Annotated in this window: 48 protein-coding genes and 4 tRNA genes (1 of these 52 running past the window's edge); 9 read left to right on the top strand and 43 right to left on the bottom strand. The window is 62.4% G+C overall.

Annotated features, from left to right (window positions below):
* Together Q0D52_RS03810 and Q0D52_RS03805 are read right to left on the bottom strand one after the other, a co-directional pair.
* Positions 1-697 carry the 5' portion of a double-cubane-cluster-containing anaerobic reductase gene (locus Q0D52_RS03810; RefSeq protein ID WP_294380259.1) on the bottom strand. Its footprint begins 482 nt before the window's first position, so only the first 697 of its 1179 coding nucleotides appear in the window; its start codon is at positions 695-697; its stop codon lies off the left edge, out of view.
* 238 nt (positions 698-935) lie between these two features.
* Positions 936-1778, bottom strand: a complete 843-nt coding sequence (locus Q0D52_RS03805; protein WP_294380257.1) for a formate/nitrite transporter family protein — start codon at positions 1776-1778, stop codon at positions 936-938.
* A 253-nt stretch (positions 1779-2031) separates the two neighbouring features.
* On the opposite strand from Q0D52_RS03805, the gene selA reads away from it, so the two are divergent.
* Positions 2032-3495 (top strand): L-seryl-tRNA(Sec) selenium transferase, encoded by a 1464-nt coding sequence (selA, locus tag Q0D52_RS03800; RefSeq protein ID WP_294380255.1) that lies wholly within the window; start codon positions 2032-2034, stop codon positions 3493-3495.
* Between the two features lie 6 nt (positions 3496-3501).
* The gene (selB, locus tag Q0D52_RS03795) at positions 3502-5436 is read left to right on the top strand and encodes a selenocysteine-specific translation elongation factor (protein WP_294380252.1); all 1935 of its coding nucleotides are present in this window, start codon (positions 3502-3504) and stop codon (positions 5434-5436) included.
* A 50-nt stretch (positions 5437-5486) separates the two neighbouring features.
* On the opposite strand, the gene Q0D52_RS03790 is transcribed toward selB, so the two are convergent.
* The 15 genes from Q0D52_RS03790 to dnaG all read right to left on the bottom strand — a co-directional run bounded on the left by Q0D52_RS03790 (position 5487) and on the right by dnaG (position 20218).
* A tRNA-Sec gene (locus Q0D52_RS03790) sits at positions 5487-5583 on the bottom strand.
* A 103-nt stretch (positions 5584-5686) separates the two neighbouring features.
* On the bottom strand, positions 5687-6949 hold the full coding sequence (locus Q0D52_RS03785) for a serine/threonine-protein kinase (RefSeq protein WP_294380250.1): 1263 nt from the start codon (positions 6947-6949) through the stop codon (positions 5687-5689).
* A gap of 84 nt (positions 6950-7033) precedes the next feature.
* Entirely contained in the window at positions 7034-7456 is a 423-nt protein-coding gene (locus Q0D52_RS03780; RefSeq protein ID WP_294380248.1) for a helix-turn-helix transcriptional regulator, read from the bottom strand.
* A 118-nt stretch (positions 7457-7574) separates the two neighbouring features.
* On the bottom strand, positions 7575-8324 hold the full coding sequence (locus Q0D52_RS03775) for a DUF4352 domain-containing protein (protein ID WP_294380246.1): 750 nt from the start codon (positions 8322-8324) through the stop codon (positions 7575-7577).
* 236 nt (positions 8325-8560) lie between these two features.
* Entirely contained in the window at positions 8561-9106 is a 546-nt protein-coding gene (locus tag Q0D52_RS03770) for a 2-oxoacid:acceptor oxidoreductase family protein (protein ID WP_294361109.1), read from the bottom strand.
* The gene (locus Q0D52_RS03765) at positions 9103-9966 is read right to left on the bottom strand and encodes a thiamine pyrophosphate-dependent enzyme (RefSeq protein ID WP_294361110.1); all 864 of its coding nucleotides are present in this window, start codon (positions 9964-9966) and stop codon (positions 9103-9105) included. The genes Q0D52_RS03770 and Q0D52_RS03765 overlap by 4 nt, the downstream gene beginning before the upstream one ends.
* 1 nt (position 9967) lies before the next feature.
* A complete protein-coding gene (locus Q0D52_RS03760; RefSeq protein ID WP_294361111.1) occupies positions 9968-11035 on the bottom strand; it encodes a 3-methyl-2-oxobutanoate dehydrogenase subunit VorB in 1068 nt (355 codons plus the stop codon).
* Positions 11035-11241: a 4Fe-4S binding protein gene (locus tag Q0D52_RS03755; RefSeq protein WP_042434027.1), complete on the bottom strand. Its 207-nt coding sequence runs from the start codon at positions 11239-11241 to the stop codon at positions 11035-11037. The genes Q0D52_RS03760 and Q0D52_RS03755 overlap by 1 nt, the downstream gene beginning before the upstream one ends.
* 126 nt (positions 11242-11367) lie before the next feature.
* Positions 11368-12060, bottom strand: a complete 693-nt coding sequence (locus Q0D52_RS03750) for a hypothetical protein (protein ID WP_294361112.1) — start codon at positions 12058-12060, stop codon at positions 11368-11370.
* An 8-nt stretch (positions 12061-12068) separates the two neighbouring features.
* Positions 12069-13862: an AMP-binding protein gene (locus Q0D52_RS03745; protein WP_294361113.1), complete on the bottom strand. Its 1794-nt coding sequence runs from the start codon at positions 13860-13862 to the stop codon at positions 12069-12071.
* A 106-nt stretch (positions 13863-13968) separates the two neighbouring features.
* A complete protein-coding gene (locus tag Q0D52_RS03740; RefSeq protein WP_294380244.1) occupies positions 13969-14550 on the bottom strand; it encodes a helix-turn-helix domain-containing protein in 582 nt (193 codons plus the stop codon).
* A gap of 128 nt (positions 14551-14678) precedes the next feature.
* Positions 14679-16637: a transcription antitermination factor NusB gene (locus Q0D52_RS03735; RefSeq protein WP_294380242.1), complete on the bottom strand. Its 1959-nt coding sequence runs from the start codon at positions 16635-16637 to the stop codon at positions 14679-14681.
* Complete coding sequence (fmt, locus tag Q0D52_RS03730) at positions 16630-17586, bottom strand: methionyl-tRNA formyltransferase (RefSeq protein ID WP_294380241.1); 957 nt, start codon at positions 17584-17586, stop codon at positions 16630-16632. Before fmt ends, Q0D52_RS03735 begins: the two co-directional genes overlap by 8 nt.
* A 5-nt stretch (positions 17587-17591) precedes the next feature.
* Positions 17592-18125, bottom strand: a complete 534-nt coding sequence (def, locus tag Q0D52_RS03725) for a peptide deformylase (RefSeq protein ID WP_294164031.1) — start codon at positions 18123-18125, stop codon at positions 17592-17594.
* A gap of 218 nt (positions 18126-18343) precedes the next feature.
* Positions 18344-20218: a DNA primase gene (gene dnaG, locus Q0D52_RS03720; RefSeq protein ID WP_294380239.1), complete on the bottom strand. Its 1875-nt coding sequence runs from the start codon at positions 20216-20218 to the stop codon at positions 18344-18346.
* Between the two features lie 170 nt (positions 20219-20388).
* Between dnaG and Q0D52_RS03715 the strand changes: the two genes are divergently transcribed.
* Together Q0D52_RS03715 and yfcE are read left to right on the top strand one after the other, a co-directional pair.
* The gene (locus Q0D52_RS03715; RefSeq protein WP_294380237.1) at positions 20389-21618 is read left to right on the top strand and encodes an HD domain-containing protein; all 1230 of its coding nucleotides are present in this window, start codon (positions 20389-20391) and stop codon (positions 21616-21618) included.
* A 14-nt stretch (positions 21619-21632) separates the two neighbouring features.
* A complete protein-coding gene (gene yfcE, locus Q0D52_RS03710) occupies positions 21633-22181 on the top strand; it encodes a phosphodiesterase (protein WP_294380235.1) in 549 nt (182 codons plus the stop codon).
* 77 nt (positions 22182-22258) lie between these two features.
* Here yfcE and cydC read toward each other — a convergent pair whose 3' ends face one another.
* The 4 genes from cydC to Q0D52_RS03690 all read right to left on the bottom strand — a co-directional run bounded on the left by cydC (position 22259) and on the right by Q0D52_RS03690 (position 29236).
* On the bottom strand, positions 22259-25693 hold the full coding sequence (gene cydC, locus Q0D52_RS03705) for a thiol reductant ABC exporter subunit CydC (RefSeq protein WP_294380233.1): 3435 nt from the start codon (positions 25691-25693) through the stop codon (positions 22259-22261).
* 286 nt (positions 25694-25979) lie between these two features.
* A complete protein-coding gene (locus tag Q0D52_RS03700; RefSeq protein ID WP_294380230.1) occupies positions 25980-26780 on the bottom strand; it encodes a type III pantothenate kinase in 801 nt (266 codons plus the stop codon).
* Positions 26780-28060, bottom strand: coding sequence for a branched-chain amino acid transport system II carrier protein (brnQ, locus tag Q0D52_RS03695; protein ID WP_294380229.1), 1281 nt, complete (start codon positions 28058-28060; stop codon positions 26780-26782). The genes Q0D52_RS03700 and brnQ overlap by 1 nt, the downstream gene beginning before the upstream one ends.
* Positions 28061-28198: 138 nt before the next feature.
* Entirely contained in the window at positions 28199-29236 is a 1038-nt protein-coding gene (locus Q0D52_RS03690) for a glycosyltransferase family 2 protein (protein WP_294361125.1), read from the bottom strand.
* 210 nt (positions 29237-29446) lie between these two features.
* Here Q0D52_RS03690 and pta point away from each other — a divergent pair, with 210 nt between their 5' ends.
* Positions 29447-30454 (top strand): phosphate acetyltransferase, encoded by a 1008-nt coding sequence (pta, locus tag Q0D52_RS03685; protein ID WP_294380225.1) that lies wholly within the window; start codon positions 29447-29449, stop codon positions 30452-30454.
* A gap of 361 nt (positions 30455-30815) precedes the next feature.
* On the opposite strand, the gene Q0D52_RS03680 is transcribed toward pta, so the two are convergent.
* The 5 genes from Q0D52_RS03680 to rnd all read right to left on the bottom strand — a co-directional run bounded on the left by Q0D52_RS03680 (position 30816) and on the right by rnd (position 36119).
* Positions 30816-32030 carry an acetate kinase gene (locus tag Q0D52_RS03680; protein ID WP_294361129.1) on the bottom strand — a complete coding sequence of 405 codons (1215 nt, stop codon included), beginning with the start codon at positions 32028-32030 and terminating at the stop codon, positions 30816-30818.
* 105 nt (positions 32031-32135) lie between these two features.
* Positions 32136-32390, bottom strand: coding sequence for an exodeoxyribonuclease VII small subunit (gene xseB, locus Q0D52_RS03675; protein ID WP_294161361.1), 255 nt, complete (start codon positions 32388-32390; stop codon positions 32136-32138).
* Position 32391: 1 nt separating this feature from the next.
* Entirely contained in the window at positions 32392-34065 is a 1674-nt protein-coding gene (gene xseA / locus Q0D52_RS03670) for an exodeoxyribonuclease VII large subunit (protein WP_294380224.1), read from the bottom strand.
* A 4-nt stretch (positions 34066-34069) separates the two neighbouring features.
* Positions 34070-34732, bottom strand: a complete 663-nt coding sequence (locus tag Q0D52_RS03665; RefSeq protein WP_294361133.1) for a zinc metallopeptidase — start codon at positions 34730-34732, stop codon at positions 34070-34072.
* A 217-nt stretch (positions 34733-34949) separates the two neighbouring features.
* The gene (gene rnd / locus Q0D52_RS03660) at positions 34950-36119 is read right to left on the bottom strand and encodes a ribonuclease D (RefSeq protein WP_294380222.1); all 1170 of its coding nucleotides are present in this window, start codon (positions 36117-36119) and stop codon (positions 34950-34952) included.
* Between the two features lie 53 nt (positions 36120-36172).
* Here rnd and Q0D52_RS03655 point away from each other — a divergent pair, with 53 nt between their 5' ends.
* Positions 36173-37084 (top strand): diacylglycerol kinase family protein, encoded by a 912-nt coding sequence (locus tag Q0D52_RS03655; RefSeq protein ID WP_294380220.1) that lies wholly within the window; start codon positions 36173-36175, stop codon positions 37082-37084.
* Positions 37085-37246: 162 nt separating this feature from the next.
* Here the strand turns inward: Q0D52_RS03655 and Q0D52_RS03650 are convergent, their stop codons facing one another.
* On the bottom strand, positions 37247-38131 hold the full coding sequence (locus Q0D52_RS03650; RefSeq protein ID WP_294380217.1) for a TerC family protein: 885 nt from the start codon (positions 38129-38131) through the stop codon (positions 37247-37249).
* Between the two features lie 315 nt (positions 38132-38446).
* Here Q0D52_RS03650 and Q0D52_RS03645 point away from each other — a divergent pair, with 315 nt between their 5' ends.
* Together Q0D52_RS03645 and Q0D52_RS03640 are read left to right on the top strand one after the other, a co-directional pair.
* Positions 38447-39214, top strand: coding sequence for a hypothetical protein (locus tag Q0D52_RS03645; RefSeq protein WP_294380215.1), 768 nt, complete (start codon positions 38447-38449; stop codon positions 39212-39214).
* A gap of 12 nt (positions 39215-39226) precedes the next feature.
* Positions 39227-39574, top strand: coding sequence for a nitrous oxide-stimulated promoter family protein (locus tag Q0D52_RS03640; RefSeq protein ID WP_294363020.1), 348 nt, complete (start codon positions 39227-39229; stop codon positions 39572-39574).
* Between the two features lie 16 nt (positions 39575-39590).
* Here Q0D52_RS03640 and Q0D52_RS03635 read toward each other — a convergent pair whose 3' ends face one another.
* The 11 genes from Q0D52_RS03635 to tig form a co-directional block, all read right to left on the bottom strand.
* A complete protein-coding gene (locus Q0D52_RS03635) occupies positions 39591-40508 on the bottom strand; it encodes a tyrosine recombinase (protein WP_294380211.1) in 918 nt (305 codons plus the stop codon).
* Positions 40509-40551: 43 nt separating this feature from the next.
* Complete coding sequence (trmFO, locus tag Q0D52_RS03630; RefSeq protein ID WP_294380210.1) at positions 40552-41940, bottom strand: methylenetetrahydrofolate--tRNA-(uracil(54)-C(5))-methyltransferase (FADH(2)-oxidizing) TrmFO; 1389 nt, start codon at positions 41938-41940, stop codon at positions 40552-40554.
* Positions 41941-41969: 29 nt separating this feature from the next.
* On the bottom strand, positions 41970-42944 hold the full coding sequence (dprA, locus tag Q0D52_RS03625; RefSeq protein WP_294380208.1) for a DNA-processing protein DprA: 975 nt from the start codon (positions 42942-42944) through the stop codon (positions 41970-41972).
* Positions 42944-44434: a YifB family Mg chelatase-like AAA ATPase gene (locus tag Q0D52_RS03620; RefSeq protein ID WP_294380206.1), complete on the bottom strand. Its 1491-nt coding sequence runs from the start codon at positions 44432-44434 to the stop codon at positions 42944-42946. The genes dprA and Q0D52_RS03620 overlap by 1 nt, the downstream gene beginning before the upstream one ends.
* Positions 44431-45105: a YraN family protein gene (locus Q0D52_RS03615; RefSeq protein ID WP_294380205.1), complete on the bottom strand. Its 675-nt coding sequence runs from the start codon at positions 45103-45105 to the stop codon at positions 44431-44433. The genes Q0D52_RS03620 and Q0D52_RS03615 overlap by 4 nt, the downstream gene beginning before the upstream one ends.
* A gap of 392 nt (positions 45106-45497) precedes the next feature.
* A complete protein-coding gene (locus Q0D52_RS03610; RefSeq protein ID WP_294380203.1) occupies positions 45498-46277 on the bottom strand; it encodes a ribonuclease HII in 780 nt (259 codons plus the stop codon).
* A 276-nt stretch (positions 46278-46553) separates the two neighbouring features.
* Positions 46554-46901: a 50S ribosomal protein L19 gene (gene rplS, locus Q0D52_RS03605; RefSeq protein WP_042433961.1), complete on the bottom strand. Its 348-nt coding sequence runs from the start codon at positions 46899-46901 to the stop codon at positions 46554-46556.
* A 123-nt stretch (positions 46902-47024) separates the two neighbouring features.
* Positions 47025-49700 carry a valine--tRNA ligase gene (locus Q0D52_RS03600; RefSeq protein WP_294380201.1) on the bottom strand — a complete coding sequence of 892 codons (2676 nt, stop codon included), beginning with the start codon at positions 49698-49700 and terminating at the stop codon, positions 47025-47027.
* Between the two features lies 1 nt (position 49701).
* Complete coding sequence (gene clpX, locus Q0D52_RS03595; protein WP_294380199.1) at positions 49702-51054, bottom strand: ATP-dependent Clp protease ATP-binding subunit ClpX; 1353 nt, start codon at positions 51052-51054, stop codon at positions 49702-49704.
* A 14-nt stretch (positions 51055-51068) separates the two neighbouring features.
* Positions 51069-51689, bottom strand: coding sequence for an ATP-dependent Clp protease proteolytic subunit (locus Q0D52_RS03590; RefSeq protein ID WP_042433952.1), 621 nt, complete (start codon positions 51687-51689; stop codon positions 51069-51071).
* A gap of 182 nt (positions 51690-51871) precedes the next feature.
* Entirely contained in the window at positions 51872-53254 is a 1383-nt protein-coding gene (tig, locus tag Q0D52_RS03585) for a trigger factor (protein WP_294363031.1), read from the bottom strand.
* Positions 53255-53507: 253 nt separating this feature from the next.
* On the opposite strand from tig, the gene Q0D52_RS03580 reads away from it, so the two are divergent.
* The gene (locus Q0D52_RS03580; protein ID WP_294363032.1) at positions 53508-53870 is read left to right on the top strand and encodes a hypothetical protein; all 363 of its coding nucleotides are present in this window, start codon (positions 53508-53510) and stop codon (positions 53868-53870) included.
* A 350-nt stretch (positions 53871-54220) separates the two neighbouring features.
* Here the strand turns inward: Q0D52_RS03580 and sstT are convergent, their stop codons facing one another.
* The 5 genes from sstT to Q0D52_RS03555 all read right to left on the bottom strand — a co-directional run bounded on the left by sstT (position 54221) and on the right by Q0D52_RS03555 (position 57671).
* The gene (sstT, locus tag Q0D52_RS03575; RefSeq protein WP_294363034.1) at positions 54221-55459 is read right to left on the bottom strand and encodes a serine/threonine transporter SstT; all 1239 of its coding nucleotides are present in this window, start codon (positions 55457-55459) and stop codon (positions 54221-54223) included.
* 99 nt (positions 55460-55558) lie between these two features.
* Positions 55559-55644, bottom strand: a tRNA-Leu gene (locus Q0D52_RS03570).
* Between the two features lie 153 nt (positions 55645-55797).
* Positions 55798-57327 (bottom strand): NYN domain-containing protein, encoded by a 1530-nt coding sequence (locus Q0D52_RS03565; protein WP_294380196.1) that lies wholly within the window; start codon positions 57325-57327, stop codon positions 55798-55800.
* A gap of 148 nt (positions 57328-57475) precedes the next feature.
* A tRNA-Lys gene (locus tag Q0D52_RS03560) sits at positions 57476-57551 on the bottom strand.
* Between the two features lie 44 nt (positions 57552-57595).
* Positions 57596-57671, bottom strand: a tRNA-Lys gene (locus tag Q0D52_RS03555).

Genomic DNA, 57671 nt, shown 5'->3' with positions numbered 1-57671 from the left:
GCTTTTCCGCCAGGTCCTCGAGGGCTTGGGCGTAGGTGTCCACGTCGAAGCTGAACGTGGCGCGTAGCAAGGTGGCCATAAGCTCCACGCCGCTCATGGCAGGGGGCTCGTTTTGCTGCAGGTTGTACAAATCCATCATGGCGCGACGGACGCGGTTGCGCTTGCGGACCGCCTCGCGCAGCGCCCCGTCGGTGATCTCCACATTGAAGCGCTGCTCAAGCTCCTCTTTGAGCAGCTTGCATTCCTCGTACCAGATATCGCCGGCATAGCTGCGATTGCGGGCCTGGGGCAGCTGCATGACGTGCACCGGCTTGATGTCGGCAAGCAGCTCGTACATCTTCTTCTTGCCATCGCAGGTGGTCTCGCCCAAGATCATGTCGCTGAAATAGGTGAACGGGCACTTGTCGGTGAGCGCGAAGCCGTACGTGCCCTTGATGAGCGGGCAGAGGTTTTTCGGCAGCACCGTTTCGGCATCGGGGATGGTCTCGTTGTTCATGCCGCACAGGCCCACCGCGCCTGCGCCCGCGGCATCGACCAGCTCAAGCGGGCTGTACGAGCACAGATAGCCGCACAGCTTGCCGCCTTCCTGCTTGTAGTTCATGGCGTTGACGAAGCTGGCGCGGCGCGCCTCGTCGAAGGTGTCGTAGATGCCGGGCAGGTCGATGGGCACCGCCGGCTCGTTTGCGGGATCGAACATGAAAGCCTCTATTCGTTTCTCGTCTGTGATGATGCGCACGCAAATGCACATGCGCGCAGAACGCAAGCATGTTTGCGGGAGCAGGATATAGCGCGCCCGATGGCAGAAAACAGCGCGACTTTCAACCGACTATAGCACCGCCGTGCAACCGCGCCGCCGCGCAAAACGAAAACGGCACCTGCAATCCGCAAGTGCCGTTCGCAAAGTCGAAATGGACGGGAAACGCGCAACCGCAACGCTACTTCGCGCTGTTCCTGGCGTACACGAACCAGTAGGCAAGGCCGACCAGGACGCCGCCGATGATGTTGCCCACCGTCGCGGCGGACAGGTTGAACAGGATAGCCGTCACATCAAGCGCGCCGGCGTTGGCGACCGCCGCGCCGAACCCGGCGGACTTCATGAGCAGGCCCGTGGGCAGGAAGAACATGTTCGCCACGCAGTGCTCGAAGCCGGCCGCAACGAAGAAGCTGATGGGGAGCATTATGCCGAGAACCTTATCAACCACGGTACGCGCCGAAAAGCCGATCCACACCGCCAGGCACACCATGACGTTGCACATGATGCCCTTGGCCATGAGCACGAGCCAAGCGGGGGTGACCTTGCCGACGGCCACCGACACCATGGCATCGCCCACGGCGCCCCCGTTCATCGCGCCGACGCCGCACCAGTAGATGAGGGCCACCACGATAAGCGAACCGACCAGGTTGCCCAGCCACACGATGACCCAGTTGCGCACCAGACCGCCGATTTTGATCTTCTTCGACGCCAGGCCCGTGACCATGAGCATGTTGCCGGTGAACAGCTCGGCGCCGCAGCACAGCACGAGCACCAGGCCCAAGCTGAAGCAGATGCCGCCGACCATGCGCTGAGCGGCGAACGGCACGGCCGAATCGCCCAAGAACACCAGGAAATACGTTGCGCCGAACGCGATGAACGCGCCGGCGAGCATTGCCAGCACGAAGCACTTCGCGCCCGCCATGCCGGCCTTGCCCTCGGCCAGCGTCTCGGCCTTCGCCTCGATCTCGGCGGGGCCGAGCGCATCAGGTCGTAGGGCTTTCACATCTGATTGATCCATTGCCATGGAAACCTCCCCCTGTTCGCGATGTCTCGTCTGTAGGAAAAACACGGTAATTCTTGCATGGCTACGCGCATGAAACGACCTCATTGGCGCGAACGGCGTGAATTGGCCCGTCTGCGATAGCATTTGCCGGACATTTGGCGCACTTGCCGCCTTGCCCCGAGCCGCCACGGCCCTGCCTGCTATATTGAGAGCCGGAAAACCCGCGGCGCCCTGCATACACGGCGTCGCCGCACGCTATAAGGAAAGAGGATCCATGCCCGAACCACGTACCGACCTTTTACGCGCATTGCCCCAGGTCGAAGAGCTTATGCAAGCCGCTCCCATGAAGGCGCTCGAGGCGATCGTCCCCCGCTCGATGCTCGTCGACCGCGCTCGTGCGGCCGTGGATGCGCACCGCCAGCTCATCTTGGCAGGAGAGGCGGACGAGGTCGACGTCGAGGTTATCTTGACCGATGCCGTCAACGGCGCGCTCGCAACGCTGCGCCCGAGCCTCAGGCGCGTCATCAACGCAACCGGCGTGGTCATCCACACCAACCTCGGCCGCAGCGTGCTCGCCGAGCCCGCCGTGCAGGCGGTGGTGGAGGCGGCGCGCGGCTATTCCACGCTTGAATACAGCATCGAGAACATGGCGCGCGGCAGCCGTCACAACCATGTGGAGCACCTCATCTGCGCGCTCACCGGTGCCGAAGCCGCCATCGCCGTGAACAACAACGCGGCCGCCGTCATGATGGTGCTCGCCGAGTTCGCTGCCGGCCACGAGGCCATCGTCAGCCGCGGCGAGCTCGTCGAGATCGGCGGCAGCTTCCGCGTCCCCGACATCATGGCCCAATCCAACGCCCGCATGGTGGAGGTGGGCGCCACGAATAAAACCCACGCCTTCGACTACGAACGCGCCATCACGCCCGACACCGCCATGCTGCTCAAGGTACACCCTTCCAACTACCGCATGATCGGCTTCACCGAAAGCGTTTCGAAGACCGACCTGCGCCGCATCGCCGATGCGGAAAACGCCCGCCGTGCCGCCGAGGGCGCCGCCGCCCCCGAGCTGCTCGTCTACGAGGACCAGGGCTCGGGCGCCTTCATGCACCTCGATGTGTTCGGCGAATACGCCGAGCCCACGGTGCGCGAATCGCTTGCCGAAGGGTGCGATCTGGTCAGCTTCTCGGGCGATAAGCTGCTCGGCGGCCCGCAGGCCGGCATCGTGGTGGGCCGCAAGGAATACATCGACCGCCTGAAGAAGCACCCGCTCGCCCGCGCGCTGCGCCTGGACAAGATGACGCTCGCCGCCCTTGAGGCCACGCTGCGCCTGTATCTGGACCCCGAGGACGCGCTTCGCCGCATCCCCACCCTACGCATGCTCACCGAAGACGCCGAAACGGTGCGCGAACGCGCCAAGGCGCTGATGGCGGCCTTGGCCGAGCGCGTGACGCCAGAGCAGGCGCAGCTGGAGATCGTTGAGGAAACGGGCCGTGCGGGAGGAGGATCGCTTCCCATGTGCGACATCCCCACGTTCTGCGTACGCATGCGATTCCAATCCGGCGACGCGCAAGGCTGCGAGGAGCATCTGCAGCGAAAGCGGGACGTACCCGTAATCGGGCGCATCAAGCGCGAGTGCGTGCTGTTCGACGCGCGCACCATCACCGAAGAGGATATCCCCGAGATCGCCTGCGCCGTGGCCAGCTACTTCACGGCCATCGAAGCGGGAAAGGATGCGTAGCGCACCATGGCAACCGATTCGAAACGAGACCTGGTGCTGGGAACCGCCGGCCACATCGACCACGGGAAATCCAGCTTGATCAAAGCACTCACCGGCACCGACCCCGACAGATTGAGCGAGGAGAAACAGCGCGGCATCACCATCGAGCTCGGCTTCGCTCAGCTTAAACTGCCCGATGGAAGCGCCATGGGCGTGGTCGACGTCCCGGGCCACGAGCGCTTCGTGCGCCAGATGATCGCGGGCTCCACCGGCATCGACGCGGCACTGCTGTGCATCGCCGCCGACGACGGCATCATGCCGCAAACCGAGGAGCACCTGGCGGTGCTCGAGCTTCTGGCGGTGCCCACCTGCGTGGTGGCGCTGACGAAGTGCGACCTGGTGGATGAGGAATGGGCGCTGTTCATGGAAGACGAGGTGCGCAGCCGCCTGGCATCCACGCCGTATGCGCAGGCCGCCATCGTGCCCGTTTCCGCGCGAACCGGGCAGGGCTTGGACGAGTTACGGGAAGCCATACAGCTTGCGGCCCGCGCCACCGCCGGCCGAGCCGAGCAGAAGGCGATGCGCCTGCCCGTGGACCGCAGCTTCACCATCAAGGGCGCCGGCACCGTGGTCACAGGCACGCTTTGGAGCGGCATGGCCCGCGTAGGCGACGAGGTGGAGGTGCTGCCTTCGGGCCTGCGCACGCGCGTCCGAGGCATCCAGGTGCACGGGCAGGCGGTCGAGCAGGCCGCATCGGGTCACCGCACCGCGCTGAACCTGAACGCGGTATCAACCGATGACGTGCGGCCGGGCAGCTTCATCTGCACGCCCGACGCCGTCACGCCCACCGACCACTTCGACGCCGATATCACCTACCTGGGCATCCCCGGCCAGGACAAGCCGCTGGAAACCGGATGCCGCGTCCACGTTGCGCACGGTACCACGGAATGCATCGGCCGCGTGCTGCTCATGGATGGCGTGAAGAGCATTTCCCGTGGTCAAACGGCTGCAGCGCAGATTCGAACCGAAAGCGATGTACCGGTTGCATACGGTGACCGGTTCGTCATCCGATCGTACTCCCCCGTGCACGTGATCGGCGGCGGCGTGGTGCTGCGCGCCCATCCGAAGCGCACCACCACGGTCAGCGAAGCGGACCGCGCGCTGCTCGAGGCGCTGCGCGAAGGCGATGGCGCGAAAGCGGTGAGAACCGTATTCGACGCGGCGGAGTTCCCCGTGACGCCCGCCGACATCGCCCACGCAACCGGGCTTTCCCTTGCGAACGCGGCCGAGGAGCTGGAAGCGCTCGCCGCGCGGAGCGCCGCCGAAAAGCTTTCAGGGGCCGCGGGGGCAAGCGTGCGATTCGCAAGCAAGCGCACGCTTCAGAAGCTTTCGGGGGCGATCGAGAACGCCCTGCTTCGCTTCCATAGCGCAAACCCCGCCGCAACCGGCATGTCGAAAGAAGCGCTGCGCCAAGCCTGCATGCCCCGCTGCGCGCCCGACGCCTTCGATGCGGTGCTTGCACGCGCATGCGCGGAGGGCAAAGCCGTAGCCTATGACGGCACGATCAGCCACCCGCAAGCCGGAGCCGGCGCCCGAAAGCTGGAGGAGGGCAACGCCGACAAGCTGGCCGAGTTGTTGGCGGCAGCTGGCCCGAAGCCGCCCGCGGTAGCCGACCTGTTCACACAAGCCGACATCGCACCGAAGCAAGGTTACAAAGCGCTCGGGCTGCTCGAGAAGCAAGGCCGCGCCGTCAAAGCCAGCGAGGACTTCTACTTCGATGCCGCCGCGCTTGCCGCTCTCGAACAGGCGGTGCGGGACGCATTGGCCAACGGCCCTGCTTCTGCAGCCGACCTTAAAGACGCCATGGGACTGAGCCGCAAGCACGCCATCCCCGTGCTCGAGCACTTCGACGATACGGGCGTCACCCGCCGCGTCGGCGACGCCCGCGAGCTGACGGTATAGACCCAACGACATGAAAAAAGGAGCCCGAAAGGCTCCTTTTGCGTCTTATATGGCGGAGACGCGTGCGAATCGAACACACCCGAGACGTTCTGCGCGCCTCACAACGGCTTTGAAGGCCGCGGGGCCCACCAGGACCCATCCATCTCCACGTGATTTCATCAATGATTGTACCCGAACCGTAATCTGATGCGGCCCCATTCGATAAACGGTGCGATATTTCCAAAAAATGGTTGGATAGCAGTAACAAATACTAAGAGTCGCGCAAATACAGGATGCCGATGAGCGTGAGCACGGCCAACGCGACGCCCATCATACCCGCCGCCGCGATCACCCGCTGCTTGAGCGCAGGCCGCTGAAACCACGTGAACAGCTTTTCCAGCGGCCGGGTGTCGATGAGCAACGGGATCGGCCAGTCCATGGCCAGCCACACGCATACATACGATACCGCACAAGCGGCCGCAGGCAAACGCGCCATATCCCCTTGCGGGTTCATACCCGAGGCGACGCATGCGAATCCCATGAACACGCCCCAAGCGGCCAGCATGATGTCCCAAACCACCCCCACGCCTACAGGCAGGCGATGCGCGATGTCGGGCAAAAAATCCCTCAGCCACCGCAAGGCGGCTTTTGCGCCGTGCGCAAAAGCCTCGAATGCGCCACGCTCCTTATCCTCGAACGATGCGGGTGCGCAAGGCTCCGCAGCCGAAACAGCCGGCCCGACCGCGTACATGAACGCCGCGCGCATCGCGTCCACCGACCTGAAGCGGTCAGCGGGATCGAACGCCGTGGCCTGGAAGACCACATCCCGCACCGATTCGGGAACCCCATGGGCGCGCAGGCGTTTCTGCACCGTAGCGGGAACGGGCGTCTCCTCGCACAGCAGATAGAACAGCAGCATGCCAAGCGCATACACATCGCTGCGCACGTCGGTCTGCCCATAGCCGAACTGCTCGGGAGGCGCATAGGCACGCGTGCCGAAATGGCTGGTATCGCACACGGCATCTTCGTCAAAGGTGCGGGCGATGCCAAGGTCTATCACCAAGACCGTATCCCCCTCCGCCATGAAGTTCGAGGGCTTGATATCGCGATGGATGAGCGGAGGATCGAAACGGCCATGCAGCTCGGCAATGGCATCGCATATGCCGGGGAACAGCCGTTTCGCCACATCAACGGACGGGCCGGTTTCGTAGACCTCGTCGGCAAGCGTGCGCCCGGCCACGAACTCCATCACCACCGCATCCTGTTCCCCCAGCGAATAGCAGTCGACGATGCGCGGCAGGTGCAGGAACCGTTTGCCCCGACGCTGCGCCGCCAGCACGCGCCCGTACGCCGCTCCCAAACCCGATTCGGCATCGAAGATCTTACGCACATAGGGGCCCTGTTCGGCGCCGTTGGCCCCCACGAAGAACACGCGTTCCGTGCGCTCGAGCGCGCCTTCCTTCAATACGGCATCGACGCGATAGCACTCATCGCGCGCAAGGCTGTCAAGATGTTGTTGCAGGGATTCGTTCATAACGATGATGGTAGCAGATGAACCAACGCGTCGAAGCCGGCGACCAGCGAACGGGGCCGCCGCACCAAACGCGCAGACGCCTCGCTATTCGGCGATGGTGTCCTCGTGAAAGGCATACAGCTGCTCATCGACGGTTTGCAGCGTTTCACCATGGGTGATGCAGAAGATGATGATAGCATCGCGTCGGTTCTTGCAGTACAGTTCGTTGCAGCCGCCCGCCTGCAACACGCGGTTCGTCTCGCGCAGCGACAGCTTCATGGCGAACGCCAGCTGCAGAAGCTTGTTACGCGAGGGGTTGCGTTGGCCCACGAAGATCTGATACCCGAACGTGGGGTTGATGCCCGCCTGACGAACCACCTCGGGACGCTTCAAACCGCGTTCATCGAGCAGCTGCTGGAGATAATCGGGCAGGCTGCGACATGCAAGCTTATGCTTGCTGGCGAATGCGACAGGGTCGGGCGATTCGAGCAGCTCGTTGAGCAGGTCCTCGGTCATGGGTTCTTTCACTCGCCGCTTCCTTCTGCGCTTCGCCGGTTTTCGTTTCCTTGATTCCATGGTAGCAAAGAAATACCCATCGGATACAGGCGCGACCGCCCGACCCGATGGGCACGACCTTTCGCGATACCTAGACGATATCCCAGGAAACATCCGAACCGCGGCCGATGAAGGCGTTTTCGTACAGCACCTTCACCACGTCGCCCTCGAAGTACAGGTTACCGGAAACCGCGCCGCCCGCGGCAAGGGTGCCGTAGCTGAGCTCGTTCTCGCCACTAGAGTAATACGTTTGCGAGCGCTGGGCGCCTTGGGCATCCTCGGCCTTCCAATCGTAAGGATTGAACGATGCCTGGCTGTTGCCGTTGTTCTGATAGGTCACGCTCACCTGCGTGATGGGCGATCCGTCATAGTTTTGAAGCCCGGTGACCACACCGTCGACCGTGAGCACGAGACCGTTTTTCACCGTGATGGAATTGCCCGCCGCCGCTGCCTGGCCGTTCTCGGCGGCGTCATCGGAAGCAGGAGCAGTTGTCGCAGACTGCTCGCTTGCCGCCTGCGGCGCCACCGAGGTGCCGGAGAGCGCATCGTCGATAGCCGAGCTGTACATGCTTTGCGTGGCCAGCACCACAATGAAGGCGATCACGTTCATGACCACGCCGGCAATGGACAGGCCCTTGCCCGCCTTGCGGCCCTTCACGCACGCAATCGTGCCCACAAGCGCAAGCACGAACCCGACAACGGCAAGCATTGCCGAGAAGTTGTTGATGATGGGCAGAAACGACGTGGCCAAGGCGATGATTCCCAGGACGAAACCGGCGATTCCCAACCCCGATTTCGATAACTGCGGAGCCGCCGCGGCATGCGTATTATTGGTTTCCATGAGCATTCCCTTTCCCTAAACGATGCACTGACGTGCTGAAACGTTTCAAATGCTAGGGAAAGGGCCCGGTGATTTCATTAGCTGCCAGCTATGATTCCGAAACCTTTTCGGCGAAATGGATCGATTCACGCCTCCGAACACGACGAAACCCCATCGGTCACAATCGGTAACCGATGGGGTTTCGAATCAGTTGAAGCTACGCCTGCGCTCTCCCGCGGCGCGCGACATCAAGCGAATCACGCCTCGATGCCCAGCTCCAATGCGCGCAGGTTGCCGGCAAGCTTATCCTTCTTGCGAGCAGGAACGACCGAGGCCACCGCAGCGCGGATGGTCTCCTCGCTGCAGAAATGCGTTTCGGCAAACAGCTTGCCCACCAAGATGACGTTGGCCAGGCCCTTCAGGCCCGCTTCCTCGGCGATGGCCGTGGCAGGCACGGAGCAGACCGTCACACCAGGCATATCGGGGATGTTCGGCACCAGCGTGCTGTCGATGATGACCAGGCCGCCGGGCTGCACGCTGTGCTCGAACTTGTCCAGCGACGGCTGGTTCATAACGATGAGCACATCGGGGTTGAGCACAAGCGGGCTGCCGATCGGGTCATCGGAGAGGCACACGCTGCAGTTGGCGGTGCCGCCGCGCATCTCGGGCCCGTAGCTGGGAAGCCAGGAAAGCTCGCGATCTTCCAACAGACCGGCGGCGGCGATGATCCTACCGGCGAACAGGATACCTTGACCACCGAAGCCGGCGAGCACGGCCTGCATGCAACGTTTCGGTTCGCTCATCGCGCACCCTCCTTCGCTTCCGCAAACTTCTCAGGATGGGCGACCGGGCAATCGGCGTTGCGCGCGGCAGCAGCCTGCGCCGCATCGGCGAAACCGTCGGCCACCACATCGCGGTACACGCCCAGCGGATAGTACGGCAGCATGTTCTCGCGCATCCACTCGAAGCTGTCCTGCGGCGTCAGACCCCAGTTCGTGGGACATGTGGACACCACTTCCACCAGCGAGTAGCCGATCCCGTCGATCTGGTTCTGGAACGCCTTCTTGATGGCGCGCTTGGCCTGGCGCACGTGCTTGGGCGTGTCGACGGTCACGCGCTCCAGGTAAGCCGGGCCGTCAAGGCTGCTCAGCAGCTCGCAAACGCGCACCGGATAACCGGCGGTGGAAACGTCGCGGCCGTAGGGGCTGGTCTGCGTGACCTGATTCGGCAAGCTGGTAGGGGCCATCTGCCCGCCGGTCATGCCGTAGATGGCGTTGTTGATGAAGATGATGGTGATATGCTCGCCGCGCGTTGCCGCGTGAACGGTTTCGGCCATGCCGATTGAGGCAAGGTCGCCATCGCCCTGGTAGGCGAACACCACGTTGTTCGGCAGCACGCGCTTGACGCCCGTGGCAACCGCCGGGGCGCGGCCATGCGCGGCCTCGATCATATCGCAGCCGAAGAAATCGGGCGAGGTGACGGCGCAGCCGACCGGCGCGACGCCGACGGTGCGGCCCTCGATATCAAGCTCGTCGATGACCTCGGACACCAGACGATGCACGATGCCGTGCGGGCAGCCCGGGCAGTAGTTCGTGACCACGGGCAGCAACGCCTTCGGACGCGAGAACACCACGCGGCCTTCGCCTTGTACCTGCTCAGCCATGCTATTCACCACCCTTCCCCGCAAGCTCGCGGATCTTGCCCAGCACCTCGTCGGGCGTGGGGATGATACCGCCCGTGCGCCCGAAGAACTCCACGGGAACGCGGCCGTTGGCCGCCAGGCGGACGTCGTCGACCATCTGGCCCATGTTCATCTCAACCGACAGGAACACCTTAGCGCTGCCCATGCAGCCCTCGATCGCGTCCACAGGGAACGGCCAAAGCGTGATGGGGCGCAAAAGGCCCGCCTTGATGCCCTCTTCACGGGCGCGGACCACGGCACTGTGCGCGATACGGGCGGTGGCGCCGAAGGACACGAGCACGATCTCGGCGTCCTCGCACATGAACGTTTCGGCACGCTGCTCACGGGCCTTGACGATCTCGTAGCGCTTGAAACGCTCGACGTTCAGGTCCTCAAGCTCCTCTGCCGTAAGGTAGAGCGAGTCGATGATGTTGTGCTTGCGCTTGTTCTGGTGGCCGGTGGTGGCCCAGGGCTTTTCCGGCAGCTGCTCCACGCGCTCGGGCAGCACGACGGGCTCCATCATCTGGCCGAGCATGCCGTCGGAGAGGATCATGGCGGGCATGCGGTACTCATCGGCCTTCTCGAACGCCAGATATGCCAGATCGGCCATCTCCTGGACGGTGGAAGGCGCGAACACGAGCACCTGGAAATCGCCGTGGCCCATGGCGCGGGTTGCCTGCCAGTAATCGGACTGGGAGGGCTGGATGCCGCCCAAACCCGGGCCGCCGCGCTGAACGTTGACGATCACGCCGGGAAGGTCGGAGCCTGCCATGTAAGAAACGCCCTCGCCCTTGAGCGATACGCCCGGCGAAGAGGAAGACGTCATGACGCGCGCGCCTGCCGAAGCCGCGCCGTAAACCATGTTGATGGCCGCGATCTCGCTTTCGGCCTGCAGATACGTGCCGCCCTCCTTGGGCATGCGCTTGGCCATGTAGGCTGCAACCTCGGTCTGGGGCGTGATGGGATAGCCGAAGAAGAAGCGGCATCCGGCGCGGATGGCCGCCTCGGCCATAGCCTCGTTGCCCTTCATGAGCACCTTTTCCTGAGACATCAGCGCATCACCTCGATCGCAACATCAGGGCACATAAGCGCGCACGAGCAGCAGCCCGTGCACTTCGACGCATCGATCAGCCGGGCGGGGTGATAGCCCTTCGCCGTGATGCGGGAACGGTCAAGCTCTATGATGTGCGCCGGACATGCGTCCACGCACAGGCCGCAGCCTTTGCAGAAACCGTCATCGACCGTTATCGCTGCCATAAGCCTCCCTTTCTCGTCTGAGCCGACCCCAAGGCGGTCGGCATATGGTTATCGAACGCTCCCCCGAGCACTCGTTTCGAGCACAGGCACCACCCCGGCTCGAGTCACCGAGGAACGCGCCATTCCTTATTCCCAGGGTTTTCTCACATGCACCGAAACCGGATAACGCACGCCTGGGACATCGACATTTTCAAGCGCAGAAGCGGGCACTGCGGTAAACGCCAGGGGCAAACCTGCGGATGCGGCAACCTCCTGCGCGAACGAAACGCCGCGGCCAAGCACTTCCCCATCGGTGAAGTCGGCGAGGTGCGTGTTGTTCGCCACCGCCGTGGCGCGCAGATGGCTTGCCGCCTCGATCTCACGAAGCACGGAAAGCGCCTCGGCGGGATCGTGGGTGAGATTGCGGCTGCGGTTGACCACGTACAGCAGATCGTAGTCTCCTTCGCCAACGACGCGTGCGAACCTGCCAAGCGCCGTGGCGCCCACATCGTCGCCGCCCGCATCGATGAGCAGCAGCCTGCCCTGCTCGGCGCGCGCCCAGTCCAAAGCGGCTGAGACCTGGCCGGATACGGCGGGCACATCAAGCGTGGTCCCCGCATAGCGCGGGGCGATGACCTGCACGCCGGCATCTTCAAGAAGGCTTCGGTAGTCGCTGCTGCGGAAGTACGGGTTCACCACGTCCAGGTCGGCAACTTGCACCTCAAATCCAGAATAGCAGGCATCAAGGGCTAGGTTGATGGCCAGATTGGTCTTTCCGACCCCATAATGCCCCGTAATAACGGTGACCGATTTCAACCGTTTCACATCGAACACGTTCACTGCCTCACCTACACCAAGCCCTCGGGCACCTTGGTCTTCGGCTTGCCTTCCCGGCTTTCATCGGCCTCGCGGATGGCGGCGCGGCGGATCTTGCCGTTCACGGTCTTGGGAAGCGCGTCGACGAACTCCACGATGCGCGGATACTTGTACGGGGCCGTACGCTGCTTGACCCATTGCTGCAGCTCGCGCACGAGCACCTCGGAACCTTCGAAGCCCTCGGCGAGCACCACCGTGGCCTTCACCGCCTTGCCGCGCATGGGATCGGGCACGCCGGTGACGGCGCATTCGCGCACGGAGTCGTGCTCGAGCAGCACGCTTTCGATCTCGAAGGGGCCGATGCGATAACCCGACGACTTGATGACGTCGTCGTTGCGGCCGACATACCAGAAGAAACCGTCCTCATCGACCCACGCGGTATCGCCGGTGTGATACCAGCCATCGAACACGGCGGCCTCGGTCTTCTCCGGATTGCGGTAATACTCCAACATGATTCCCGGAGCCTTCTCATGCACGTCGATGCAGACCTCGCCCGTCTCGCCGACGTCGCAACGGCTGCCGTCACCTCGCTGCACCTCGATGTTGAACGCAGGCGACGGACGGCCCATAGAACCGGGCTTGGGAACCGCATGCGTGAGGTTGGCCACCGTAAGCGGCGTCTCGGTCTGCCCGAACCCTTCGAAGATGGTCAGCCCCGTGTGCTCCTTCCAGAAGTCGAACAAATCGGGGTTGAGCGCCTCGCCGGCGGTGGTGCAATACGTAAGCGTGCTCAGATCGTGGGCATCGACGTCGGCCTGCATCATCATGCGGTACATGGTGGGCGGGCAGCACAACGTGGTAACCCCGTACCGGGGAATCAGGTTCAAGATCTCGTCGCCATCGAAGCGATCGAAATCGTACGTGAGGACGCAGGCCTCCATAAGCCACTGACCGTAGTACTTGCCCCAAACCGCCTTGCCCCAGCCGGTGTCGGCGATGGTCAGATGCAGCCCGTCGGGCTTGACGTTGTGCCAATGCTTGGCCGTGACCAGGTGCGCCAATGCATAATAGGAATCATGCAGCACCATCTTGGGGTTGCCGGAGGTGCCGGAGGAGAAGTACATGAGCATAGGGTCGTCGACGTGGGTTTCCACGCGTGCGAAGCTTGCCTCGGCGTTGCGCACGCCGGTGTTGAAGTCGTGCCAACCAGCACGCTGCGCAGGCACGGCGCACACGCCCTCGGGGCCGGAGAGCACCGCACCAACCGGGCCGTCAGACGCCAGCCAATTGCCATCCGCGTCCTGTTCGGTCAGACCGCCGCCGGCGCCGTTTACCAGGAACAGATGCTCGACGGAGGGGCACTGGTCGACCACGTTGTCCACCACGTTCGCGATGGTGCCGACGGACGTGCAGATAACAGCCTTGATGGAAGCGCCGTTCAAGCGATACTCCAGGTCATGCTCCTTGAGCATGAACGTGGCCGGAACCATGACGGCGCCAAGCTTGGCCAGGGCGGTGGCCACGAACCAAAACTGGTAATGGCGGCGCAAGATCACCATGACCATGTCGCCCTTTCCCACGCCGTGCGCGGCAAGGTAGTTCGCGGTTTTATCCGACCAGCGCTTCATGTCGGCAAAGGTGAACAGATGCTCCTCGCCTTCGGGGTTGCACCACATCATGGCGCGGCGCTCGGGATCGTTTTCCGCGATGTCGTCCACCACGTCGTAGCCGAAGTTGAAGGTATCCGGGCACTTCACCTTGAAATCGGTGAGCACGCCCTGCTCGTCATAGGTTTCCTCGCAGTAACGCAGATTGATGTTTCTCATGATGTTGCCGAACTTCCTTGGAATTTAGGTGCGCGGAACCAGACCGCGCACGATGCGGTCGATAAGAAGGTTGGTTTTCGGCAAGCAACCCTAGGCGGGCGCTTGCCTAGATAATGTCTTCCTTCGCCTTCAAAACGACAGCCAGGAATTTGCACGGTGCGCCATTGATGGCGATCATGCCGTGCCCACGGCCGGAATCATAGAGCAGCATATCGCCCGGGCCGAGCTCCTCGGTGTGCTCCTCGTACTGGAAGCGCATGCGGCCTTCCAGGATGTAATCAAGCTCCTGCCCGCTGTGATAGGACAGGTGGATGGGCTTATCCTGCAGCTCGGGACGGTAATCGGCCGTGACGAAAAACGGTTCGCACAGCTTGTTGCGATAATGCGGGGCCTTGTGCAGGTACTCAAGCCCGCTGCGGCGCTTCACGGCCAGGCCCTCGTCTGCACGCGTAAGGGTGTAGCCCGTCAGATGCGGGGTTTCGCCGGTGAGCAGCTCGATGGGGTCGACGCCCAGGTTCGCCGCGCATTTGTACAGGAAGGTGAACGAAAGTTCCTCGGCCCCCGACTCCTGCGCCTGATACTCGGCCAAGCTGCGGCCGGTGGCATCGGCCATCTCCTGCATGGTCAGGCCCATATCCTCGCGCAACGCGCGAATCCTGTTCGCCACCTCTTGATAATTCGGCTCCATGTAAACCTGACCCCCTCTCATATATTTGCGTTATGCCACACTTTCAAATAAATAGTACGCTTGAAATTGTTTCCAATATGTTTCATGCCGGCGAAGAAGCCCTCGCCGGCATGAAACGGGATCATATGCTATTCCTGCGGCTTGCGAACGAAGCGCACGGCGAAGTGCGCATCCGACGAGCCGGGGGCAAGACGGGTTGCAAGGCAGTTGCGACCGCACAGCTGATCGAGCGTGAAGTCGGCACCCTCCTCGCTGTCCAAGAACGCCTTCACCACGCCGGCGTTCTCCTCGCGCGTGACCGTGCACGTGGAATACGCCAGCGCACCGCCCGGGGCAACGTGATCCGCCGCGGCCTTGAGCATGCCCAGCTGGGTTTCCACGAAACCGGCCAGGTCCTCCTCGCTCGTGCGCCAACGGATCTCGGGGTGGCGGCGAAGCGTGCCCATGCCCGAGCACGGGGCGTCCACGAAGATAAACGAGAACATGCGGTCGGGCATGATGTTGTCAAGCTCGAGCGCATTGCCGGTGAAGGCCTCGGTCACCACGACGCCGTACTGCTCGGCGCGCTTCTCAAGCAGGCGCGTCTTGTAGGCGTGGTTGTCGATGGTGACGTACTCCTCGATCTGCGACCCGTACTTGCGGCAGGCGTTGGACTGCAGCAGGATGGTCTTCGTGGCGCGGCCAGCGCCGATCTCGAGCACGTTTTCGGGCTTCTCTTCGGGCAGCACGTTGGCGGCCACCATCTGCGCAGCAGCGTCGGAGACCAAGATCTTGCCCTGGTCGAGCTGGCGCGCAAGCGCGGGGACCAACAGCGCACGGCTTTCCGGCACGCGCAGGCAGCCCTGCACGTTCATGTCGCCAAGGGCCACCGGCTGCACTTCCTCTTCCGCGCGCTCGAAGGCCTTGAGCACGTGCTCGTCGTCCACCTTGCAGGCGTTGACGGCCACGTACAGCGGGGCCTGCTCATTGGATGCGCGCATGAACTCGATGGCGGCCTGCGGGCCCATCTCCTCCATGAGCTTTTTGGCCATCCACGTGGGGAACGCCTGGGTGCGGGCGAGCGCATCAAGGTCGGTTGCCGGGTTGCCGAACGGGAAATCGATGCGCAGGCGCACGATCTTGTGCAGCACGGCGTTGGCCACGCGTGCCGCAGGGCCCGGGCTGAACGACTTCACCATTTCCACGCCCTGGTCGACGGCCGCATGGGCTTCCTTGCCAAGGAAGATAAGCTCGTACGTGGAGATCTGCAGCGCGTCGCGCGTCTCGCGGAAGATGTCCTCGGGCGTGTCGAGCGCGCGGTCGATGATCTCGTCGAGCGTGCCGCGGGCGCTTACCGTGCCAAGGGCGAGCAGCGTGGCGAACGCGCGGTCTTCCACGGACATGGTGGACTTGTCGATCACCTGGGCGATGACGTCCTGCGCGAACGCGTTGCGCTCGCGGACGGTGCGCACCACGTCGAGCGCCGCCAAGCGGGCGGGCGTGGCGTTGGACTTGCGGCGCGGACGTGCCGGCTTGGCCGAACCGCGGAAGCCGCCCTTCTCGCCGCGCGGAGCGCCCTGGCCGCCCTGCTCGGGCTTGCGGCGCGGGTCGCGGGCGGTGTTGCGGCCGCGGAAATCGGGCTTCGGCTCGCGCACGGGGCGATCGCCGCCGGCATGCTGAGCTCCCTCGGGACGCTGACCGCCCTCGGCGCCTTCGCGCTTGAACTCGGGCTTGCCGTCGCGCTTGAAGTCGCGCTTCGGGCCGCGATCGCCCTTGTAACCGCCGCGACGATCGTCGCGCCCGCCGTTACCGCGATACTCGCGCTTCTCGCCATCGCGCCCGCCGTTGCCGCGGAAGTCGCGCTTCTCGCCATCGCGCCCGCGATATCCGCCCTTACCGCCATCACGGCGCTGGCCGTCACGGCCACCCTGCCCGCGATTCCCGCCGCGACGATCGTCGCGACCGCCGAAACCGCCCTTGCCGCCATCGCGGCGCGGACCGCCCTGACGATTGCCAAAGCCGCCGTGCTGGCCGCCCTTTCGATAACCGCCGTTGCCGCCTTCACGGCGCTGACGCGGCGCGCCTTCGTTGTTCTGCTGATCAGCCACGCGGGCCCTCCCAAGTCTTGGTGTTTTCCTTGATTCCCTGAATGCCTGCGGCAAACGCCTTTGCCGCCATAGCCGCCTTGCCGGCGGGTTTCACTTCCATAAGCTCGATCGCACTATCTGCCGCGCCCAGGTACAGGCGCTTGGCAACGAATCGCACGCTGCCGGGCTCCATGCCCGCGCATGCCGCATCCGCCTGTTCGGCTGGCGCCGGTTGCGCAGCAAGCACGGTGATGTCCTTGCCCGCGACGATCGCATGCGCCGGATGGGCTGCGCTTGATGCGCGCACCTTGCGGCACGCCTGCTCCACCGTATCGGCAGGGCTGAGCGCAAGCTCGTCCTTGCCGATCTTCTCAGCGTAAGTAACGTGCTCGGCGTCCTGGCGCGTCCAGCGGATGCACCCCGCCTCCAGCTGCGAAAGCGCCGTGAGCAGCGCATGCGCGCCCAGGTCGGCGAGCAGATCGGTGAGCAGGGCCACGTTCTTGTCGCCCACCTCGAGCGAGCGGCATACGCAATAGTCGCCCGTGTCGAGCCCTTCCTCCATGCGCATGATGCACACGCCGGCCTCCTCGTCGCCGGATAAGATGGCGCGCTCGATGGGGGCGGCGCCACGCCAGCGCGGCAGCAGGGAGGCGTGCACGTTCAAGCAACCATGCTTGGGGATGGACAGCACCTCGGCCGGCAGCAGCATGCCGTAAGCTGCTACGCAGATGACGTCGGGCTCGAGCGCCGCGAGCGCCTGCTGCTCGGCGGCGTCGCGCAGCGTTTTCGGCGTGAACACGGGGATGCCGCGCTCGCACGCCTCGGCCTTCACCGGGCTGGGAACCAGCTGCTTGCCACGGCCGCGCACGGCGTCGGGGCGCGTGTAGACGGCCACCACGTCATGCTGCGAGGCAAGCTCGGAGAGCACCGATGCGGCGAAGTCGGGCGTGCCCATGAATACGATGCGCATGCCCCTTACGCCTCCACCGAAGTCTCGCCGGGGCGCGCACCGGCGGCCAGGGCGCGCTCGTAATCCTCAAGGGCCTTCAGACGGGCCATCGGCTCGGCGCGCTCGAACATGGTGACGCCGTCAAGGTGGTCGGTCTCGTGCTGCAGGCAGCGGCCGAGCAGCCCGTCGCCCTCGATCTCCCAAAGCTGGCCGTCAAGGTCGTAGTAACGGCAGCGGGCGAACGGCGGGCGCGCGATGGGCACGGAGATGCCGGGAATGGAAAGGCAGCCCTCTTCCTCGGCGACCGGCTCGCCCTCACGCGCGACGATCACGGGGTTGAGCATGACGATGGGCTCGCGGACGCCGTCCTCCTGGTCGCAATCGATGACCACGAGACGCTTGAGCACGCCGACCTGGGGCGCGGCAAGGCCGCAACCGGCGTTCTTATACATGACATGGGCCATCTGCTTGGCCAGGCGCTTGAGGCTCTTGTCATTGAAATCGCAGGGCTCGCATACCGTGTTGAGCAGCGGGTCGGGCGATTGCACGATTGAAAGCATATGCATTTCCTTTTGCGGGTTGGTTTGGTTGGCGGCGGGTGCGCTGAACGCCCGCCTTTCTAATCCGATTATTGTGACATGCACGCGCAGCTAACGCCCCTGCGGGCGCAAAGTTCCACAAAACCCCTGCTCGGCATGAATGGGAACGGCGGTTCGCCGAAGACGGCCGAGCAAGATGGCGGCACCATGCGAGCACGACGCCGGGAAGGGCGCAACCCCTACCTGCTAGAGGTTGCGCTTTCGGCGTGCGCCCTTTTGCGGGCGGTCAGCTCGCGCTGCATGGCGGCAACGGTCTCGAACAGAAGCTCATAGTCCTCGGGCGGCATGGAAGCGGGGGCCGACATCTGCGCGCGCATGGCCGAGATAGCCTCCTCCGTATCGCCGATGGAAAGCTCCTCCACCAGAAACGCCGCCAAGTCCTCGGGCACCGCCGATTCGGGAACGCCCCTTGTCAGGAAGCCGGCTGCACGCGGTTCGGCCATGCTCGCCGCGCCCACGATGGCCGCCGGCAAGGCGGCGGGGTCCGCGGTCAAGGTGTCGAGCATGCTGGCGGACACGGCAGCGCATGCCGGGTCGTGCCACTGCACCGAGGCGAGCGCATCGGCGTGGGCCAAGGCCAGGTCGGTGCGCGCGGCGCACAGCGCCAAAAGCTGGCGCTCGAACCTGCGCCGGTTCATCTCGGACTTGGGCAGCTTGCGCCGGACGGGCGCCGCGGGGGCGGCGTTGCCGGCGTGGCCGCCGGCGGTTTCCTCCGCATCGAAGATGCGCGGGGGTTTGAGGTCCGCCAACTGCCCCAACACGTCGTTCTCATCGGCACGGGCGCGGCTGGCGATCTGGCGCGCGTAATCCTTGGCGAGCAGCGAATCCTTGATGGGCGCCAACACGCTGAGCGCATCGGCCACGGCGGCCGAGCGCCCTTCGGCACGAGAAAGGTCCCAGTTCCCCAGCCTTCGATCGATGCCGTATTCCAGCAAGGGCTTCGCCTGGTCGATCAGGGCCTGCAGCTCACGGCCGCCGTGAGCGGCGATGAACTCGGCGGGGTCGAGGTTGTCGGGCAGCGTGACGGCGAACAGGTCGATGCGCGCGGCGCCTGCCTCGGGCGTCATGGAGGAGTCGATGAACTGCAAGGCGCGATCTGCGGCTCGCTGGCCTGCGGCGTCGCCGTCGAACAGGTACACGATGCGTTTGCGCGCATGACGCGAGAGCACGCGGATATGCGTGCGCGTGAGCGCCGTGCCCAACGTGGCGACCGCGTTGCGGATGCCGGCCTCGTGCATGGCGATGACGTCGGTATAACCCTCCGATACCACGGCCACGCCCGTGGACGCCATGGCCGCCTTCGCCTTGTCAAGCGCATAGAGCATGCGGCCCTTGTGGAACAGCGGCGTTTCCTGGCTGTTAAGGTATTTCGGCTCGCCCTTGCCGATCACGCGCCCGCCGAAGGCTATGCACTGCCCTTGCTCGTCTTTGATGGGGAACATCACGCGATTGAAGAATCGGTCGCGCACGCGCCCATCCGAGCCGACGACGGCCACATTGGCCTGGATCATCTCGGTGGATTCGAAACCCTTCGAAGCCAAGTGGCGCACAAGCGTGCCTTGGCCGGGCGCGAATCCGAGCATCCAGGTTTTCGGGATATCGCCGCCAAGGCCGCGCTGCGACAGGTATGCGCGCGCGGCGCCGGCCTGCGGGCTTTTGCTGCGCATGAGCTGCGTATGGAAGAACTCCGCCGCCTCCGCGCACACGGCGCGCAGTCGCGCCTTGGCGCCCTGCCCCATGCCGGGCCCACGTTTGCCCTGATCATCTGCGATGTCGATGTGAGCGCGCTCGGCCAGGTAACGCACGGCCTCGGGAAACGACAGGTCCTGGGACTTCATGATGAAGGCGAACACGTCGCCGCCTTCCCCGCAGCCGAAGCAATGCCACAGCTGCAGCGCCGGGTCTATCTTGCACGACGGGGTTTTCTCGTTGTGAAAGGGGCAGCACAGCCAGAAATCGCGGCCGCGCTGCTTGACCGGGCCCGTCTCGCCCATGATGGCGACCAAGTCGCTGGCCTCGCGAACCTTTTGGATATCCTCATCGCTGATCGCCATGGATGTGACCGAACCCCCGCCTTGTGCCTGTATGCCTGATGCCGGCCGCGCGTTGGCGGGCCGCTTTGCTTTTTCAGGTAAAGTATACCGCATAGAACCTATGTTCCCGTATGAGCGGCGCGTGCGATACAATAAGCGCGTAACATCTCGACATGCGGAAAGGAAACGCCGTGAGCGAGCCCGCATACCTGCAACTTGAACCCGATGTGGAAAAGGCCATAGTCGAGAACCTGCACTGCGGGCGCATGCATCCGCGCAGCTTCCCCGACGAGGGCGTGCTCCGACGCGAGGACAACCCCCACGATGCGGCCACGCTGTCGCGCCCGGCGTTCTCGCGCGACATCGACAAGATCATGAACATCCCCGCTTATAACCGCTATGCGGGCAAAACGCAGGTGTTCAGCCTGGTGGAGGACGACGATATCTGCCGTCGCGGGCTGCACGTGCAGCTGGTGGGGCGCATCGCGCGCAACATCGGCCGGCTGCTGGGATTGAACTGCCAGCTCATCGAGGCCATCGCGCTCGGCCACGATCTGGGGCACACGCCGTTCGGCCATGCCGGGGAGAAGTTCCTGTCGAAGTGCCTGCAAAGCCGCACGGGGCGCTGCTTTCACCACAACGTGCATTCCGTGCGGGTGATGGACCGCCTCTATCCCCGCAATATCAGCCTGCAGGTGCTTGACGGTGCGCTGTGCCATAACGGCGAGTTCGCCCAGCAAGTGCTTCGCCAAGGCGGCACGGAAACGTTCACGCAGCTTGATGGGCTGGTCGAGGAATGCACGCTCGACGATTCCGCCATCAAGCGCCTGCGACCCTCCACCCTCGAAGGATGCGTGGTCCGCCTGGCCGACATGATCGCCTACCTGGGCAAAGACCGCGACGATGCCATCGCTATGGGCGTGCTGCCATCCCTTGACGGCTTCGAGACCGAAATCATCGGGCGCGACAATGCGCGCATCATCAACAATATCACCGTCGACGTGGTCAACCACAGCTTCGGGCAGGACGACATCCGCATGAGCCGGGAAGTGTTTGAAGACGTCAAGCGCGCAAAACAGCAGAACTACGAACGCATCTACGATTGCGAAGGATGGCGCGCAGGAAGCGGAAACGCCGTCGGCGAGATGTTCGAGGACATGTACGACAGGCTTTTGACCGATGTCACGACCGGTGACGAGCGGTCACCGGTCGTGTTGCATCACGCAAAACAGCTGGCGGCGAAGTCGCGCAGCATCACCGTCGAGGGCTACCTCACGCATACCAACCGCAATCAGGTGGTGGTGGACTACATGGCATCCATGACCGATCGCTATTTCATGGAGCTGTACCGCTACCTGTTCCCCGACAGCGGCAAACACATCCTGGCGCGAGGCTACTGCGCCGACCTTCCCCGATTGTAAAGGAGACCAGCTATATGAAGTTCGTCATCGCATCCGACCTGCATGGAGCGGCGCCCGCCGTCCGCACCTTAGGCCAGCGCATCGACGAGGAAACCCCCGACCGTGTGCTGCTGCTCGGTGACCTGCTCTATCACGGCCCGCGAAACGACCTGCCCGAGGGCTATGCGCCCAAAGAGGTGCTCGCCATCCTCAACGACATGGCAGAGCGCATCATCGCCGTGCGGGGAAATTGCGACGCGGAGGTCGATCAGATGGTGCTCGATTTCCCCTGCCTGAGCGATTTTTCCCAGGTGTGGGCCGATGGCCATCTGCTGCATCTGAGCCATGGTCACCTTGCGGGCAACTCACCCGATCAGCCGCCCGCTCTGCCGAACGGAAGCGCATTGCTGACGGGGCACACGCACATCAAGCGGCTCGAGCTCGTCGACGGCGTGATGTTCGTGAACCCGGGAAGCACCTCCATCCCCAAGGACGGCTCCGCCAGCTACGCCGTCTACGAAAACGGCGCGTTCGCCTTGAAATCGCTTAACGGCGAAACCCTGCAGGAAGCAAGCTGGGAATAACAGAACGGCATCAAGCGCAGGAAGGCCGCAGCTCACAGCTGCGGCCTTCCCTTTTCATATGGTTTGCAAGCGCCCGGTTACGACAACCTTCCGCGCTCGACGGTGTAGGAGGCATCGCAGATAGCCGCAGTAGAGGCTCGATGGCTTACCAAGACCACCGTTTTGCCCTGTCGGGCTTCAAGCAACGCTCGCAGCACCGCCGCCTCGTTGAGGCTGTCAAGGTTGCTGGTGGGCTCGTCGAGCAGCACGAACGGGGCATCGTGCAAAAACATGCGCGCAAGCCCAATGCGCTGACGCTCGCCGCCCGACAAGGTGTCGCCCAACTCGCCGACCGGCGTGTCCAATCCTTGAGGCAGATGCTCGATCAAGCCGGTCAAAGCCGCCTTCCTACAAGCCTCGGCAAGCTCATCGGGGGTGGCATCGGGCTTGGCAAGCGCGATGTTGTCCCCCACCGTGCCGGAGAACAGGTGCGTCTCCTGCGTCATGTAGCCTTCTATGTTGCGCAGGCTTCCCGTGCTCACATCGCGGACATCCTGCCCGGATATGCGTATGCTGCCGTCGCTGGGATCCCAGAATCGCATGAACAGCTTGCAAAGCGTCGATTTTCCCGAACCGCTCCTGCCCGCCAAATGCACGATCGAGCCGGGCGTGACCTCAAGGGACACGTCCTTGAGAACCGGGCTTGCACCGTACGAGAAATCAACGTGCTCGGCAGCTGCGCCCGAGAACGCTTCCAAGTCGCAACCGTCGACGACATCCTCGGTCTGCGGCTGCTCGTCGAGCAGGTCGAGAACGCGCGCGCCGCTGGCAAACGTCTGCTGCAAGCCGCTTCCTAGATTCGCAACCGCGATCACCGGACCGAAGGAGGACATGAGCGCCGCCACGCACGCAAAAGCCTGCCCGGCATCGATCGCGCCCTGTGCGCAAAGCGTTGCGGCAAGCGCCACCATCGCCACATCAAGCCCGAGCACCAAACCGTTCGTCGCCGCCATGCTGCGCGCCGCACGGCCCTTCAGGCGATCTTCCACCTTCGACAGCGCATCCATGCGGGTATCAAGCTGCTCGGCCCGCACACGCGCTTGACCGAACTGCAGCGTTTCGCGCAAACCGCGCAAACCGTCGAGCACGAACGAGTTCATACCGCCGAGGGCATCGCGCAGCTCCCTGCCGCCATCTCCCGCCGCATGCGAGGCAGCCCACGGCGCCACCACGCCGACCAGGGCATACGCCGCAAACGCGGCAATGGCCAGCTGCCAGCAGATGCTGCCGATGAAGGCGATCATGACGGCGCAGACCAGCACGGCGATGAGCACCGGGGAGAGGGTATGCGCGTAGAACACCTCGAGCAACTCGACGTCCGAGGTGACGAGCGATACCAAATCGCCCTTGCTGCGGCCCTCGAGCTTCGCCGGGGCAAGCGTGCGCAGCTTGCCGAACACGCGGTCGCGGACAAGGGCCAAAATGCGAAACGCCAGATAGTGGTTGCACATCTGCTCGCCGTAATGCAAGGGGCCGCGCAAAAAGCCGCAGGCGACGACCATCGCGATGCCCGCGCCCAAACCAAGCGCCGGCTCGAAACCGGCGATGCCCGTGATCACCAAAGCTGCGCCCACCGTAAGAAAGGTAGCGCACAAGAAGCCGACGACGCCCAAGGCGACCGCTGCGACCATGACCGGCACAAGCGGTTTGACAAGCTTCACCATACGGCACATGATCGAGATATTTGATCGGCGCGTCTGGGGGGCGCGGGTATCCGCACCTGCAGCTTCGGCTCCCACGCACGGCGCGTCATCGGCATCGCCGACGTTCGCCGCACGCCGCTCGGCACGCAACGCGAACGCCTCGAGCTCCATCTGCTGGCCCCACAGTTTCGCGTATGCGCCACTGGTGCCGCACAGCTGCTCGTGCGATCCGCTCTCGGCCACGCGCCCGTTCGCCAGCACGAAGATGCGGTCGGCTTCGGCAACGGACGCCAAGCGGTGCGAGATCATGATGACGGTGCGGCTTTTCGCCAGCTCGTGGATAACGCCGATGATGGCCTGCTCGCTGTCCGCATCCACGTTCGACGTCGCCTCATCGAAGATGTAGATAGGGGTATCGTGCAAAAGCGCACGGGCAAGCGCCAAGCGCTGGCGCTGACCGCCGGAGAGGTTGCCGCCCTGCTCGGAAACGGGCGCGTCAAGCCCGCCGGATGCGCGAACGAACCCGTCGATGCGGCAACGGCTCAAAACGTCCCAAAGCTCGTCATCGGTTGCCTCGGGGCGCGCCATCAGCAGGTTCGAGCGCACCGTTCCGGAGAACAGGTAACTGGAGAACGGGACGACGGTGACCGTTTGCGCCATGCTTTCGCGGGAAACCTGCCCAAGCGGCACGCCGCCGATCTCCACGTCGCCCGTAAATCCAAGATTGCGCCCGCACAAAATGCCCGCAAACGTTGATTTGCCTGAACCGCTCTCACCCACGATGCCGGTGAAGCTTCCAGCGGGGGCGGCAAAATCGACGTGATCAAGCACCGTGCGCTGCCCATCATAGGAATACGTCACATCGCGCACAACGATGCCCGCATGTTCGGGATCGACGCTGCGCGTCCCCTGCTCGGGCTCGGGCGCATCTAGGATGGCGAACATCTTCTCGGCAACCGCCATGCCGTTCATGGCCGTATGGAAAAACGACCCCAGCGTACGCATGGGGATGAAAAACTCCGCCGACAGGAACACCACGCAAAACGCCGCATAGAAGGGGACTTGGCCGTTGGCGAACTGCACCATCGCCGCGATGATGCCCACAGCCGCGCCGCCGAAGGCGAACACGTCCATCACGGTGATGGAGTTGAGCTGCATGGTGAGCAGGCGCATCGTGGCTCGGCGGAAGGTCTCGGCCTGCTCGTTCATCTTACGATGGCACGCCTCGTCGGCCTGATAGATCTTCAAAGTGGTCAAACCCTGCAGGTTCTCAAGGAACGCCCCGCCAAGATCGGTGTAGGCGCCCCAATACCTGCCCATGACGCGTTTGGCGATCTTCTGCACCGCCACGATGGAGATCGGGATCAGCGGCACGCAAACCAACAGGGCGATGGCGGCAGGCAGGCACAGCGGTGCCAGGAATGCGAACACCGTAAGCGGCGCCAACACGGCATAGAACAGCTGCGGAAGATATTGCCCGAAATAGCTTTCCAGCTGCTCGCAACCCTCGACGCTTACCTGCACGGCCTCGCTTGTGGCGATATGCTCGGAATAGCCGGGGCCCATGCGCACCAGCTTGTCATACACCTGCCTGCGAACCGAGCGTTTCGCGGTCATCGCCGCAGCAACCCCCATGCGCTGCGCGAAGGTCAAGCACACCATGCGCGCCGCGATGACGGCAACGCCAGCGCACGCAAGCATCGCAACCCAGCCATCGACGGCGGCGCCGTTGAACAGCCGCTGAAGGAACAAGCCGATAAGGAGCATAAGGACGATGTTCGCCACAAGCGCCACCCATTGCGCCGCCACGTTGCGTACGATATACCTCAAAGCCTGCGGCACCATCGATATCAACCGTTTATTGAACACGGAGCTGGTTTCCTTTCGATTACAAAAGACGGCGCAGCTTCGGCCTCTGCATCCGCCTTGATTCAAACAGCCGAATGGTACCATTGCAAAACTTTGATAGACATGGCAAACTATAGTATCCGCAACATTGTTACATAAGGCTAATCCGTATCGCGAAAAAAGCCCGGCAAACGCCGGGCTGGCAAGGTGAAGCTACCGATGCGAGTCGCTTAGTTCCACATTGTGCGAACGCGATACGGGGTATCCCCTACCTTGCTTTCCTGTTCTTCTCATACAGCATGATCAGCCCTTTGAGCGTGAGCCGATCGTCGGCAACCTTGATGCGTCGGGAAAGCCCGGCCATTGCCTGGGCGTCATCGCCGGTGGCGACGACGCGCGTCTCGTACCCGAGTTCGTCCCATACCGCCTGGATCAGGCCATCGATACGGGCAACCTCGCCGATGACGATGCCCGCCTGCATGGCATCGCGCGTCGACTTCCCGATGACGTTGCGGGGCGCATGCAACCCGATGACGGGAAGCTGCGCCGCAGCATCGGCCACCGCCCGCGCGGCCAGACGCAGGCCCGGCGCGATAAGCCCGCCCTGCACGGCGCCGGCATCGTCGATCACCTCAAGGGTGGTTGCGGTTCCAAAATCAACCACGATGATCGGGAATCCATAGAGCTGCTTGGCGGCCACGCAATCGGCAACGCGATCGGCGCCGAAATCCGTAGGGCTGTTCAGGTGCAGTTTCAAACCTGATTTCAGACCCGGTCCAACCACCAACGGGCGCACACCGCAAAGCGCGCGCAACGCCTCCACCCAGGCGTCGGTGAGCCCGGGAACGACGGAGGCGACGATGGCATCGCGCACGTGCGCATCGCATCCGCGAACCTGCAAGAACGACGTCACGCACAGAAGCGCCTCATCGGCCGTCAATCGCTCGGGCGTGGTCACGCTCCATGAGCACGACAGGCCCCCTTCGCAACCTAACCCGAGATTGGTGACGGAATTCCCCACGTCGACGACGAGGATGAGCCTAGATCCGCCTTGATTGGAATCCGCCATTATGCGACCGCCTTGCTCCCCTTGCGCACCTTGAACGCCACCGCGCCGAGGATGCCGCCGACGATCGCGAACGGCAACCAGCTGAAGCCAAGGTCGGTAAAGGGAAGATGCTTGATGGCGGGCAGCACGCCATAGGTATCGTCAATGGTGGCGAGCAAGCTGATGACGAACGCTCCAAGGGCAGCGCCCTTGATCGGCCACGTGGTGCCCATGCGCTTCTTGAACAGCACCATGACCACGCACACCATGAACGGCGGGCAAACCACGGACAAGATCGGAGCCGCAAACGCCACGATGGCGTTCAAACCCAGGTTGCAGATGGCGAAGGAAACCACAACGGTCACGATGACGCCGGCGCGATACGAGACCTTGCCGTGCGTGGTTCGTTCGAAATACGACGCCGAAGCGCCGGTCAGGCCGATGGCGGTGGTCAAGCATGCAAGCCCGACGATGATGCCGAGGATGATCACGCCGGTGTGACCGAGCAGGTGTTTGGTGATCTCGACGATAAGCGTGGAACGGTCCATCCCGGCCCCGAAGGCAAGCGCGCTCGAGGCGCCCAAGTAGGTCAACCCGCCGTAAATCACAGCCAAAAGAACGCCGGCGACAACGGAAGCGCCAGCGATGACCTTAAGCTGGTCCTCGCGACGCGTATAGCCGGCGGTGCGCGCGGCGTTCTCCATGACGATGGCGAAGCCCACGCAAGCAAGCACGTCCATAGCTTGATAACCGGCCAAGATGCCGTCCTGCGCAGCATGGCTGGAAAGCGGCGCCCCTATCTCGCCAAGCGGATGCACCACGCCGACCGCGATGATGACGAACACGCAGATGACCAACAGCGGGGTGAGCACCTTTCCGATGATAGTGACCAAACGCGTTTGGCGGATGGACAACGCAAGCACGGCCGCGAAGAACAGCGCCGAGAACAACAAGATGTTCACGGAATCACCGAACAGCGGGACGATGGACATTTCATAGGTGGTGGCAGCGGTACGAGGCTCGGCGATGATCATGCCCGTGCACAGGATGACGGCGGTGTTGAGCACCAGACCGGGAACCTTGCCCAACGACCCCTCGACGGCAACGTTCGCGCCGCCCGCCGCGTTGAGCGCGAAGATGCCCAGGCAGGACAGCGCCACGTCGATCAAGATGAAGCACAGAAAGCCGATCACCCAGTCGGTTCCGCTTTCCATGCCCAGAAACGGCGGGAAGATCAGGTTTCCGGCACCGAAGAACATGGCGAACAACGCCAGACCGGTGACCAAAGTGTTTTTCTTCAAGAATGCTCCTTTATGGATTTTCGCTCGAATTCCTTATTATGACGCAATCCATCGAAAAAAAGAAGCAGCGAACTTTAGGCGAGGGCAAATCGTTGCCATAAAAAAGACCTGCATGAGCAGGCCTTTTCCACTTGATGCCTAATTGAACTTGAAAATCCTCTGCGCCACATGGTACCCGGTGATGCCGATCTTGCGTCCTAGGTTCGTGGGCAGGTTCGTGCCCATGTTCAACACGCTATGCCTCACGCGGCGGTACACGTCGGAGTTGTTCTCCTTCAGATAGCGCCAGATCGCATCACGCTCGTCCTCGGCGTCGACGGTGTTGATCATGCGCAGGAAGATGCTGCAGATGCACATCATCATGGACAAGTAGTTCTCCATGTAGCGCTCCAAGCGCTTCTCAGGCACGCCGCCGGGGAGCTGCACGGCGTCGATCATGATGCGCGTGACGCGCAGCTGCTGGTCGATGCGGCTCATCATGACCGACTCGTTGACGCTTTGATCGTCGCGGCCGATGAAATAGCGGTACATGTCGACGTCAAGGTAGTAGATGGTCTTAACGTGCGGCAGCGGCACGTACACGAAGATGTTGTCCACGTAGAACGTGTGCTTGGGCAGCTGAAGGCCCATGCCGCGCAGCAGCTCGGTGCGGTAGATGACCGAGTGCATGAGCAGGTATTGGCTGGGGTTGAAGTGCCCCACCTCGGACCAGCCGAACTCGCGCCCCTCGGGGAACACGTTGCGATAGTGCATGATGGTGCGCGTGCTCTCGTGCACCTTCTCGTACACGTAATTGGCAATGACCAGGTCGGTCGGAGCGGAGCGCCCCACCTGGCTGCGCACATACGCCATCACGTCTTCCATGGCACGGCGGTCAAGCCAGTCGTCGGAGTCGACCACCTTGAAGTACAGACCCGTTGCGTTCGCCAAACCGGTGTTCACCGCTTGCCCATGGCCGCCGTTCTCCTGATGAACGGCCTTGATGATACCCGGATGGAGCTGCTCCCAGCGGTCGGCCTTTTCGGCGGTGTCGTCTTTGACCGACCCGTCGTCGACGATGATGATCTCGATGTCGTCAACGCCCTTATCGCCCCCGCACGCAAGGATGGACTCGATGCACTTGTCCATGTATGCCGCGGAGTTATAGCACGGGATGGCGAAGGTGATGCTTTTCATGCCTGTCCTTTCCTGGGAGCAACAGCGGGAATGAGATCGTTGGCGCCGCCGTTCAAATGGTTCGCCCGCCATTTTACCGGTAGAGCGGCGCACGGCTGTCCTACGCGGGGACATTATGGATAAAATCCAAGTGAACCGCTTGGGCGCCGTATAAACCAAGCATCTCTTGCGGCAACGGCGTCCGACACATCGCGAAGAAAGGGTACGAACATGAGCTCGTTTTTGGACACCATGCTTGCACGCGCCAAAGCCGACAAGCAGACCATCGTCTTACCCGAGGGCGATGACCCTCGCACGCTCGAAGCAGCCGAGACCATCCTCGCGCAAGATGTTGCCAACCTGATCATCTTGGGCAACGTGGAGGCGATCAAGGAATCGGGGCGCAAGCTCGATGGTGCCACGCTGATCGACCCGCAAGACTCCGACTTGCACGACGAGTTCGCAAACACCCTGTACGAACTGCGCAAGCATAAGGGCATGACCCTGGAAAAGGCCGCCAAGCAGGTGCGCGATGAGCTGTTCTTCGGCGTGCTCATGGTGAAGACCGGGCGTGCCGACGGCATGGTATCCGGCGCCTGCCACTCCACCGGCGACGTCCTTCGCCCCAGCCTGCAGATCCTCAAAACCGCCCCGGGCGTGAAGCTGGTCAGCAGCTTCTTCATCATGGTGGTGCCCAACTGCGAATACGGCCAGAACGGCACCTTCCTGTTCAGCGACTGCGGCCTGGAGATCCAGCCCGACGCCGAGAAGCTCGCCCACATCGCCGTCAATTCCGCCCAGTCCTGGAAAACCCTCATCGGCACCGAGCCGGTAGTGGCGATGCTTTCCCACTCCACCTACGGCTCCGCCAAAAACGACGATGCGAACAAGGTGGTCGAGGCTGCCGCCATCGCCCGTGAGCTGGCACCCGAGCTTGCGCTCGACGGCGAGATGCAGGCCGACGCCGCCATGGTGCCCTCCGTCGGCGCGTCGAAGGCCCCCGACAGCAAGGTGGCCGGCAAGGCGAACTGCCTGATCTTCCCCGACCTTGATGCAGGCAACATCGGCTACAAGCTGGTACAGCGCCTGGCACACGCCGAGGCGTTCGGCCCGGTCACCCAGGGCATCGCGGCCCCGGTCAACGACCTGTCCCGCGGCTGCACCGCGCATGACATCGAAGGCGTCATCGCCATCACCTGCGTTCAGGCCCAGGCGAAGAAGGCCGCCGACGCCCAGTAACCCGAACCGACGCGAAGCCCCTCGAGCGATCAGGAGCTAACGACGGAACCGAAACCCCGCTTCCCGAACCGATTGCAACGTCCGGAAGCGGGGTTTTCTTGTCGAATCCGCCAAACGCCAAGCATCCGAGATACTTCTGCGAACCCGCATACCGTAAAGGCGCCGATGCTGCCATCGGCGCCTTTATCCGCAAAAGGGCGAACGCTCGCGGCGCACGAGATTCTAGACGACGGCAGCTGCTGTTCCGAAACGGCCAGCTTACGCAACCCGCAGCCTAAGTCCAAAAGAAAAGCCCTCTGACGAGGGCTTTTCCAAATCACATGTGATGCAGGGCCTTGCGTTGCATAGACGGCAGAGCGCTTTACGGCTCGATGCCGACCATCTGGTCGTGCACGATCTCGTAGGTGTCGCGCGCGATCATATACTCCTCGTTGGTGGGGATGATGATGATCTGCACTTCGGAGTCGTCGGTGGAGATGATGCGCTCAAAACCGCGATGACGGTTCTTCTCCTCGTCGAGCACGATGCCCAAAGGCTGCAGGCCGGAGAAGATCATGCGGCGCATCTTGTCGCAGTTCTCGCCGACGCCGGCGGTGAGCACGATAGCGTCCACGCCGCCCATGACGGCGATGTACTGGCCGATGTATTTCTTCACCGAGTTGGAGAACATGTCGTATGCGAGCATGGCGCGCTCGTTGCCCTCTTCCGAAGCCGTGCGCACGCTGCGCAGGTCGTTCGACACGCCGGAAATGCCGAGCAAGCCGGACTGCTTGTTCATGAGGTTGTTCATTTCCTCGGCAGTGAGGTTCTCGTGGTCCATGACGAACGGCACGATAGCCGGATCGATGGCGCCGCAGCGGGTGCCCATCATCAAGCCGTCAAGCGGGGTGAGGCCCATGGAGGTGTCCACGGCAACGCCATGGTCGATGGCCGAAGCCGAGCAGCCGTTGCCCAGGTGAAGCGTGATCAGCTTCAAGTCCTCAATTGGCTCGTCGAGCACCGCGGCAGCGCGCTCGGAAATATAGCGATGCGAAGTGCCATGAGCGCCGTACTTGCGGATGGCGTACTTCTCGTAGAGCTCGTAAGGCAACGGATACATGTAGGCCTTCGGCGGCAACGTGGTGAAGAACGACGTGTCGAACACGGCCACCATGGGAACGCCCGGCATATGATTCATGCAAGCATGGATGCCCATGAGCGCCGCACCGTTATGCAACGGGGCCAACTCGGCAAGCTCGTCGATCTTCGCGATGACATCGTCGTCAATAAGCACGGAACGATCGAAATATTTGCCTCCCTGGACGATGCGATGACCGACCGCATCGATCTCGGACAGAGAAGAGATAGCGGCGCCCTCGCCCGAGACCAGGGAATCAAGCACGAGCGCGATAGCGTCATCGTGGTCCGCCATCTTCGCGTCGATGACCACTTCGTTATCATCAAGACCGTGCTTGTGGAACGCCTCGGCCGAACCGACGCGCTCGCAAATGCCCTTGGCCATGAGCGTATGCGTTTCAACATTGATAAGCTGGTACTTCAGCGAAGATGAACCCGCATTGATAACCAAAACGTTCAACGGCCTGCCTCCTTACCAAAAGATTTCGAGCCACTATTGTAGTTGCAATACGGCCCGCACGGGACCAAGAGGAACGCCCGCGCGGCACTCTGTCGGCAAGCGGCGCTACGAAAGCGTGGTGTCGCGTTGCTCGTCCGACACTTCCGGCTCAAGCTGGCCCATGAGCACATCGACCTTCTGCTGAGCCGTTGCCAGGCGACCTTGAAGCGCACGAAGAAGGGCAACGCCCCGCTCGTAGCTGGCAAGGCTGTCCTCAAGCTCGAGCGTGTTGGACTCGAGCACGCCGACGATGCCGTCGAGCTCGGCCATGGCCTCGCGAAAGGTCAGGTCCTCGACCGGTTTCAAACCCTCATTGCCCATTTCATGATTCCTTCCCTGTAAAGCCATCATCAGCACGTCGGACGCCCGACACATCGCATTCGATCACGCCGTCCGACACCGTCACATCTAGCTTCTGCCCTGCCTGGGCCTGCTCGACCGACTTCACCACGCCTCCACCGCTATCACGGGCGATGGAGTAACCCCTGCCGAGAACCGCCAGCGGCGATAGCGCGTCAAGCTGCGCTGCCGAAAGACCCGCTTGCCGGCGGAACGGCTCGAGCAGCTGACGGCCCGCCGCGCGCAAACGCCGCTGCTCGTTGTCGAGCACCGCACGCTCTCGCTCGCAAGCCTGGGGCATCGCGCGCAACAGCCGCTCCCGCGCCCGTTGCGTTTGCGACGCCGGCATGACGACGACCTGCGAAAGCGCGCGCGTCAGGCGTTCGCGCTGCCGCTGCACGGCCGCCGCGTCAGAAGTCAAGGCGTTGGGAAGCGCCGCACCCAAACGCTCGCGCAACCGGTCGACCTGCGCACGGTCGCGGTCCAGGCTGGCCGGCAACGCCCTTGCCAACCTGTCGGCATACAGGTCGACCCCCTGAGCCGAAGCCGCCAGCAATGCGTTGGGGTCGCAGAAGACCGGGCGGCTGGCAATGCGTCCAACTTGCGCCGAGCAGCTCTCGAGCGCGCGCTGAACGCATGTATCCAGGCTGCCACGACGCGCACGGAACAGCGCATCAAGGTTCTCGCGTGCCGGGCTTACCGCCTCGGCGGCGGCCGTAGGCGTCGAGGCGCGCACGTCGGCGACCATGTCGGCGATGGATGTGTCGGGTTCATGCCCGATGCCCGTGACCACCGGCACGGGGCATTTGACGATCATGCGGGCAAGAAACTCGTCGTTGAACGGCATGAGATCCTCGTACGAGCCGCCGCCGCGCACCACGAGCACCACTTCGGCGCCGGCGTGAACGACGGCGCGCATGCCTTCGACGATGCCGGCAGGAGCCTGCGGACCCTCCACCGCTACACCCGAGAACAGCACCCGCGCCACGGGGAAACGGCGGCGCAGGGTGCGCAGCACATCGTGCACCGCATCGCCGCGCGGGCTTGTGACCAGGCCGATGGTAAGCGGATAGGCGGGCAAGGGCAGCTTTCGCGCAGGATCCGCAAGGCCTTCGGCGGAAAGCTTCCGCGCAAGGTTGGCCACCTGCAATCTCAGCTGGCCCTCTCCCACCGGCGCGAGCGAGAACACGTCGAAGTTCATGCGCCCCTTCGCCGCGTACAGGGTGAACCTGCCCGTCAGTTCCACCAGCTGCCCGACGGCCACCTGCACGCCTACGGCGCGGAAGCGGTTGTTCCACATCATGCAGGGAAGGCTTGCCGACTTGTCCTTGACCGTGAAGTACACGGCCTTGTACCCAGGTTTGTTCGACAGCTCGGAGATCTCGCCGACCAGGCGCACCGTCACGCCCTCGAGCGCCCCCTTCGCCAGCTGCATGGCGGCGGATACCGACAGAGCACGTGAGGCCGACGCATCAGATGCCGCACCTTCGTTTCGCGAGGAGATGTTCGAGCTCGCCGTCTTACGCGCGCCGAAAGCAGCAGCGCACGCACGCGCCGCCTCTTCGGCGTTTCGTGCAGGCGCACCGGAACCCCCCGAGCTAGCAAAAGCGCCGCGGGATCCCCCAGCGGCGCCGTTATATGATCGACCGTAGGCCACGTTGCTACTCGTCACGGGACTGCAGCAGCCACAGCAGCTGCAGGATGGACGTCAAGGCAGCGGCAACGTAGGTGAGCGCGCAAGCGCGCAGCACGGAATACGCGCCGCCCTGCTCGGCCTGCGTGATGCCCTGGGTCTTCAGATACGCAAGGCCACGACGCGACGCATCGAACTCGACGGGCAGCGTGACCAGCTGGAACAGCACCACCACGGCATACATGATGATGGCAAGCGTGGTAAGGCCCGACAGCTGCATGAAGATGCCGAACATCAGCAGGAACACCCAGGCATTGGACGCGAAGTTCACCGCCGGCACGAGCGCACCGCGAATCTTCATGGGCGCGTACCCCTGCGCGAACTGGATGGCGTGCCCGGCCTCGTGGCATGCCGTGGCAATGGCCGTGATGGAGGTGCCGCCGAACGCGTCGGGGTCCAAGGTGATGGAATTGTTGCGCGGGTCGAAGTGGTCCTGCTGCGGGCCGCCGCGATAAACCTGCACGCCGTGGACGCCGTTGGCCGCCAGCATCATCTCGGCCATCTGAGCGCCGGTGACGCGCGTGGATGCGGGTACGTGCAAATACTTGTTGATCTGGCGGTTCACGTACCAGGACGCGCCCATGCCGATGACCATGGTGACGACGATCAGGCTCAAATAGCTCATGCTCATGTGGATGATGCAACTCCTATCGAAAGCGTACGGCGCGGACCCTGCGCCCCGGGGCGCGTCCAGGAAGACGCGCGCTTGGTTTAACGAATGGAAAGTATACCGAAGCGAAACGCCCTGCCGCCGGTTTCACGAATGTTCCCGCGAAACGTTCGCAATCCGTTACCGGAAATGCATCGCGCCCGCCGCGTTCACGTTGCCGCACCGGGCGGCACGCTAGCTACTCTTCGCCATCCAGGCGCGTGACGTGCAGATCGTGGCCGTTCAAGGACAGCACGAGCTTGCCCTCGAGCAGCTCGATGAGCTCCTCGCCCACCAGCGCCCGGCGCCATCCGCGCAACAGATCGATGCCCTGGCGATATCCGCGGGCCATGCGCACCAGGTCGTCATGGCTGGCCAAGGTAGGGAACGCCACTCCGTTCTCCTTGGCGCGCAAGCGCACGAGCGCGCTCATAAGGTCGAGCGGTGCATCCACGTTGGGCTCGTTGCGGCCGCTGCGGTCGAGCTCGGGCCAGCTTTGCGGACCGGATTCCAGCGCCTTCTTCATAAGGCCGGCGACCGTACGGGCATCGCGGGTGTTGAGCTTCTCGCGCATGCCTCGCACCATGAACAGCTCGTCGATGGTGCGGGCCTCGCGCTTGCACGCCTCGACGATCTGCTCGTCGGTGATGACCCACTTGCGCGGCACGTTGCGCTTCTGCGCCGTGACCTCGCGCCATGCGGCCACCTCGCGCGCCGCCGCAAGCTGCTTGCGCGATAGCTGGCCGACGCGCTTGAGCCTGCGATAGCGCTCGCGCTCATCGGATTCGAAGCGAGCGGGATCGCACATCTCGGCGAATTCAGGGTCAAGCCAATGCAGGCGCCCCTGGCGCTCCAATTCCTGCTTCATATGCTCGTACATGCGGGGAAGGTAGATGACGTCGTCGGCGGCATAACGCAGCTGGGATTCCGACAAGGGACGGCGCGACCAGTCGGTGAAGGAATCCACCTTCTTGAGCGCCACGCCGCATTCGGCGCCGACCAATGCCCCGTAGCCGATCTGCTGCGTGTGCCCCAATAGCGCCGCGGCAACCTGCGTGTCGAACAGCGGCTGCGGAAGCACGCCCACCTCGTGCCACAAGATCTCAAGGTCCTGCCCACCGGAGTGCAACACCTTCATCACATCTGGATCCTCGAGCAGCGGGGCCAGCACATGCAGGTCCTTAATGCCGAACGGGTCGACCACCGCCACCTCGTCGTCGGTGGCGAACTGGATCAAGCACAGGCGCGCATAATAGGTCTTCTCGCGTAAAAACTCGGTGTCGATGGCAAGGACGCTTGAGCGGCGTGCTCGCTCGACGAACGCCTCCAGTGCTTCTTGATCTTCGATATACACCCGGTAATTCCTCACGTTCATATCGTTGTGCTTTATGATGTAAGAATACCGCAACGGAAGGGAAAACCGTGAAACTGCTTGTCATCAACAACCTGGCATCGGGATACGGCGAAGGAGCCATCTACGATTTCATGCGCAGCTTCGCCGCCGACGGCGACGATATCTACATGCGCTGCACCAACGGCACCACACCGGTGAGCTCCCTGCTCTCAGATGCGAAGGACTTCGATGCCGTGATCGCAGCGGGCGGAGACGGCACCGTGGCCACGGTGTGCTACCTGCTGGCAAACACCGGCATACCGGTGCTGCCCTTCCCGGCGGGCACGGCAAACCTGCTCGCCCTCAACCTTGCAAGCCCGCTCGAGCCCCATGCGCTGGCCAAGATGGTGCGCGACGGGCAAACCCTGGACTTCGACATGGGCGAGATCTGCGTCGACGGACAGCGCTTCGGTTTCTCCATCATGGCCGGTGCGGGCTACGACGCCGTCATCATGCGCGGGGCGCAGCGCGGCAAACGATTGCTCGGCCCCATGGCGTATCTGCAGTCGGCGGTGGCCAACGCCATGCCGCAGCAATCGAAGTTCACGCTCACCTTAGACGGCCGGCAAGTGCAAAGCGAAGGCCTTGGGGTGCTGCTGGTGAACTTCAGCAAAATCCAGTTCGATATCACCGTGACGCACGACAACGAGCCACGCGACGGCGAGTTCGACGTGGTGGTGCTGAAGGCGAAAACCGCGTTCGACCTGATACCGGCCGTGTTCGCAGGACTTTTGGACCGCGACGGCGAATTCCCCGACCGCACGGATGCGCTGGAGATCTTCCGCGCCAAGGAGGTTATGATCGACGCCGATCCCGCCATGGAGGTCCAATACGACGGCGAGGCCACCGGGCTTTCCACGCCGTTTTCCGCGCGCATCCTGCCCCGGGCCACGCGCCTGTTCATCTCCGATGAAGGCTACTCGCAGTTCAAGAAACAATAGCGCCGCAAGACGACAACGGCCCTGCAGGATCGAACCTGCAGGGCCGTTGTCGTTCGGGCATGCTGCCCGATAACGCCGCACGGACGCTATTGCGCAAAGAGCACACCGTCGGCCGCATAAAGCGGCCGACGAAAACCCGCTCGAGCACGCATCAGCACCAGGCTAGCTGTTCAGCGCCTCGCCCTTGCGCTGCTCGCCTTCGAGCTCCTCGACCTTGCGCTCCCCGCCTTCGAGCTCCTCGACCTTGCGACCCTGGTTCTTGAGGCTTTCCTTCCACTTCGCAAGATTCGAGTTGTAGCGCATTTGGATAAGCTCCAAGACGACGGCGAACACCATGGCGCAGTACACCATGAGCTTCTCCATGTGCATGTCGAGCACCTCGATGCCCGAGTTGATGCCCAGCGAATCGAAGAACAGCAGCATACCGATGACCGTGATGAACACCAGGGCCAAGATCTTCATCTCCGTGTGCCTGTTGATGAAGTCGGCGATGGCGTCGATGAACACCATCATGATGACGATTGCGAAGATAACCGCCATGATCATGATGATCAGATGCTCCGCCAAGCCCACCGCGGTGATGACCGAGTCGATGGAGAACACCAGGTCCATCACCATGATGGTGACGATGGCCTGGCCAAGCCCGATGCGATGCATCTCTTTGTGCTCCTCGGAGTGCGCGGCCTTCTCCTCGGTCAAGGCCAGCACATCGCGAAGCTCATCGATGCCCTTGTAGATCAGATACGCACCGCCGGCCAGCAGCACCAGGTCGCGCACATTGAACGCATGCTGGAAAAAGCCCAGGTCCAAGGTAAACAACGGCTTAGTCATGTGCACCAGATAGCTAGCGAAGCACAGGAAGATGCAGCGCGATATCATGGCGCCCAGCAAGCCGAGCTTACGGCCGATATGCTGATGCTCGGGCGCCAATCGGTTGGTGGTGATGGAGATGAACACGATGTTGTCCACACCCAGGACCACCTCCAGAAACATCAGCGTCAACAAGCTGATCCAAGCTTCGGGCGTGGCGAAGATGGAAAAATCCATTTGCATTGCTCCTTTACGTCGTTTCGTCCGGTCCGAAGCGCACCGTGGTGCACGGTGCGCGGTTGACCCCGTCTCCTCGGATGAGCAGCGCAATAAAAAAGACTCATGGCGCAACGCTTGGAAAACGCTGCGCCATGAGTCTTGCAATTTCAGGTACGCCAGACCGTTGCCGGCCACGATGTTGAACGCACCGCAGGTATGTCCTGCCAGCTACTCCCCCATGGGCATTCCGTAGGCTACCATGAGCGCCCCCTCAGGGCAATGCTATACTTACCCACGCACACAAACCGACTAAAAACCGACAGGCAGGTACCCATGTCGTTATTCCATCGCCATACCGATTATTCCATCGAGCAGGGCAACGTACGCTATATGGACGGCTCAAGCCTGCTGCGCCCCGTAGACATGCCGCGCAGCCAGAAGATCATCATGGCGGTGTTCGTCGTCGTCGCCATCATCATCGGCTTTCGCTTAGCCACCGGCGCCATCACCGCGGTAAGCGACTCGAACACCCAGAGCAAGGCAAGCGTCGAGGAGAACCTCGCGCGATCGGTCAGTTACAACCTTCCCGTGCTCACGCAGATGGTGGATATGGACGATCAGGCCATCCTGGATTCGCTCACCGCCGCCGGCTACACCGTGTACAACCAAACCGCGGAAGGCACCGCCGGCCTTGACCTGGTCAAACTCCCCTCCGATGTCACGGTCGCCGATGCCGCGGCCATGTACGCGAAGGGCCTGGGCAGCCTTTCGGCCTCCCAGGCTGCCCTGCTGCTCAATGGCAGCTGGACGCTTACCGTCGATCGCGCCGACACCTTGTCCATGGCGGTGAAATACGCCGATTTCTCCTCGAGCACGCTTGAAGCCGCTATCCAAGCCGCCATAGCCGCCGAGGGATTCGAAGCCTCTAGCGCGTCCATGGACACCGATGAAGTGGGCAACACCTTCCAAACCGGCACCGTCGATATCGATGGCGACACCTACACCTGGCGCGTATCCGCGGCCCCGCTGTCGGACAAGTACGATATCAAGGGCCTGCCGAGCACCGCAGCATACGTGGGCATCCGCCTGACGGCGATGTAGGGCGGCCCTAACGTGCAACAAGACACCCCGAAGATCGCGAAGCGCCGAGCTCGCGAGGAGAAGACCATCTCGCAGATGGTGGCGCTGTATTGCGCCGGCAACCACGAACGAGCCAGCAGGACCGAAACCGCGGTATGCGGCGAAGCCGTGTGCCCGGAATGCGCGAAGCTCGACGAATACGCCGCGCTGCGAACGCGCCGATGCCGCAAGATGCACGTGAAAACCAGCTGCGATGCCTGCGAGAACCACTGCTACAAGCCGGAAATGCGCGAGCGCATCCGCCAAGTGATGCGCTACAGCGGCCCCCGCATGATCACGAGGCACCCGATTGCCGCCATCAGGCATTTGCTGGGAAGATAACCGGAAACCGTGGCGCCTATCCCCTAGGATGCGCCCTATGATGTTCGGCGCCTAAACGCTCGGGGGTGGTATGCGTGTAAATCTGCGTGGTAGACAGGCTTGCGTGCCCGAGCATCTCCTGAACGCTTCGCAGATCGGCGCCTCCTGCCAGCACGTCGGTGGCGAAGGTGTGGCGCAGGTCGTGCGGCGTGATGGTGGACGGAAGCCCCGCAGCGGCAAGCGCCTGCTTGAACATCTTGCGAATCGCATCGGTTCCCATTTGGTTACCGCGCGTCGAAACGAAGAAGTACGGGCATTCCTTGCCCTTGACAAGCACGGGCCGCGCGAACAGCAGGTACGTGCGCATACTCGAAAGGGCAAGATCGTGCAAGGGCACGATGCGCTCCTTGGACCCCTTGCCGAGCACGCGGCATTGCCCCTGGTCGAAATCAACCGCGGAAAGCAACAACCCGGAAGCCTCAGACACGCGCGCGCCGCATGCGTAGAGAAACTCAAGCAGCGCCTGATTGCGCATCTCGGAGGGCGTGCGCTCGTCGCGCCCTTGGGAATCAAGTCGTTTGCCATATACACCGAGCAGCACGGCAACGTCTTGCGGACGAAGATGATGCGGCAGACGCTGCGGCTGCTTAGGGCCCGAAAGCGCGCTGGCGGGATCCTCGGATACCATCCCGTTGACATTGAGCCACTGGAAGAAGGTGCGCACGGCCGACAGGCGGCGATTCACCGTCGCGCGCGAATACTGCGCCTGCTCAAGCTGGCTTAAGTAGCGGCGAAGCTGCCGATGGCTGGGATGCAGGCCATCGACGCGGGTGCGCTTTGCCCACCTGGCGTAATCGAGCAAGTCGATCCGGTACGCGCGCAAGGTGTTCTCAGAGGGATTGCGCTCAGTACGCCACGAGCCGATGAACCGCTCGATGGCTGCGAAGACTTGCATATCCACATCCTTAGGCGCCTTATCGTCGCAAGAAGATTCGGCCTTAGGCGTCATGCCCGACAGCTTCCCCCGCGCAGCCCAAAAGCCCGCAAGCGCGCAACTCGCCGCAATAACGCTCAAGGGCTTGCGCCCCGCGCTCGGCATAGGCGGCATAGCGCTGCCCCTTGTTGCGGATTCGCTGCTCAAGCGGCTCCATGATGCCGAAGTTCACGTGCATAGGCTGGTAATCGACCGTTTCGGGGCTGGTGGCGTATGCCAGCAATGCACCGAACGCCGTTTCCGCCGGCAGCTGCGGAGCCTTCACGCCACCGAACAGCGCGGCCACATGCAGCGCCGCATGAAGCCCGGAGCGGATGGCCTCGCAATAACCCTCGGTACCCGCCAATTGACCCGCCACGAACACCGGCGTTTCAACGCCACTTACGCTGCGCAGTCGAAGCTCAGGCGTCAGCAGCTTCGGAGCGTTGATGAAGGTGTTGCGATGCATGACGCCATAACGCGCGAACTCCGCCTGTTCCAAGCCGGGAATCATGCGGAACACGCGCTTTTGCTCGGGAAACGTCAAGTTGGTTTGGAAACCCACCAGGTTATAGCTTTCCCCGTGAGCATCCTCGGCGCGCAGCTGCAACGCCGCCCACGGGCGCCTGCCCGTGGCGGGATCGGTCAGACCGACGGGCTTAAGCGTGCCGAAGCGAGGCGCATCGACGCCTTTGCGGGCGATCTCCTCGATAGGCTGGCAGGCCTGGAACAAATCGCGTGTTTCGAATTCGCGGCGGATCACGCGATCGGCGCCAACCAGCTGCTCGATGAACGCCTCGTATTCTTCGCGCGAAAACGGCGCGTTCAGGTAATCGCCCACCTGCCCGCCCGCATCCTCGTAGCGGCTTTGACGGAACAGCTTGCCCATGTCCAGCGAATCGGCCATGACGATGGGAGCCGCCGCATCGTAGAACGCCATATGGTCCGACCCGGTAATCTGGGACAGCGATTCAGCCAAAGCATCGGAAGTCAACGGACCGGACGCCAAGATGACGGCATCGGCGCCTTCGCAGGCCTGCTGCACCGTGCATACCTCCGCGTGCTCCAAGTTAATCCCGGGGTGCCCCTGGATGCGCTGCGTTATCTGACGGGCGAACGCCTCGCGATCGACCGCAAGGGCGCCGCCGGCCGCCACGGCGTTGTCAAGGGCAGCGGCGTGCACTTGCGAGCCGAGCGCGGCAAGCTCGGCTTTCAGCATGCCCGCCGCGCTTTCCGGCTTCGTGCTCTTCAGGCTGTTCGAGCAGACCAGCTCGGCGCACAAGCCGGTTTTGTGCACGGGCGTTCCCTTTTCGGGACGCATTTCCACAAGGCGGACCGAGAACCCTCGGTCCGCTAGTTGCAAAGCCGCCTCGCTTCCCGCAAGGCCGGCTCCGATGATTGAGATTCGTTTCATAGTATCCATGCGCCATAGCATACCAGACGCTAGACCGTTGGCCCCCAACGCCCATCAGGATAACGCGCGAACAACCCCGCCTGCTCGCCTATCGTCAACCGCTCCATCAGCCAAACGCGCGCATCCCGCTTGCCGCAGTGCTCGCTCGCCAGCTCGAAGAGCTGCTCCATCCCGAGCGGCTCCGCCTGCAGCGCAGCCGCAATCGGATCCGCGGGCACACGTTTTGCACCGCGAGCGCCCTTCAAGCCGCCCGAACCGGACCGACCCCCTTCCCCAGCCAGCTCACTTGCTTCCTGCATCTTCAAGCAACCGAACACGCTGAACAGCACATCGGAAAACGATTCATCGTCGACCACGGGAGCCGCGCCCTGTACGAGCAGACGATTCGCCCCTTTCGAGGAAGCGGAGTTGATAGCCCCCGGAACCACCAGCACATCACGGCCCGCCGCAAGCGCCTCATCGGCGGTGGAGAAGGTACCCGAAGGCAAACCCGCCTCCACGATGAGCGTAGCCCGCGCAAGGCCCGCTATGAGCCGGTTCCGCGTGCGGAACTGTTGAGGCAAAGCGGGCGCGTCCCAAGCGTGCTCGGAGACCACCGCTCCGCCCGACAGCGCTATCCGCTCGAACAGGCCCGCGTGCTCCCGAGGGTACGGGACATCGCATCCGCCGCCTAGAAACACCACCGTGGGCGCGCCTTCGGAGAGCGCCGCCTCGTGCGCGGCGGCATCGCACCCCCGTGCGCCGCCGGATATCACCGCGATGCCCCGCTGCGCCGCAAGCCGCGCGAAGCGCTTCGCCGCCCCGATGCCGTAAGGCGTGGCTTTGCGCGCCCCGACCACGGCAAGGCCTTCTGCAAGCGCCTCGGGATCGCCGAGCACATAGAGCCGCTTCGGCGGTCGCGGAATGGCGCGCAAAGCGGCGGGAAACCGGGGGTCGTCGGGCAGCAGCACCGTCCTCATCCCAGCCAACTGCAGGCTCTGCCCCTCAGGTTTGCCAACCGCCATCACACACCGCCTTCGCGCAATCGAAAGCCGACCGCTTCGCATAGGTGATCGCGGCCCACCTTGGGAACCTGCTCCATATCGGCGATGGTCCGGGCGAGCGCAAGCGTGCGCATGATGGCTCGTCCGCTCATAGACCCCGATGAGGCAAGCTTCTCCATGAAAGCGCGGTCGGCGTCGCTCATGGCACATGGCTCGACCAGCACCTCGGCCTGACGCGCACGCTCATCCAAGCCCGTGGTGCTGCGACGCCACGATGCGTATTCCCTGGCCGAAAGCACGCCTTCGCGCAGCTTAGCCGACGAAGTCCCGTGCCCCGTTGACAGCACCTGGCCCGGCGGGATGCGGGCAACATCGATATGCACGTCGATACGATCCATGAGCGGCCCGCCCACGCGTCCCTGGTACTGGTGCACCTGGCGCTGCGAGCACGTGCATGACCGTTCGGAGTCGCCGAAAAACCCGCACGGACAGGGGTTGGCGGCCGCCACCAGCATGAAGCGCGCAGGGAACCGCACGCTGCCGTCGGCGCGCATGACCACCACCTCGCCGGCCTCCATGGGCTGTCGGATGCCCTGCAGCACCGAAGGCGCGAACTCGGGCAGCTCGTCCAAGAACAGCACGCCGTTGTGCGCCAACGATATGGCGCCCGGGCGCGGAGGCGAGCCTCCGCCCACCAAACCGGCCAAACTTGCACAGTGGTGCGGCGCATGGAACGGTCTGATGCCCGCCAACAGCGGCGCAGCATCCCGTCCGGCAACGGAATGGATGACCGCAGCTTCAAGCGCCTCAGAGCGCGACAAAGGCGCAAGGATAGAAGGCAGTCGTGACGCAAGCATGGTCTTCCCTGAGCCGGGAGGACCCATCATGAGCAGACCATGACCGCCTGCCGCGGCGATTTGAAACGCACGTTTCGCCATGCCGTGGCCGGCGATGTCGCGAAAATCAAGCTCCTGGGGCTTTTCGGGCGCCAATGCGCCGCCAAGTTCGGCGAACTGCCCACGACGCAACTGTCCGAGCGACTCGATGACGTGCCGCCTTATGCCCTCTATCCGACCGGCACCTTCCTCAGCAGCGCTGACAAGGGCATATCCCTGCCGCTGAGCGCACAACGCATATGCGAGCAAGCCGGCGACCGGCCGCACAACCCCTTCCAAGGACAGTTCGCCGGCGAACAGCGCGCCATCGAGCACCGCAGGCCTCACCTGGCCCGTAGCGCACAACAGGCCTATAGCTATGGGAAGATCGAACCCCGAGCCGGTCTTGCGCAAGGCGCTCGGCGCAAGGTTGACCACCACCTTGCTGTTTGGCATATCGAAGCCGCAAGCCCGCAAGGCAGCGCGTACGCGCTCACGCGATTCCTGCACCGAGGCATCGGCCATGCCGACGACCGAAAAACCCGGCATCCCATTACCCACGCAGACCTCGACCTCAACGGGAACCGCCTGCACGCCGCGCAAGGTGGCGGCATGCACTACGCATGACGCGCTCATTGCGACTCGGTTCCGAACGCGTTGATGTAATGGCGGATCGTTGCATGGGCGTTATCGGTAACCACGAGCGACATGACGTCGAAACGCACCTGCACATCACCCACATCGTATCTGCTTATGAACAGTTCGGCGATCTTAAGGTACTTCCCGCGCTTCTTGCTATCAACCGCCTCGCTGGGAAAGCCTTTTTCCGTGCTCGATCGCGTCTTCACCTCGGCGAAGACCAAGATATCATCATCGCGCGCGATGATATCGGCCTCGCCAGCCTGGCACGTCCAGTTTCGCGCGATGATCTCATAACCGCGCGACACCAGATAACGCGCAGCAACGTCTTCACCTAAACGACCAAGGCGCTTGTTGTGAAGATTGGGCTGGTCGTCAGCGCTCTCGGCGCGCTCGGATGGACTCTGCGCAGATTCATCCTTATCGGTACGCGAAACAGCAGCAGCTTCATCATCACCGCCATCCGCCTCCGCAGGGCAGCAGCCACGTTTGAGCTCTTCCCTATTTTGACCAGGCATTTCAGCAGATGCACCACAATCGGTGCACCCTTCCCCTTGTTCTCGTAACCGTTTTCCGGTCACGGCATCTTCGGTGTTGCGTGCAGCTGATCGTCCCACCTGGTTCGGGCTCTGTTCGTTTCCTTGCTTGATATGCCGCGATTCGGCCATAGCTGGTCTCCTTTCCTCGCTATGACCCACCTTAACGACACCATCTTGCACAACCCTTGTGCAGACCTTGCAGATAGCCCCGCTCAAACTTGCAGAGCCGGGAATGAAGGGCTTCGCGCATCCATATCTAAGGGTGCCGAATTGGGGCGCAAGGGCGAGATAACTCACCTTCGCACAAGGACCTCGCACAGGGGGCGCACCCCTTCCCAACGCCGATCATCGCCGGCGAAACCGTCGAACGGCCAAGCTAGGCTAGAACAAAAGACTCCCGCGCCTTTGCCGAACGCTACGGCAAAGGCGCGGGAGTCTTCATGTTCGCACGTACTGGCATTGCCGCCTGCTACCGCCGCCCGACCACGCATGCAACGCCGGAATCCGCACAAGCACCCCGATCAGAACAGGCTTTCCTGCGTGAATGCGTGGCAAAAAGAAGCCCGGTGAATCGGGCAAAGCCCATGCTCTTTGATAGCCTGGATATGCGCCGCGCTTGCGTATCCTTTGTTAGAAGAGAAATCGTACTCCGGGTATTGCCGAGCATACTCGCACATAAGCGCATCACGTTCGACCTTCGCCACAATGGAGGCGGCGGCGATGGAAGCGCACTTCCCATCGCCCTTCACCACGTTCACCTCGCGCGGGTCCATATGCAAGGGGTTGCCATCCAGCAACACCGTATCGGGCTTCACGCCAGCGGACTCCACCACTGCAAGAGCGCCCCGAAACGCCTTCAACAACGATGCCGTCATCCCATTGGCGTCGATATCCTCGGGTGAAACGTACTGTACCGTCCAGGCAACTGCTATCTCCTTGATACGACGCGCGATCGCCTCGCGCGACTCCGGTTTCACTTGCTTGGAATCGTTGAGTCCCGGGATATGCGGCTGTTCCGGCAGAACCACGGCGCCAACAGCCAACGGGCCCGCCAACGGGCCCCGGCCAACCTCGTCAAGGCCGACCACGATACCGCCGTGGGCGATATCGCTTTGGAACGAGTACATGCCCTCTAAACGCGCTGATTCCTGGGCCTCGGCGGCAAGTCGCCTTCGCGCCGATTCTACCGCCGCACGCACGCCCTTTCGCGTGTCTGCGACCAACGACCGCTCGAGAACGGCGAACTCGGCAGCATCGGCAGCTTGCAGCTTCGATTTGATCTCCGCAACCGTTGGACCCATGGTTTCCTCTCCCATATAACGCAAACGAACGCAAGACCGCTACCATCCCCTAACGCGCAAGCGGCCTATATCGAAATCGCAATCGAGAACGCACGATCGGGATGAGCACGAGCGCCCAACAACCACGTAGAACCCAAATCCCTCGGAGCTTTCCCGTTCGAGCAGATAAAGCCCTATCCAATGGATGCTCAGGCAGAACATGCATTCTCGAACCAAAAAGAACCCCTCCTCCAATCGGACGAGGGGTTCTTGAAGTCGCAAATGCCGAATGTCGGCTTAGCGGAAGGACTTCTCCTTGATCTTGGCGGCCTTGCCCACCTTGTCGCGGAGGTAGTACAGCTTGGCGCGACGGACGTCGCCCTTACGCGTGACCTCGATCTTGTCGATCTTCGGGGAATGCACCGGGAAGGTACGCTCAACGCCGATGGAGAAGCTGATCTTACGGACGGTGAACGTCTCGCGAACGCCATGACCGTGGCGACGGATCACGTCGCCCTGGAACACCTGGATACGCTCACGGTTACCCTCGGTGATGCGGTAGTGAACCTTGACGTTGTCGCCAACGTGGAATTCGGGAAGATCGGACTTGATCTGCTGCTGCTCGATTGCGCGAATGATATCCATTGCCTGTTCCTTCTTATATGTTCAGTAAAACCTTTACTTGTCACAAGACACGATTGGACAGTATACCGCCATTGCCCCTATCGTGCAAGCTTTTGGTCCGCTAGCTGCGAATTCCTTCGCAAACTATCCAAGTTCGGCCAGCTGAGTCTCAACGCGGGCGAGTTGATCTTCAATCTCGGCGAGCTTGGCGCGGTCCTTCTCCACGATTTCGGGAGCGGCCTTTGCCAAGAAGCCCGGATTGGACAGCTTCTTGGAGAACTTGGCGGCATCGCCCGCCAGCTTCTTCTGCTCCTTGGCAAGACGGCTGCGCTCGGCATCGAAATCGACCATGCCGGTGAGCACGCTGTACACCTCGGCGCCTTCGACCACCGCGGCAGCGCTTTCTGCGGGCTTGGACGCCCCGGCGGCAACCGTGAGCTTGGACACGCGGGCCATTGCCTCGATCTGAGAGGAAAGCTCCTCGAGCACGGCAACGTTCTCGGGCTGCGCGTTCACCGTGACGGCAAGCTCCTGCTTGGGGCTGATGCCATAGCGGGCGCGCGTGGAGCGCACAGCGCCCACAACGCCGCACAGCATACCGACCGCGCGCTCGGCGTCGGGATCGATCCAGGCCGCAAGCGTTTCAGGCTCGGGCCAAGCGGCGACCATCAGCGCGGGCTTCTCGCCTTCCGCCTTGGGCAGGTGCTCCCAAATGGCCTCGGTCACGAACGGCATGGCCGGATGCAGCAGACGAAGCGCGTTGTCCAGCACGAACACCAGATTGCGCTGCGTCTGCAGACGCTCCTCGCCTTCAGCGCGCAGGCTGGCCTTGGAGAACTCGATATACCAGTCGCAGAACTCGTTCCAGAAGAAGTTATGCAGCTCACGTGCAACCTCGCCGAACTGGTACGCTGTGATTCCCTCCGTGACCACCTTCGAGAGGCGTGCCAGGCGGCTGAAGATCCATGCATCGGCCTGCGTGCGCGCTACGGGCTTGCCGGGCGTGAAGCCCTCAAGGTTGCCCAACACGAAGCGGCTGGCGTTCCAGATCTTCGTGACGAACGAACGCGCCTGCTCGGTGCGCGGGCTATCGATAAGCTCGCGGGTCTTCTTGTCGATGTTGGCATCGAAGCGGACGTCCTGGTTGTTGGTGACGAGCGTCAGCAGGTTGAAGCGCATGGCGTCCGCACCGTACTTCTCGATAAGGTCCATGGGGTTGACGCCGTTGCCCTTGGACTTGGACATGCGGGTGCCGTCCTTGGCCAAGATGGTGGCGTAAATGACAACGTCATGGAACGGGATCTCATCAAGGAAGTACGTAGAGGCCATGATCATGCGCGCAACCCACAGCGCGATGATGTCACGCGCGGTGAACAAGGCCGCAGTGGGATGATGCCCCTTCAGAAGCTCCATGTTGTCGGGCCATCCCTGCGTGGCGAACGTCCACAGCTGGCTGGAGAACCAGGTATCGAGCACGTCCTCGTCCTGACGGACGTGATGACCGCCGCACTTCGGGCACACATCGACGTCTTCCATGAGCGCATCTTCCCAACCGCAATCCTCGCAGTAGAACACAGGGATGCGATGGCCCCACCACAGCTGGCGGGAGATGCACCAATCCTTGAGGTTCTCCATCCAGGTGAGGTAGGACTGCGTCCAGCGCTCGGGGTGGAACTTGATGTTGCCGGAGGTAACGGCCTCGGTGGCCGGGCCCTTCAGCTTATCGACGGCCACGAACCACTGCTCGGACAGCCACGGCTCCAACGCGGAGTCGCAGCGGTAGCAGTGCATGACCGAATGATGATGGTCCTCGACGTGATCGAGCAGGCCATGCTCCTCGAACCACGCCACCACGGCCTCGCGGCACTCCTCACGGCTCATGCCGGTGAACTGGCCATAGCCTTCCACAACATGCGCCGTCTCGTCGAAGATGTTGATCTTCTCCAAGCCGTGGCGCTCGCCCATGGCGAAGTCGTTGGGGTCGTGGGCGGGGGTGACCTTCACGAAACCGGAACCGAAGCCCGCGTCAACATAGAAATCGGAGAAGATGGGAATCTCGCGATCCATGATGGGCAGCATGACCTTCGCGCCCACGAACTTGTCCTTGTCGTGATCTTTCGGGGATACCGCAACGCCCGTGTCGCCGAGCATGGTTTCCGGACGAGTGGTGGCGACCACGATGTATTCCTGACCATCAATGGGCTCTACCAGCGGGTAGCGCAGATGCCACAGATGGCCGTCTTCCTCCTTGTACTCCGCCTCGTCGTCGGCGATGGCGGTGGTGCAATGCGGGCACCAGTTCACAATGCGCTTACCGCGATAGATCAGGTCGTCGTGATACCAATCGCAAAACACCTTGCGCACGCCCTTGGCGTAATCCTCGTCCATGGTGAAGTGCGGATCGGAGAAATCGACGGAGCAGCCCATGCGCTTGACCTGTTCAACGATGAACCCACCGTATTCGTTGGTCCAATCCCAGCACGCATCGATGAACTTGTCGCGGCCGATCTCGCGGCGCGAGATGCCCTCGGCGGCAAGCTTCTTGTCCACCTTGGTTTGGGTGGCGATGCCGGCATGGTCCGTACCAAGGATCCAACGCGTGGAAAGCCCGCGCATGCGATTGAAGCGAACGAAGGTATCCTGGATGGTGTCATCCATGGCATGGCCCATATGCAGCTTGCCCGTGACGTTCGGCGGCGGGATGGTCACCGTGCAATCGCCGACGCCGGCGCTGCGACGGTAGTAGTCGCCTTCAAGCCACTTGTCCAGCATGCGCTGCTCAACGGCGGCGGTATCGTAGGTTTTCGGCATTTCTTCCATATTAGACGCTCATTTCCGGTTGCTCGGGAATAGAGGCGATCACCGGGGTGGTCTCCCCCGTGATATCGGTGGCGCGAACCACCACCCTCGAAGCACCTTGGTGCTCCGGCAGGTCGTACATAACGTTTTGCAGCACGCGCTCGCAGATGCTGCGCAGGCCGCGAGCTCCCGTACCATGCTCTAAAGCCTCGCGGGCGATGGCACGAAGGGACTCGTCGGTAAACGAAAGTTCGGATTCCTCAAATTCGAACATGCGCTTATACTGCTTGACCAGCGCGTTCTTCGGCTCGGTCAAGATGCGCACCAAGTCATCCTCCGAAAGCTCGGACAAGCTGGTGACGACGGGGATGCGGCCGACGAATTCGGGGATCATACCGAACTTGTTCAGGTCCTCAGGCAGGACCTGGGCCAACAGCGCCGCATCGGCGTGCTTTTTCGACTCGGGCATATCGGCGTTGAAGCCCAGACCCGACTTGCCCACGCGCTCGGCGATGATGTCGGCCAAGCCCACGAACGCGCCGCCCAAGATGAACAGGATGTTGGTGGTGTCGATATGGATAAGCTCCTGCTGAGGATGCTTACGGCCACCCTGCGGCGGCACCGACGCCTCGGTACCCTCGACGATTTTGAGCAACGCCTGCTGAACGCCCTCGCCCGAAACATCGCGCGTGATGGACAAGTTCTCCGCCTTACGTGCTACCTTGTCGATCTCGTCGATGTAGATAATGCCGATCTCGGCCCGCTCGATATTGAAATCCGCGGCCGTGATCAGCTTGAGCAGGATGTTCTCAACGTCCTCGCCGACATAACCGGCCTCGGTGAGGGTGGTTGCATCAGCGATGGCGAACGGAACCTGCAGCGTACGGGCAAGCGTTTGCGCAAGCAGCGTTTTACCGGAGCCCGTCGGTCCCAACAGCATGATATTGGATTTCGCAAGCTCGACATCGCCTTCCTTGGCCTGCTCGCCAAGGCTGATGCGCTTGTAGTGGTTATACACCGCAACGGACAAAGCTCGTTTCACTGCCTCCTGCCCCACCACATGCTCCGACAGCTCGGCGTACAGCTCATGAGGCGTGGGCAGCTGCGAGAGCACGAGCTCGGGGCTTGGCGCACCCTGTTGCTCCATATGCGCCTCGACAACCCTGTCGCCGCCGGCCTCGCCCATAGGGGGCACCTGCAAACCCAGATCGCGCATCATGGCATCGGCGCATACGGAGATGCACTCGTCGCAGATATAGATGCCGTTCGGGCCCGAGATCATGGCCGCAACCTGATGCGGATGCTTGCCGCAGAATGCGCACACGATGTCCTTGGGGTCCTTGCCCGCGTATTGATCGTCGTGTCTATCGTTCATCGAGTTTATCGTTCCTATTCAGATTTGGCCATTGCCGCACGGGACGTGACGATACGGTCGACAAGGCCGTACTCGAGAGCCTGCTCGGCGGTCATATAGTTGTCACGCTCGGTGTCGCGCTGGATGGTATCAAGAGACTGGCCGGTGTTGTCAGCCAGGATCTTGTTCAGGCGCTGGCGGGTTTTCAGCATGAAATCGGCCACGATGGCGATCTCGGTCTGCTGGCCCTGGGCACCGCCGGAAGGCTGATGGATGAGCACCATGGAATTAGGCAGGCAAAGACGCTTGCCCTTCGCACCGTTGGACAGCAGCACAGCCGCCATGGAAGCGCACTCGCCCAGGCAGATGGTGGAGACGTCGCACTTGATGAAGTTCATGGTGTCGAGAATGCCCAGGCCGGCGGTCACGCTGCCGCCCGGGGAGTTGATGTAGAGGCTGATGTCCTTTTCAGGATCGGCCGATTCCAGATGAAGCAGCTGGGCGACCACGGAGTTGGCCACCTGATCGTCGATTTGCTCGCCCAAAAAGATGATGCGCTCGTTGAGCAGGCGGGAGTAGATATCGTAACTGCGCTCGCCACGCGGCGACTGCTCCACAACGTAGGGAATCAGAGCAGAATGTGGGTTGAAACTCATATAAGCCTCGCTTCTCTTGAAAAGCCGCCGCAGCGGCCAAAAGGTTTGATAGCTATAGTGCGGCAACATGGCCGCGCGCGCAAGCGCTATGACGCATTCATGCAGTAACCACAGCCCGCCCAGGCATGCACGCGATGACGCGCGCACCTCCTGGGCGGGCTGAAAGTGGCAAACAGCTTGTGCTATTCGGCGTCGTCGGCCTTGGCAGCCTTCTTAGCAGCCTTCTTGGCCGGCTTCTCGTCGTCAGCCTTCGGCTGGACCTCGGTGACTACCGCCTTGTCCATCAGGTCCATGACGGCCTTCGTGCGCAGCACACCCTCGCGCACCATGTGCAGCTGGCCGTTGTTGCGCCATTCCTCTTCCAGGGCAGCCGGATCCTCGACGCCGGACTTCACGAACTCCATGGTGACGTCCGCATCGGAGACCTGCATATCGAAGTGACGGGCCCAAGCGTCCAGAGCCAGGTCCTGCTTGACGTTATCGGCAGCCTGCAGCTTGATGTCGTCCTTGAAGCTCTCGGCCTTCATGCCCATCTGCTGCAGATAGGCGTCGAAGGACATGCCGGAAGCCTGCAGCTGCTGGAACAGCTCCTGCAGCAGGTTGGCCTCGGCGGCCTCGGCCATGGCAGCGGGCACCTCGACTTCCATGCGCTCGATGAGCTTGTTCAGGCAAGCGCGCTCCTTCAGGCCCGGCAGCATTGCCTTCTTCTGAGCGGTCAGGCTCTCGGCCAGACGGGTGCGCAGCTCCTCGACGTTCTCGAAGCCCAGCGTCTCCTTGACCCACTCATCGGTGACCTCGGGGAGGATCTTCTTGCGAACGGCCTTGACCTCGACGTCGAAGTGGATCTTCTCGGTCTTGTCCTTAAGTGCGCGCAGCAGCACGGGCGGGTTGGCCGGCATATCCAGATCGAACTCGGCGGTCTGACCCTTCTTCAGGCCCACCAGCTTCTCCTCGAACTCCTCGGGCAGAAGGCCGGCGCCCATGGTGTAGGGGCGCTCCTCGGTGGTCAGGCTCTCGATGTCCTCGCCCTTGTCGTCGGCGGCCTTCATGGCGATGGTCAGCTCGGAGTCGACCTTGACCTTGGTGTTGGCCGGGGCATCCTTGAACGTGAAGTAATGCTCGCGGAAGTGCTCGATCTGGTCCTCGACCTCCTCATCGGTGGCCTCTTCGCCGGGAAGCTCGATCTCGACGGGCTCGTAGCTGTCCAGTTCGACCTCGGGCTTGCACTCGATGGTGAAGGTGTAAGAGTACTCCTTGCCGTCCTCAACCAGGCCGGGCACCTCATCGAACTCGGGCTTGCTGATGGGGAACAGGCCCTTTTCGTCGATGGCGATAGGGGAAAGGCCGTTCACCACTTCATCGGCGACGGAAGCGCGGACGGCATCCTTGCCCAGCGCGTTGTCGATAATGGGACGCGGGGCCTTGCCCTTGCGGAATCCGGGGAAGTTGTACTTGTTAGCGAATTCCTTATACGTATTCTTGATACGGGCGTCGACGTCCTTGGCATCGAGGGTGATGGTCACCTTCGCGCGGTTGCCCTCAAGAGCCTCAACTTTAGTTTCCACGTAGCTATCCTCCATCGTTACTTGCTCACAGGTGCTATAGCGCACCGACCTGTTATTATGGCACATTCCCTCCGCTCGATAAAGCTGAGGTGGCGCGTTCACGAACGAACCACGGAAACACAGGGAACGCCTGCGCACCGGGACGTCGGAAAACCACCGCGCCGCTTGCCACATTTGCCTACCAAAACGAACCTGTTCAGGGTATCATAACTATGTCTGAAAACGCACACTCAACGCACCAGAGGAAATCATCATGGCTTCCATAGAACTGAACATCCTGCAAGAGCGGGAACTCGGCCGCTTGCTTGATTACGAACGCGCAACCTGCACCGTCGATGGCGAATTGGTTTATCGCTGCGCGTTCCCGTTACGCCCTGACGACGATCTGCAGCGCGAGCTCATCGAACGCGGGGCGCTTGCCAAACGCCCGGATGAACGTCGCGGCACCGTGGTCGCTATCACCACCGACGGCTATTCCTACTTCCCCGCAAAACGCAAGGAGCAAGAAGAGCGCAACCGGGATAAGCATCACGACACCCGTCTTGTGGGCCTTTCCGCTTGCTTCGCCGCCGCATGCGTGATCATCGGCTTTCTACTCGGCAGATTCGTGGGATAACCCGCAACCTATCTTCCGCAAAACTCCAGGGACGCTCAGGCGCCCCTTTTTTATTGCCCGCGCCTATGCCTCGTACAGCAAAATCGAACGCAGTCGATAACGCGTCTTAACGCGTGACCCTTCCCCGGTCCACGCTTCCCATGACCGTTTTCAGACCTTGGAAGCTTGCGGCATTCGCCAAGCAGCGCGCAGCCGCCATGTTCAACAACACCAATCCTCGCAAGCACACCTCGAACGCTGAGATGCCGAACGCAGAGCTCACCAGAACGCCGGACCAGCGCCAAACGCAAGGAAGGGGCGCGATTGCGTCCCTTCCTTGAAAATCGAAATATGCAAGCTACCGCTTAAGCCTATGCATCCGCACCGGGCTTGAACTCGCGACCCTCGCGGCGCCACTGCATGTACTCGGCGGAAGCCGCGAACAGCACGTCGGTGGAGGAGTTGATGGCGGTCTCCACGGAGTCTTGGATAACGCCGATGACGAAACCGATGCCGACGACCTGCATGGCGACATCGTTGCCGATGCCGAACAAGCTGCAGGCCAGCGGGATGAGCAGCAGGCTGCCGCCGGCGACACCGGAAGCGCCGCAAGCCGACACGGCGGAAAGCGCGCCCAGGATAACGGCGGTGCCGAAGCCCACCTGAATGCCCATGGTGTGCGCAGCCATCATCGCCATAAGGGAAATGGTAACTGCCGCGCCGCCCATGTTGATGGTGGCTCCCAAGGGGATGGACACGGAGTAATTGTCCTTGTTCAGACCCAGCTTCTTGCACAGCTCCATGTTCACGGGGATGTTAGCAGCGGAGCTGCGGGTGAAGAACGCCGTGACGCCGGAATCCTTCGTGCAGCGCCAAACCAGCGGATAGGGATTCTTACGGAAGCACGCGAACGCCAGAAGCGGGTTGGTCACGAAAGCGACCACGGCCATAGCCGCGAGCAGCACGAGCAAAAGCTGGCCGTACTCGGTGAAGATCTCAAGGCCGTTGGTGCTGACCGAGGTGTACACCAAGCCCATGATGCCGAAGGGCGCCAGGGAGATGATCCAACGCACAACCTGGGAAACCGCTTCGGAGATAGCCGCGAAGACGTCCTTCACGCCATCCTTCGCATGGCGCAGGGCAATGCCAAGAAGCACGGCCCAGGCAAGGATGCCCAGGTAATTAGCGTTGGTGAGGGCATCAACGGGATTGGAGGCGATGGACAGCAGAAGCTTGGAGAACACCGATCCGATATCGGAGGGAGCCGCGGAGGTGTCCTGCGCAGCGGCCAGGGTAAGCTCCACCGGGAACAGGGAGCTCATCAAAACGGCGACGAATGCCGCAATGAACGTAGCGGCCAGATACAAGATCACGACCACCTTCATGGCACCGGCGCCCTTGGCATTGGCAAGCGCGCTGATGACCAGGAAGAACACCAGGATGGGAGCCACGCCCTTCAGCGCGGAGACGAACAACGTGCCGAACATCTCGAGCACGTCGTTTCCCGGCCAGAACACACCCAGCACGGCACCGATGATCAGGCCGACAAGAATGCGCTTGATCAGGCTGATGTCGTTCCACTTCCGCCCGATCGCCTTCAGAGTTTCCATTTCAACCGTTCCTTCCCGCCTGCTTCCCCGCAAAAGGGAATGCAAGCTTCAGCATAAAGCAGCTGAGGGGAGCATGCATGCGTGCATGCTCCCCTCAAATGGTGCGGGCGAAAGGACTTGAACCTTCACGGGGGTTGCCCACCAGAACCTAAATCTGGCGCGTCTGCCAATTCCGCCACGCCCGCACGCCCTTGTGCGCCATTAGCGCCTTGTAATCATAGCAAAACTAGCGGCAGGAACGGGTCTTGATTAATCGGTTATCGCCCTAAACGGCGGATTTAACCGGATGGAAACACGCGATGCGCCAAGTATTTCAACGCATCGCGTGTCCCGAGAACCTATTCCTCCAGCATCGCGAAGTAATCGCTGCCCCGCTTTTCAACCTTGATATCGGCAAGCGATGCGACGTACTGCCGCATCTGAGCGAACCCATGGTCGCGCACCTTGAACGATTTGAACGTGCCGCGTACAAGCTTGGACAGGTCCGCAACGCCAACCCCGTCGATGCCCGCATGACGCACGGCATCGAAGATGAGCTGCTCGGGCGTTTGCCCATGAGCTTGCTCGGACTGTCGAGGCTGCGAAGACTTGCGACGCCTGCGAGCCTGATGAGGATCTCGAACCGGGGATTGGGCCGCATACCCTTCCCTATCCTCATCAGCGGGCGATTCGGCAGCGACGTCGGCCATGCGGCTTCCTTCAGGAGAATCGGCCATGGCCGATTCGGGTTCCGGTCCATCGGGTAAACCGCTGGCAGCAACCACGGCATCCGATCCCGCCGCATCAACGGGAGCGTCATCCGCCTGTCCATGCGAATCGTTCCCAGCCGCAACGGCATCCGCAGATGAAACCACTTGCTCGGCATCGGTGTCGTTCGCCACGATGAGCTCCGCATCAACGGACTCGTTGCCGGCAAGTTGCGCTCGATCTCCTACGCCGCCCGACCTGGACCGCGACCTGCGGGATCGAGACCTACGAGAGCGACGGGGCTTGTCGCCCTCCTGTACCTCAGACGCGCCCTGCTGCGTTTCGACGGCGTTGTCTTCGATCCGGCTTTCGGAATCCGCCGAAACCGCCGATCCCGTTTGCCCATCATCGCCGGATTGAGCGCCGGCGGACGCCGTGGGGCTTTCCGTCAGCTCCACCATCACGCTGTTGCCGTCCTTGGTGACCTGGACACTGGAGAATTCGCCGAGCAGCTTCGTGAGCTGATTGGTGCCATAGCTGCGCACGTCGAAATCTGGGTAGCGTTTGAGAAGACGGCTGCCGACCTCTCCAAGGCCCGTGGCTTTGCCGTTGTTCTGGTTATCCGTGACGATATCGGCCACGGCGCGCTCGACCTGCTCGATGCTCGGCCCGCTTCCCTGCCCTGCAGCCGAGGCGGTTTGACCTCGGTGCCCACGACGGGATGCTTTGCCGCTATCGCCTACAAGCAGCTCAAGCGTGGTAAAGATATCGCACGCTTTGCGAAACGGCACGGGAGTCTTCTTCTCGCCCATGCCGATGACGGTCAGTCCGCTTTCGCGAATGCGGCTAGCAAGACGCGTGAAGTCGCTATCGCTCGAAACGATGCAGAAACCCTCGACCGACCCGGTATACATGATGTCCATCGCGTCGATGATCATGGCAGAATCGGTGGCATTTTTGCCTGTGGTGTAGCTGAACTGTTGAATGGGCGTGATCGAGTTCTCAAGCAGCGCATCCTTCCATTTGGCGTGCAACGTGCTTGTCCAGTCACCGTAGATACGCTTGTACGTGATGGTGCCGTATTTCGATAGCTCATCGGTGATAGGTTTGATGTACTTCGCCGAAACGTTATCCGCATCGATGATGAGCGCGAACCGTTTCTCGGATGATTTGGAATCCAATATGTCTCCTTTTGGGATCTGCTCCCATGGGCATGATGTGTCGTAAATATTGTACGACAGCTCCGCAAGCACGAACCAATTGCGCGTTCTTGCACGCAGGAGGTTCAGGAAAAGAAAAAGCCCCGCTTTCGCAGGGCTTGAGTTCGCATGGTGGACTGTCGGGGACTCGAACCCCGGACCTTGGGATTAAGAGTCCCCTGCTCTACCAACTAAGCTAACAGTCCAAGAAAAAGAATATGTGAAGGTTCGCTTAACAAGCGTGTTTACATGGTGGACCGTCGGGGACTCGAACCCCGGACCTTGGGATTAAGAGTCCCCTGCTCTACCAACTAAGCTAACGGTCC

The sequence above is a fragment of the uncultured Senegalimassilia sp. genome (assembly GCF_934630535.1).
In the GTDB taxonomy this organism is placed as follows: domain Bacteria; phylum Actinomycetota; class Coriobacteriia; order Coriobacteriales; family Eggerthellaceae; genus Senegalimassilia.
Note: the sequence above shows the minus strand (reverse complement) of the source record. Positions and strands in the feature narration are given on the sequence as shown.

Bases quoted from the DNA above. Each gene is read 5' to 3' on its own strand.
- Q0D52_RS03805 (WP_294380257.1), bottom strand. From the start codon at position 1,778: ATGGCAATGGATCAATCAGATGTGAAAGCCCTACGACCTGATGCGCTC.
- selA (WP_294380255.1), top strand. From the start codon at position 2,032: ATGCCCGAACCACGTACCGACCTTTTACGCGCATTGCCCCAGGTCGAA.
- selB (WP_294380252.1), top strand. From the start codon at position 3,502: ATGGCAACCGATTCGAAACGAGACCTGGTGCTGGGAACCGCCGGCCAC.
- Q0D52_RS03785 (WP_294380250.1), bottom strand. From the start codon at position 6,949: ATGAACGAATCCCTGCAACAACATCTTGACAGCCTTGCGCGCGATGAG.
- Q0D52_RS03775 (WP_294380246.1), bottom strand. From the start codon at position 8,324: ATGGAAACCAATAATACGCATGCCGCGGCGGCTCCGCAGTTATCGAAA.
- Q0D52_RS03770 (WP_294361109.1), bottom strand. From the start codon at position 9,106: ATGAGCGAACCGAAACGTTGCATGCAGGCCGTGCTCGCCGGCTTCGGT.
- Q0D52_RS03765 (WP_294361110.1), bottom strand. From the start codon at position 9,966: ATGGCTGAGCAGGTACAAGGCGAAGGCCGCGTGGTGTTCTCGCGTCCG.
- Q0D52_RS03760 (WP_294361111.1), bottom strand. From the start codon at position 11,035: ATGTCTCAGGAAAAGGTGCTCATGAAGGGCAACGAGGCTATGGCCGAG.
- Q0D52_RS03755 (WP_042434027.1), bottom strand. From the start codon at position 11,241: ATGGCAGCGATAACGGTCGATGACGGTTTCTGCAAAGGCTGCGGCCTG.
- Q0D52_RS03745 (WP_294361113.1), bottom strand. From the start codon at position 13,862: ATGAGAAACATCAATCTGCGTTACTGCGAGGAAACCTATGACGAGCAG.
- Q0D52_RS03740 (WP_294380244.1), bottom strand. From the start codon at position 14,550: ATGGAGCCGAATTATCAAGAGGTGGCGAACAGGATTCGCGCGTTGCGC.
- fmt (WP_294380241.1), bottom strand. From the start codon at position 17,586: ATGCGCATCGTATTCATGGGCACGCCCGACTTCGCCGCATCGGTGCTC.
- def (WP_294164031.1), bottom strand. From the start codon at position 18,125: ATGCTTTCAATCGTGCAATCGCCCGACCCGCTGCTCAACACGGTATGC.
- dnaG (WP_294380239.1), bottom strand. From the start codon at position 20,218: ATGGCGATCAGCGATGAGGATATCCAAAAGGTTCGCGAGGCCAGCGAC.
- yfcE (WP_294380235.1), top strand. From the start codon at position 21,633: ATGAAGTTCGTCATCGCATCCGACCTGCATGGAGCGGCGCCCGCCGTC.
- Q0D52_RS03700 (WP_294380230.1), bottom strand. From the start codon at position 26,780: ATGGCGGATTCCAATCAAGGCGGATCTAGGCTCATCCTCGTCGTCGAC.
- Q0D52_RS03690 (WP_294361125.1), bottom strand. From the start codon at position 29,236: ATGAAAAGCATCACCTTCGCCATCCCGTGCTATAACTCCGCGGCATAC.
- pta (WP_294380225.1), top strand. From the start codon at position 29,447: ATGAGCTCGTTTTTGGACACCATGCTTGCACGCGCCAAAGCCGACAAG.
- xseB (WP_294161361.1), bottom strand. From the start codon at position 32,390: ATGGGCAATGAGGGTTTGAAACCGGTCGAGGACCTGACCTTTCGCGAG.
- Q0D52_RS03665 (WP_294361133.1), bottom strand. From the start codon at position 34,732: ATGAGCATGAGCTATTTGAGCCTGATCGTCGTCACCATGGTCATCGGC.
- Q0D52_RS03650 (WP_294380217.1), bottom strand. From the start codon at position 38,131: ATGGATTTTTCCATCTTCGCCACGCCCGAAGCTTGGATCAGCTTGTTG.
- Q0D52_RS03645 (WP_294380215.1), top strand. From the start codon at position 38,447: ATGTCGTTATTCCATCGCCATACCGATTATTCCATCGAGCAGGGCAAC.
- Q0D52_RS03635 (WP_294380211.1), bottom strand. From the start codon at position 40,508: ATGCAAGTCTTCGCAGCCATCGAGCGGTTCATCGGCTCGTGGCGTACT.
- trmFO (WP_294380210.1), bottom strand. From the start codon at position 41,940: ATGAAACGAATCTCAATCATCGGAGCCGGCCTTGCGGGAAGCGAGGCG.
- dprA (WP_294380208.1), bottom strand. From the start codon at position 42,944: ATGGCGGTTGGCAAACCTGAGGGGCAGAGCCTGCAGTTGGCTGGGATG.
- Q0D52_RS03620 (WP_294380206.1), bottom strand. From the start codon at position 44,434: ATGAGCGCGTCATGCGTAGTGCATGCCGCCACCTTGCGCGGCGTGCAG.
- Q0D52_RS03615 (WP_294380205.1), bottom strand. From the start codon at position 45,105: ATGGCCGAATCGCGGCATATCAAGCAAGGAAACGAACAGAGCCCGAAC.
- Q0D52_RS03610 (WP_294380203.1), bottom strand. From the start codon at position 46,277: ATGGGTCCAACGGTTGCGGAGATCAAATCGAAGCTGCAAGCTGCCGAT.
- rplS (WP_042433961.1), bottom strand. From the start codon at position 46,901: ATGGATATCATTCGCGCAATCGAGCAGCAGCAGATCAAGTCCGATCTT.
- Q0D52_RS03600 (WP_294380201.1), bottom strand. From the start codon at position 49,700: ATGGAAGAAATGCCGAAAACCTACGATACCGCCGCCGTTGAGCAGCGC.
- clpX (WP_294380199.1), bottom strand. From the start codon at position 51,054: ATGAACGATAGACACGACGATCAATACGCGGGCAAGGACCCCAAGGAC.
- Q0D52_RS03590 (WP_042433952.1), bottom strand. From the start codon at position 51,689: ATGAGTTTCAACCCACATTCTGCTCTGATTCCCTACGTTGTGGAGCAG.
- Q0D52_RS03580 (WP_294363032.1), top strand. From the start codon at position 53,508: ATGGCTTCCATAGAACTGAACATCCTGCAAGAGCGGGAACTCGGCCGC.
- sstT (WP_294363034.1), bottom strand. From the start codon at position 55,459: ATGGAAACTCTGAAGGCGATCGGGCGGAAGTGGAACGACATCAGCCTG.